At 35.0% G+C, this 56662-nt stretch carries 69 protein-coding genes and 1 pseudogene (1 of these 70 running past the window's edge); 14 read left to right on the top strand and 56 right to left on the bottom strand.

From position 1 onward, the window contains the following. Nucleotides 1-121 precede the first annotated feature (121 nt). Nucleotides 122-1051, bottom strand: coding sequence for a helix-turn-helix transcriptional regulator (locus EGX70_RS06600; protein ID WP_123948020.1), 930 nt, complete (start codon nucleotides 1049-1051; stop codon nucleotides 122-124). A gap of 182 nt (nucleotides 1052-1233) precedes the next feature. Between EGX70_RS06600 and EGX70_RS06605 the strand changes: the two genes are divergently transcribed. The 8 genes from EGX70_RS06605 (at nucleotide 1234) to EGX70_RS06640 (ending at nucleotide 6377) form a co-directional block, all read left to right on the top strand. Continuing rightward, nucleotides 1234-1572 carry a hypothetical protein gene (locus EGX70_RS06605; RefSeq protein WP_123948022.1) on the top strand — a complete coding sequence of 113 codons (339 nt, stop codon included), beginning with the start codon at nucleotides 1234-1236 and terminating at the stop codon, nucleotides 1570-1572. Beyond that, nucleotides 1572-2105 carry a hypothetical protein gene (locus EGX70_RS06610; RefSeq protein WP_123948024.1) on the top strand — a complete coding sequence of 178 codons (534 nt, stop codon included), beginning with the start codon at nucleotides 1572-1574 and terminating at the stop codon, nucleotides 2103-2105. The genes EGX70_RS06605 and EGX70_RS06610 overlap by 1 nt, the downstream gene beginning before the upstream one ends. Continuing rightward, nucleotides 2086-2877 carry a cell division protein FtsK gene (locus EGX70_RS06615; RefSeq protein WP_123948026.1) on the top strand — a complete coding sequence of 264 codons (792 nt, stop codon included), beginning with the start codon at nucleotides 2086-2088 and terminating at the stop codon, nucleotides 2875-2877. Before EGX70_RS06610 ends, EGX70_RS06615 begins: the two co-directional genes overlap by 20 nt. Nucleotides 2878-3062: 185 nt before the next feature. Next, complete coding sequence (locus tag EGX70_RS06620; RefSeq protein WP_123948028.1) at nucleotides 3063-3809, top strand: Rep protein; 747 nt, start codon at nucleotides 3063-3065, stop codon at nucleotides 3807-3809. A gap of 11 nt (nucleotides 3810-3820) precedes the next feature. Further along, nucleotides 3821-4081 (top strand): helix-turn-helix domain-containing protein, encoded by a 261-nt coding sequence (locus EGX70_RS06625; RefSeq protein ID WP_001196072.1) that lies wholly within the window; start codon nucleotides 3821-3823, stop codon nucleotides 4079-4081. Between the two features lie 60 nt (nucleotides 4082-4141). Next, entirely contained in the window at nucleotides 4142-5362 is a 1221-nt protein-coding gene (locus tag EGX70_RS06630) for a site-specific integrase (RefSeq protein WP_123948030.1), read from the top strand. A 402-nt stretch (nucleotides 5363-5764) separates the two neighbouring features. Beyond that, a complete protein-coding gene (locus EGX70_RS06635; RefSeq protein ID WP_000255538.1) occupies nucleotides 5765-6052 on the top strand; it encodes a hypothetical protein in 288 nt (95 codons plus the stop codon). Beyond that, nucleotides 6042-6377, top strand: coding sequence for a type II toxin-antitoxin system RelE/ParE family toxin (locus tag EGX70_RS06640; protein ID WP_000384858.1), 336 nt, complete (start codon nucleotides 6042-6044; stop codon nucleotides 6375-6377). Before EGX70_RS06635 ends, EGX70_RS06640 begins: the two co-directional genes overlap by 11 nt. A 304-nt stretch (nucleotides 6378-6681) precedes the next feature. Here EGX70_RS06640 and EGX70_RS06645 read toward each other — a convergent pair whose 3' ends face one another. The 9 genes from EGX70_RS06645 to EGX70_RS06685 form a co-directional block, all read right to left on the bottom strand. Beyond that, nucleotides 6682-7152: a hypothetical protein gene (locus EGX70_RS06645; protein ID WP_000130119.1), complete on the bottom strand. Its 471-nt coding sequence runs from the start codon at nucleotides 7150-7152 to the stop codon at nucleotides 6682-6684. Between the two features lie 167 nt (nucleotides 7153-7319). After that, the gene (gene mobV / locus EGX70_RS06650) at nucleotides 7320-8576 is read right to left on the bottom strand and encodes a MobV family relaxase (protein ID WP_000122832.1); all 1257 of its coding nucleotides are present in this window, start codon (nucleotides 8574-8576) and stop codon (nucleotides 7320-7322) included. A gap of 315 nt (nucleotides 8577-8891) precedes the next feature. Further along, nucleotides 8892-9326, bottom strand: a complete 435-nt coding sequence (locus EGX70_RS06655) for a hypothetical protein (RefSeq protein ID WP_001220479.1) — start codon at nucleotides 9324-9326, stop codon at nucleotides 8892-8894. 35 nt (nucleotides 9327-9361) lie between these two features. Continuing rightward, a complete protein-coding gene (locus tag EGX70_RS06660) occupies nucleotides 9362-10237 on the bottom strand; it encodes a hypothetical protein (RefSeq protein WP_000770113.1) in 876 nt (291 codons plus the stop codon). 312 nt (nucleotides 10238-10549) lie between these two features. Beyond that, a complete protein-coding gene (locus EGX70_RS06665) occupies nucleotides 10550-11179 on the bottom strand; it encodes a hypothetical protein (protein ID WP_123948032.1) in 630 nt (209 codons plus the stop codon). A gap of 3 nt (nucleotides 11180-11182) precedes the next feature. Next, entirely contained in the window at nucleotides 11183-11509 is a 327-nt protein-coding gene (locus tag EGX70_RS06670) for a replication initiator protein A (protein ID WP_000384270.1), read from the bottom strand. Nucleotides 11510-11521: 12 nt separating this feature from the next. Beyond that, nucleotides 11522-11752 (bottom strand): hypothetical protein, encoded by a 231-nt coding sequence (locus EGX70_RS06675; protein ID WP_123948034.1) that lies wholly within the window; start codon nucleotides 11750-11752, stop codon nucleotides 11522-11524. A 10-nt stretch (nucleotides 11753-11762) separates the two neighbouring features. Then, the gene (locus EGX70_RS06680; protein WP_000134670.1) at nucleotides 11763-12041 is read right to left on the bottom strand and encodes a hypothetical protein; all 279 of its coding nucleotides are present in this window, start codon (nucleotides 12039-12041) and stop codon (nucleotides 11763-11765) included. A gap of 135 nt (nucleotides 12042-12176) precedes the next feature. After that, nucleotides 12177-12482 (bottom strand): hypothetical protein, encoded by a 306-nt coding sequence (locus tag EGX70_RS06685; RefSeq protein ID WP_000331954.1) that lies wholly within the window; start codon nucleotides 12480-12482, stop codon nucleotides 12177-12179. Between the two features lie 154 nt (nucleotides 12483-12636). Here EGX70_RS06685 and EGX70_RS06690 point away from each other — a divergent pair, with 154 nt between their 5' ends. Together EGX70_RS06690 and EGX70_RS06695 are read left to right on the top strand one after the other, a co-directional pair. Next, nucleotides 12637-13227 carry a helix-turn-helix domain-containing protein gene (locus EGX70_RS06690; RefSeq protein ID WP_000181098.1) on the top strand — a complete coding sequence of 197 codons (591 nt, stop codon included), beginning with the start codon at nucleotides 12637-12639 and terminating at the stop codon, nucleotides 13225-13227. Between the two features lie 63 nt (nucleotides 13228-13290). Further along, complete coding sequence (locus EGX70_RS06695; protein WP_123948036.1) at nucleotides 13291-14445, top strand: site-specific integrase; 1155 nt, start codon at nucleotides 13291-13293, stop codon at nucleotides 14443-14445. 127 nt (nucleotides 14446-14572) lie between these two features. On the opposite strand, the gene rpsI is transcribed toward EGX70_RS06695, so the two are convergent. The 32 genes and pseudogenes from rpsI to EGX70_RS06870 all read right to left on the bottom strand — a co-directional run bounded on the left by rpsI (nucleotide 14573) and on the right by EGX70_RS06870 (nucleotide 46200). Beyond that, on the bottom strand, nucleotides 14573-14965 hold the full coding sequence (gene rpsI / locus EGX70_RS06705; RefSeq protein ID WP_000035940.1) for a 30S ribosomal protein S9: 393 nt from the start codon (nucleotides 14963-14965) through the stop codon (nucleotides 14573-14575). 20 nt (nucleotides 14966-14985) lie between these two features. After that, nucleotides 14986-15432, bottom strand: coding sequence for a 50S ribosomal protein L13 (rplM, locus tag EGX70_RS06710; protein ID WP_001865567.1), 447 nt, complete (start codon nucleotides 15430-15432; stop codon nucleotides 14986-14988). Between the two features lie 224 nt (nucleotides 15433-15656). Then, nucleotides 15657-15776 (bottom strand): annotated as a pseudogene (locus tag EGX70_RS11105) (helix-turn-helix transcriptional regulator); the annotation flags it as partial. A 536-nt stretch (nucleotides 15777-16312) separates the two neighbouring features. Next, a complete protein-coding gene (locus tag EGX70_RS06725; RefSeq protein WP_000143135.1) occupies nucleotides 16313-17173 on the bottom strand; it encodes a DegV family protein in 861 nt (286 codons plus the stop codon). Nucleotides 17174-17265: 92 nt separating this feature from the next. Further along, the gene (locus EGX70_RS06730; RefSeq protein WP_000716636.1) at nucleotides 17266-17784 is read right to left on the bottom strand and encodes an NYN domain-containing protein; all 519 of its coding nucleotides are present in this window, start codon (nucleotides 17782-17784) and stop codon (nucleotides 17266-17268) included. Then, nucleotides 17781-18536, bottom strand: coding sequence for a 23S rRNA (guanosine(2251)-2'-O)-methyltransferase RlmB (gene rlmB / locus EGX70_RS06735; RefSeq protein ID WP_000178026.1), 756 nt, complete (start codon nucleotides 18534-18536; stop codon nucleotides 17781-17783). Before rlmB ends, EGX70_RS06730 begins: the two co-directional genes overlap by 4 nt. Before the next feature lie 102 nt (nucleotides 18537-18638). Next, on the bottom strand, nucleotides 18639-19025 hold the full coding sequence (locus EGX70_RS06740) for a Mini-ribonuclease 3 (protein ID WP_029140668.1): 387 nt from the start codon (nucleotides 19023-19025) through the stop codon (nucleotides 18639-18641). Further along, a complete protein-coding gene (gene cysS / locus EGX70_RS06745) occupies nucleotides 19018-20361 on the bottom strand; it encodes a cysteine--tRNA ligase (protein WP_000591125.1) in 1344 nt (447 codons plus the stop codon). Before cysS ends, EGX70_RS06740 begins: the two co-directional genes overlap by 8 nt. Then, complete coding sequence (locus tag EGX70_RS06750) at nucleotides 20358-20540, bottom strand: lipoprotein (protein WP_000656476.1); 183 nt, start codon at nucleotides 20538-20540, stop codon at nucleotides 20358-20360. Before EGX70_RS06750 ends, cysS begins: the two co-directional genes overlap by 4 nt. A gap of 9 nt (nucleotides 20541-20549) precedes the next feature. After that, the gene (gene cysE / locus EGX70_RS06755) at nucleotides 20550-21134 is read right to left on the bottom strand and encodes a serine O-acetyltransferase (protein WP_000539954.1); all 585 of its coding nucleotides are present in this window, start codon (nucleotides 21132-21134) and stop codon (nucleotides 20550-20552) included. Nucleotides 21135-21142: 8 nt separating this feature from the next. Next, nucleotides 21143-21895 (bottom strand): SseB family protein, encoded by a 753-nt coding sequence (locus tag EGX70_RS06760; protein WP_123948038.1) that lies wholly within the window; start codon nucleotides 21893-21895, stop codon nucleotides 21143-21145. 1 nt (nucleotide 21896) lies between these two features. Then, the gene (gene pnp, locus EGX70_RS06765; RefSeq protein WP_000043850.1) at nucleotides 21897-24026 is read right to left on the bottom strand and encodes a polyribonucleotide nucleotidyltransferase; all 2130 of its coding nucleotides are present in this window, start codon (nucleotides 24024-24026) and stop codon (nucleotides 21897-21899) included. Between the two features lie 380 nt (nucleotides 24027-24406). Beyond that, a complete protein-coding gene (rpsO, locus tag EGX70_RS06770; RefSeq protein WP_001018249.1) occupies nucleotides 24407-24676 on the bottom strand; it encodes a 30S ribosomal protein S15 in 270 nt (89 codons plus the stop codon). Nucleotides 24677-24763: 87 nt separating this feature from the next. After that, nucleotides 24764-26023, bottom strand: coding sequence for a ferric reductase-like transmembrane domain-containing protein (locus EGX70_RS06775; protein WP_001203071.1), 1260 nt, complete (start codon nucleotides 26021-26023; stop codon nucleotides 24764-24766). A gap of 108 nt (nucleotides 26024-26131) precedes the next feature. Then, the gene (locus tag EGX70_RS06780) at nucleotides 26132-27061 is read right to left on the bottom strand and encodes a transketolase family protein (RefSeq protein WP_001203821.1); all 930 of its coding nucleotides are present in this window, start codon (nucleotides 27059-27061) and stop codon (nucleotides 26132-26134) included. Next, a complete protein-coding gene (locus tag EGX70_RS06785; protein WP_000203489.1) occupies nucleotides 27058-27915 on the bottom strand; it encodes a transketolase in 858 nt (285 codons plus the stop codon). The genes EGX70_RS06780 and EGX70_RS06785 overlap by 4 nt, the downstream gene beginning before the upstream one ends. A 2-nt stretch (nucleotides 27916-27917) precedes the next feature. Beyond that, the gene (locus EGX70_RS06790) at nucleotides 27918-29273 is read right to left on the bottom strand and encodes a PTS ascorbate transporter subunit IIC (protein WP_000677351.1); all 1356 of its coding nucleotides are present in this window, start codon (nucleotides 29271-29273) and stop codon (nucleotides 27918-27920) included. 12 nt (nucleotides 29274-29285) lie between these two features. Next, nucleotides 29286-29570, bottom strand: coding sequence for a PTS sugar transporter subunit IIB (locus EGX70_RS06795; RefSeq protein WP_000944235.1), 285 nt, complete (start codon nucleotides 29568-29570; stop codon nucleotides 29286-29288). 2 nt (nucleotides 29571-29572) lie between these two features. Next, entirely contained in the window at nucleotides 29573-31609 is a 2037-nt protein-coding gene (locus EGX70_RS06800; protein WP_000228180.1) for a BglG family transcription antiterminator, read from the bottom strand. Between the two features lie 215 nt (nucleotides 31610-31824). Then, nucleotides 31825-33450 carry an alpha,alpha-phosphotrehalase gene (treC, locus tag EGX70_RS06805; RefSeq protein ID WP_000151017.1) on the bottom strand — a complete coding sequence of 542 codons (1626 nt, stop codon included), beginning with the start codon at nucleotides 33448-33450 and terminating at the stop codon, nucleotides 31825-31827. Nucleotides 33451-33671: 221 nt separating this feature from the next. Beyond that, complete coding sequence (gene treP, locus EGX70_RS06810; protein WP_000434616.1) at nucleotides 33672-35702, bottom strand: PTS system trehalose-specific EIIBC component; 2031 nt, start codon at nucleotides 35700-35702, stop codon at nucleotides 33672-33674. 282 nt (nucleotides 35703-35984) lie between these two features. Further along, nucleotides 35985-36611 carry an ABC transporter ATP-binding protein gene (locus tag EGX70_RS06815; RefSeq protein WP_000171311.1) on the bottom strand — a complete coding sequence of 209 codons (627 nt, stop codon included), beginning with the start codon at nucleotides 36609-36611 and terminating at the stop codon, nucleotides 35985-35987. Beyond that, nucleotides 36595-37398 carry an ABC transporter ATP-binding protein gene (locus EGX70_RS06820; protein ID WP_000140984.1) on the bottom strand — a complete coding sequence of 268 codons (804 nt, stop codon included), beginning with the start codon at nucleotides 37396-37398 and terminating at the stop codon, nucleotides 36595-36597. Before EGX70_RS06820 ends, EGX70_RS06815 begins: the two co-directional genes overlap by 17 nt. Before the next feature lie 11 nt (nucleotides 37399-37409). Next, entirely contained in the window at nucleotides 37410-38231 is an 822-nt protein-coding gene (locus EGX70_RS06825; protein WP_000603397.1) for an ABC transporter permease, read from the bottom strand. Beyond that, nucleotides 38228-39205, bottom strand: coding sequence for an ABC transporter permease (locus EGX70_RS06830; RefSeq protein ID WP_000680645.1), 978 nt, complete (start codon nucleotides 39203-39205; stop codon nucleotides 38228-38230). The genes EGX70_RS06825 and EGX70_RS06830 overlap by 4 nt, the downstream gene beginning before the upstream one ends. Before the next feature lie 112 nt (nucleotides 39206-39317). Then, nucleotides 39318-40946, bottom strand: coding sequence for an ABC transporter substrate-binding protein (locus tag EGX70_RS06835; protein ID WP_000170504.1), 1629 nt, complete (start codon nucleotides 40944-40946; stop codon nucleotides 39318-39320). A gap of 242 nt (nucleotides 40947-41188) precedes the next feature. After that, nucleotides 41189-41917, bottom strand: coding sequence for an antiholin-like protein LrgB (gene lrgB, locus EGX70_RS06845; protein ID WP_000421726.1), 729 nt, complete (start codon nucleotides 41915-41917; stop codon nucleotides 41189-41191). Nucleotide 41918: 1 nt separating this feature from the next. Next, complete coding sequence (locus EGX70_RS06850) at nucleotides 41919-42374, bottom strand: CidA/LrgA family protein (protein WP_000683316.1); 456 nt, start codon at nucleotides 42372-42374, stop codon at nucleotides 41919-41921. A 169-nt stretch (nucleotides 42375-42543) separates the two neighbouring features. After that, complete coding sequence (locus EGX70_RS06855) at nucleotides 42544-43284, bottom strand: LytTR family DNA-binding domain-containing protein (RefSeq protein ID WP_000697630.1); 741 nt, start codon at nucleotides 43282-43284, stop codon at nucleotides 42544-42546. After that, the gene (locus EGX70_RS06860) at nucleotides 43265-45010 is read right to left on the bottom strand and encodes a LytS/YhcK type 5TM receptor domain-containing protein (RefSeq protein ID WP_123948040.1); all 1746 of its coding nucleotides are present in this window, start codon (nucleotides 45008-45010) and stop codon (nucleotides 43265-43267) included. Before EGX70_RS06860 ends, EGX70_RS06855 begins: the two co-directional genes overlap by 20 nt. A 26-nt stretch (nucleotides 45011-45036) precedes the next feature. Further along, complete coding sequence (locus EGX70_RS06865) at nucleotides 45037-45681, bottom strand: HAD family phosphatase (RefSeq protein WP_000416612.1); 645 nt, start codon at nucleotides 45679-45681, stop codon at nucleotides 45037-45039. Between the two features lie 123 nt (nucleotides 45682-45804). Next, the gene (locus EGX70_RS06870; RefSeq protein WP_000282447.1) at nucleotides 45805-46200 is read right to left on the bottom strand and encodes a single-stranded DNA-binding protein; all 396 of its coding nucleotides are present in this window, start codon (nucleotides 46198-46200) and stop codon (nucleotides 45805-45807) included. 80 nt (nucleotides 46201-46280) lie between these two features. Between EGX70_RS06870 and EGX70_RS06875 the strand changes: the two genes are divergently transcribed. After that, nucleotides 46281-46997, top strand: coding sequence for a class I SAM-dependent methyltransferase (locus EGX70_RS06875; RefSeq protein WP_000186185.1), 717 nt, complete (start codon nucleotides 46281-46283; stop codon nucleotides 46995-46997). Nucleotides 46998-47050: 53 nt separating this feature from the next. Here the strand turns inward: EGX70_RS06875 and ytpR are convergent, their stop codons facing one another. From ytpR to EGX70_RS06890, 3 genes are read right to left on the bottom strand one after another with little or no spacing between them, the layout of a single operon-like run. After that, nucleotides 47051-47677: a YtpR family tRNA-binding protein gene (gene ytpR, locus EGX70_RS06880; protein WP_000578328.1), complete on the bottom strand. Its 627-nt coding sequence runs from the start codon at nucleotides 47675-47677 to the stop codon at nucleotides 47051-47053. A gap of 32 nt (nucleotides 47678-47709) precedes the next feature. Further along, a complete protein-coding gene (locus tag EGX70_RS06885) occupies nucleotides 47710-48033 on the bottom strand; it encodes a thioredoxin family protein (protein WP_000602781.1) in 324 nt (107 codons plus the stop codon). Further along, nucleotides 48030-48314 (bottom strand): DUF4651 domain-containing protein, encoded by a 285-nt coding sequence (locus EGX70_RS06890; RefSeq protein WP_123948042.1) that lies wholly within the window; start codon nucleotides 48312-48314, stop codon nucleotides 48030-48032. The genes EGX70_RS06885 and EGX70_RS06890 overlap by 4 nt, the downstream gene beginning before the upstream one ends. 160 nt (nucleotides 48315-48474) lie before the next feature. Between EGX70_RS06890 and EGX70_RS06895 the strand changes: the two genes are divergently transcribed. The 3 genes from EGX70_RS06895 (at nucleotide 48475) to proC (ending at nucleotide 50806) form a co-directional block, all read left to right on the top strand. Continuing rightward, complete coding sequence (locus EGX70_RS06895; protein WP_000660180.1) at nucleotides 48475-48714, top strand: hypothetical protein; 240 nt, start codon at nucleotides 48475-48477, stop codon at nucleotides 48712-48714. 184 nt (nucleotides 48715-48898) lie between these two features. Further along, entirely contained in the window at nucleotides 48899-49966 is a 1068-nt protein-coding gene (gene pepA / locus EGX70_RS06900) for a glutamyl aminopeptidase (protein WP_001281323.1), read from the top strand. 69 nt (nucleotides 49967-50035) lie between these two features. Continuing rightward, entirely contained in the window at nucleotides 50036-50806 is a 771-nt protein-coding gene (proC, locus tag EGX70_RS06905; RefSeq protein WP_001865901.1) for a pyrroline-5-carboxylate reductase, read from the top strand. Between the two features lie 20 nt (nucleotides 50807-50826). Here the strand turns inward: proC and EGX70_RS06910 are convergent, their stop codons facing one another. The 11 genes from EGX70_RS06910 to comGC all read right to left on the bottom strand — a co-directional run. Next, nucleotides 50827-51492: a CPBP family intramembrane glutamic endopeptidase gene (locus tag EGX70_RS06910; protein WP_000008113.1), complete on the bottom strand. Its 666-nt coding sequence runs from the start codon at nucleotides 51490-51492 to the stop codon at nucleotides 50827-50829. A gap of 68 nt (nucleotides 51493-51560) precedes the next feature. Then, nucleotides 51561-52016: a hypothetical protein gene (locus EGX70_RS06915; RefSeq protein ID WP_000905673.1), complete on the bottom strand. Its 456-nt coding sequence runs from the start codon at nucleotides 52014-52016 to the stop codon at nucleotides 51561-51563. Nucleotides 52017-52056: 40 nt separating this feature from the next. Next, nucleotides 52057-52194 carry a hypothetical protein gene (locus EGX70_RS06920; protein WP_001865900.1) on the bottom strand — a complete coding sequence of 46 codons (138 nt, stop codon included), beginning with the start codon at nucleotides 52192-52194 and terminating at the stop codon, nucleotides 52057-52059. A 58-nt stretch (nucleotides 52195-52252) separates the two neighbouring features. Then, nucleotides 52253-52459, bottom strand: a complete 207-nt coding sequence (locus EGX70_RS06925) for a helix-turn-helix transcriptional regulator (RefSeq protein ID WP_000798241.1) — start codon at nucleotides 52457-52459, stop codon at nucleotides 52253-52255. Nucleotides 52460-52610: 151 nt separating this feature from the next. Further along, nucleotides 52611-53804: an acetate kinase gene (locus EGX70_RS06930; RefSeq protein WP_000047534.1), complete on the bottom strand. Its 1194-nt coding sequence runs from the start codon at nucleotides 53802-53804 to the stop codon at nucleotides 52611-52613. Nucleotides 53805-53835: 31 nt separating this feature from the next. Next, the gene (locus tag EGX70_RS06935) at nucleotides 53836-54810 is read right to left on the bottom strand and encodes a class I SAM-dependent methyltransferase (protein WP_123948044.1); all 975 of its coding nucleotides are present in this window, start codon (nucleotides 54808-54810) and stop codon (nucleotides 53836-53838) included. 114 nt (nucleotides 54811-54924) lie between these two features. Beyond that, nucleotides 54925-55296, bottom strand: a complete 372-nt coding sequence (gene comGG, locus EGX70_RS06940; RefSeq protein ID WP_000601104.1) for a competence type IV pilus minor pilin ComGG — start codon at nucleotides 55294-55296, stop codon at nucleotides 54925-54927. Further along, the gene (gene comGF / locus EGX70_RS06945) at nucleotides 55274-55735 is read right to left on the bottom strand and encodes a competence type IV pilus minor pilin ComGF (RefSeq protein WP_001878820.1); all 462 of its coding nucleotides are present in this window, start codon (nucleotides 55733-55735) and stop codon (nucleotides 55274-55276) included. The genes comGG and comGF overlap by 23 nt, the downstream gene beginning before the upstream one ends. After that, nucleotides 55689-55988 carry a competence type IV pilus minor pilin ComGE gene (gene comGE, locus EGX70_RS06950; protein WP_000234804.1) on the bottom strand — a complete coding sequence of 100 codons (300 nt, stop codon included), beginning with the start codon at nucleotides 55986-55988 and terminating at the stop codon, nucleotides 55689-55691. The genes comGF and comGE overlap by 47 nt, the downstream gene beginning before the upstream one ends. Next, on the bottom strand, nucleotides 55960-56373 hold the full coding sequence (gene comGD / locus EGX70_RS06955; RefSeq protein ID WP_000244261.1) for a competence type IV pilus minor pilin ComGD: 414 nt from the start codon (nucleotides 56371-56373) through the stop codon (nucleotides 55960-55962). The genes comGE and comGD overlap by 29 nt, the downstream gene beginning before the upstream one ends. Further along, nucleotides 56348-56662, bottom strand: the 3' portion of a protein-coding gene (gene comGC, locus EGX70_RS06960; protein ID WP_000793380.1) for a competence type IV pilus major pilin ComGC. It continues 15 nt past the right edge of the window; only the last 315 of its 330 coding nucleotides appear in the window; its start codon lies beyond the right edge, outside the window; it ends in the stop codon at nucleotides 56348-56350. The genes comGD and comGC overlap by 26 nt, the downstream gene beginning before the upstream one ends.

Raw genomic sequence — 56662 nt, forward strand, 5'->3', positions numbered from 1 at the left:
AATCCTTGCTCTGTATATTTAAAATGAATTATTTTATCTTTTCTGAACTTTTTAAGTAATCCAAGATACTTCCCAGCATTAAAATAATATTTTAACAAACTATACAAAATTTTTTTATGCTTCACTTTTCCTTTTGTTCATCAAAAATATTCTGATACTTTTGTTCAATATCATATTTTTCTTTTTCATAATATCGAAAAATCTCTTCAAAATTTAAAGCAAATTGACTGTCAAAAGATTTAATAAACCAAAATAATTTATTACCAAAATCATCCAAATAATGTTCTAAAACTTCTTTTTTTGAACTAGACTTATCTTTTAGCTCATCTTTTGGAAAATATTTTAATAAATCTATTTTTTCATTTTCTTTACCATATTTTGGAATTAGTAATCTATTCATTTCTTGAGCTTTTTTTATTGAGCGATTATATTCGTCCATACTAATTAAACTTACAATTGTAGAGGATATTAGGTCAAATTCATCACTATCATTTATCGCTGAAAGATGTTTGTCTAGATAAGGTAATAAAATTTCTCTATAATTTTCATTCTCCTCTATCTTAAATTTAAACGGTTCTAAGTTATATTTTTTATATAGTTCAGCAAATTTCCAATCATTAGCTAACTTAGGCTCTAATTCATATGCTTTCCGTATAATATCTGAATCATTACCATATATTAATTTTCCACTTATTAACATTTTTGAAAGTATATTAATAACTTCTGGATAATCTCTAACTGTTCCAACTGGATAACTACTACCTGATCTAATAAAAGGATTACTCAATGAATCTATTCCTTCAAATATTTCAAATAAGTATTCTCTTGGTGTTCCAAAGATAAACTCAGTTAAATCTTGGTCTGGTTTATCAGTCAATGATAGAATTTTTTTCTGGATTTTAGGCCTTGGTGCAACTCTGCCTTTCTCATAGTTATTTACAACACCCCTAGAAACACCAATTCTTTCTCCAAACTCTTCCATTGAGTAATTATTTAATTTTCTTAAGTCATGTATTTTTTTACCTAATCTTATTTTCGTTTGAGTATCCATTTGTTTTATCCAATCAATTTTTGTATCTTTTTTTATGTAAAATGTTGACTTTATTTGTGATACATTGTATAATTCTTCTTGTGAAGGTAAGTTTTAATTTTTTATTTAATTTGTATCTTTTTAAAAAGATACAAAAGAAAATTCTCTTATTCTTTATTATAACATACAAGGAGGTTTGTTCCATGCAACAAACAAAACAATTTTTAGATGCTTCAATTTCAATATTAGGGAATAAATTTATCGCAATTTCATATGAAGATAGCGTTAAATTTAACACCTCAGAAAAGGATGGAATAAAATTGATGGTTTCACTTCAAGATGAAAATTCACCAGTTTTTCTAGATTTGATTCAAGTTAAAGTGAGAAATACTAGTCCTAACTTATCAGTACATGAATTAGCAAATTTAAAAGGCAAGCAAGTCAATTTTAAAAATTTAAGAATATGGATTTATAACAGTCAATTTACTTTTGCTGCTGAAGATGTCTCAATAATAAATAAATCTGCTAAAGGAAATGAATAATGAAACATAAAGCAATAATACATATTATTCCACTTTCCAAATTTGTTTATTTGATTCCAGTCTTACTTGGAATGATTCCATTAATTAGTTACACGTTAATTACTCAAATATATAAAATACTAAACGGTTCAAATGCTAATGATAACTTTAATAACTTTTTATTTTGGTCAATTGTATTTTTAATTGTTTCAATATTATTTTCAATAATCTTATTTTTAAAAAAGCAGTACTCTTTGAAATCGAAATTAAAACAAATAATATTTAATAATAACTTTTATTCAAAAAATGAGCATGTAAGAGAGATATCAAAATCTTCGTATTTTCCTTTTTATAAAAAGAATAGTAAATTATTTTTAGAGTTCCATCCAAATGGTTTAAGTGTTGCTAATAAAATGAATGAACTTCAACCAATTTTAGAAACTGCATTAAACTTATACGTTGAAGAAGTAGACGATAGTAAGCCTAATTTTACATTATATGTTCTTTCTAAAAACAATGGGGGAAATAGAATCGATGTTAGTGAAAAATGGTGAACCTTTTATACAATTAGATAAAGAAAAAAAATGGTTTTGGCATCTGGATCCTATGGGACAAGTAAGTGGACCTCGCTCAAGTGGAAAAACATTTTTTCTATACTATTTAATGTTGAGTGTTGCAGAAATAGGAGCAGATATTTATATCCTTGATCCAAAACGTAGTGATTTTTCCTCTCTCAAATATTGCTATCCTGAATCAGAAAGAGAATCACACGTTGCAACAACGCCAAATTCTATATGCAAAGTTTTAAGAGAATTAACTGAATTAATGAATGATAGATATGAAAAATACTTTCAAATTTCTTCAAGCACCCTTGGCTTTGATGCACAAAAATTAGGTTTACGTCCAATTTTTAATTTTTTTGATGAGGTACTATCCCTAATCGAAGAAGATAAAAAATTAGGAAAAGAGGCAGAACAATACCTCAAACAAATTATTTTAAAGGGTAGACAATCTGGTATTTACATTATCATTTCTTCACAAAGGCTGAGTGCTGACGTTTTAAATACAGTAATCCGAGAAAATTGTGGACTAAGAGTCATATTTGGAAAAGTTCAAGAAGAATCCTATAGAATGGCTCTAGGAGAATCTTTTAAAAAATTACCTAGAGCTGAAAAAGGTGTTGGAAAAGGATATATTTATCTAGACGGTCAGGGATGGCAAACGCCTAAAGCATTTATTGCACCATATATGGATAGTTCGAAGATGGATATTAAACAAATTTTTAAAAATCTATTGAATAATCCTCCTAAGGTTTATAAAGAATAATTAAGTAATAATTATCGCACAATAACAGTCCCTTATCTGTATAGAAAAAATTCGTCAACCTCGTTGACGAAAACGGAGTGGTTTTAGGCAGAGCCGATTCTATACAAATTAGGGACTTCCAATAGTGCGTAGCACTATTGCCTTTATTTATTATATAGGCAAACATTACGAGAAATTAGGACAATATGTTATACAATAAAAAGATTGTACAAACTCCTTCTTATCTCGAAATATGGGAATATGGAACTCCAATAAAAATAGGATTTACAAAGAAAAAGACTTCAAGTAAAACAAATAAAAAAATTGATGATATTGATAAGTTAAAACGATTAGTTAAATCACGAAAAAATGCAAAACATGAGTTGATGAGATTAATAGACACAAATTTTGACGAACGATTAACGAAATTTATTACAATAACGACTAAAGAAAATATTCAGGATCGAAAAATTTTTAACCAAGAATTTGATAAATTTATGAAACGATTAAACTATAATGTTTTTCACTCCAAGAAAAAAATGATTAAGTATGTTGCAGTTTTGGAAAAACCAAAACGGGGTGCTTATCATGCTCATATTTTAGTTTTCAATCTCCCATTCATAAAGTTTGAAAAACTTCGAGAATTATGGAAACTTGGAAGTATTAGAATTAATAAAGTGAATGTTGACTCTATAGATAATAGGGGAAGATATATCACAAAATATATGGAAAAAGGTATAGGGCAAGAACTAATTGAAAATAAAGGGAAAAAATCATATTATTCTTCTAATAATCTGAAACAACCATTTATGACAAAACTATTAGATGATGATTCTATTGATGACCTTGTATCTGACAAGTTTATTGTAAATCAATCCGAATACATCTCAAAAAAATATAAGGATGGTGAATGGATTGAAAATAAAGTTAAATACCGGAAAGTTAAAATTTGAAAGGACATACTATGCAAGTTATTTTACCTGATGAACAAGTTAAAGAAATTCAATTATTAGTTTCAAATGTTATCAAGTCAGAAATACAACAATTTAAAACTGATATTGGTCTTGAAAAACCATATTTGAATAAACTCCAAACTTGTCAGTATTTAGGTATTTCAAATAATACTCTAGACTCATGGATTAAGTTGGGTTTACCTGTAATTAAAATAGGAAAAACAATTAGATTTGATAAAAATGCAATAAATAGTTGGCTACAAAGCCACTAAAATTCTACCATGGTTCTTTAAATGACCATGGTTTTTAGTAAAGGTAAAAAGGATAGTAATATGACAATTACAAAAACCAAGAATGGCACTTATCGCCTGAGAGTATATATACCAGAAGAAGCAAAAAAATCACTCGGTATTGATAAAAAATTAATAGAAAAAAGGTTTAAATTAAGAAGTGATGCAAAGAAATATGAATTAGAACTTCAAAATAAAATTGATAATGTACTCAATGGTTCGTTTCAAAATATTCATGATACTGGTGATATATTATTCTCAGAATTCTACAAAAATATTTGGTGGAATTCTTATAAATCTGGTCAAACCACTACTACAAATAAACCACCATCAAAAGTTACAATAGATAATACTGAAATTGTTTTTAGACTTCATATTTTGCCATTGTTGGGTAATTATTCAATAAACTTTTTGAATCAGAACAAACAAGTAGTACTTAATCTATTAACTAAAAAAGCAGAAGAATATGCGAATTTCAAAGTAATAAGAAGTTATGTCAATTCAATATTTGACTGGGCTGAAGAACTTGAATATATTGAAGCAAATCGAGTTTCAAAGACAATTAAGAGAATAAAGGCTACTAAAAAAATAATGTTACAAGAATCAAAAGAAGATTCAGACTTATTTTTATCTCAAAAAGAACTATTAGAATGGTTTAAAGCGTTTGAAGAAGATCTTTTAAATAATAAAATTCTTTTTAAGGATTATGTTTTATTTTATACAACCTTTTTCCTTGGAGATAGGAAATCGGAAACTTATGCTTTACAGTGGAAACATATCGACTTTAATAGTCGTCAAATTCAACTAGTACAAGCCCTAGATAAATACAAAAACCAAAAAGCTACAAAAGGAAATAAAAAAACCACCTTTAATATCCCTCTTGAATTACAGGAACTACTTATTTCTTGGAAAAATCAACAAAAATTGGAACTCAGTAAACTTGGAATTAGTCAAACAAATGATCAATATGTTTTTACTTATATAGATACCAAAGGAAACTTAAATAGTCCTCTTCATACTGATTACTTAAATAATAAGATGAAATCAGTTAATAGAAGACATCCTGAGCTAAAGCATGCTACTCCACACAAATTAAGGCATACTGGAGCAACACTTGCTAAACAAGCTGGAACATCCTTGGAGGACATTTCTCAAGCTTTAACGCATAGTGATACCTTAATTACTAAAACATATGTTAATACATCAAACATAGTTCCTATGACTGTTGGTGAAATAGCCTTTAGAAATTTAAAAAACGAATAGTGTGAATTTTGGGGGAAAAATGGTGTGAAAAATCATAAACATTTACAAAAAAACACCCCATGGTGTGAACCATGAAGTGTTTCCAAATGTTGATATATAAGTGTATATTAACGTTTTGAGAACTGACTTGCTTTACGTGCTTTCTTAAGACCTGGTTTTTGGTTCACTCCATTATTTAAAGTCAAATCCCTTTAAAATCAACGTTTCTAAAATAAAAAATCACTGAAATTCTTATTTATAGACAAATATTTAAACCTAAACGGTATCAAAAAGGTATCAATTTTCTGTAGTTTCGGAGCTTATAAAATAAACGAAAGCTATCTCAATCAATTGGGATTTTTTTATTGACTTTTTTTATGTATATGAGATAATTAAATAAATTAAATAAAGGAGTTACATAATATGGTTACAGCAGAAAAAAATAGAGCTGTCACATTCCAAGCTAACAAAGAATTGGTAAGCGAAGCAATGACAGTATTAAACAAGAAAAATTTAACCTTATCATCTGCTTTAAGATTATTCCTTCAAAATGTCGTTGTCACAAATGAGGTTGACTTATTGACGGAAGAGGAGCTAGAGAAAGAAAAACTTTTCAAGCAATTTCAAGCTGAAATCAACAAAAATATTGAAGATGTTCGTCAAGGGAAATTTTATACCTCTGAAGAAGTGAGGTCTGAACTTGGACTATAAGAAATATCAGATTATCTATGCTCCTGATGTTTTAGAGAAGTTAAAGGAAATTCGTGATTATATTTCTCAAAACTATTCCTCGACATCAGGTCAGCACAAAATGGAGCAAATCATTAGTGACATAGAAAAACTCGAGGTTTTCCCTGAAGTTGGTTTTGATGCCGATGAAAAATATGGTTCAAAAATCAGTAAGTACCACAGCACTAGAGGTTATACCTTAAGTAAAGATTATATTGTCCTATACCATATCGAGGAGGAAGAGAATAGGGTCGTTATTGATTACTTGCTTCCTACTCGAAGCGACTATATGAAATTGTTTAAATAGCAATCAAAAAGCCTTAGCGTAATACCAAGGCTTTTTGAAGATTACAAATTAACTAGGAGCAAAATTAGTTCGGGCTGTTTAGTAGATATTCCACAAGGCAGAGCCAACCCTGTATTGACAAACAATACCTTTGAGAAAACTGTTACCAGTCAATCAACCTTCTCCTAATGTAAAAGCTGAGAACCCAATCGGGGATTTACCTAAGTATACTCAGGAGGCAACACCTCTACCTAATACCTTCAATAAGTATTTTTTGAATGAATTGTTACCAATTCAAACTCAGTCTCAACTTTCTTCCACTCTATCACTTTTTATTACCTTTTGCAAGGCTTTTATAAACATTAATTTGTTCAATCGGTAGCATTGTGTCCATGGTTTTAATTAGTCTATGATAGATTGCGTAACGTGTGTCAGGATTGGAAATATCAGCAATAAAATTTCTATATCCCTTAACATAATCTTCTTCATCAGTTGGCAAAATACCTATCAGCATCTTTGTACTATCTTTTGGATTAACCTCATATCCAAATCTGATATTGTAATTAGCTAGTTCATTTTTTATACGATAAAGCTCTAGACCATTATTGTAAAAATCATTGAATTCTGGGACTTCAAACAATGACGTATCAATGTCTAAATTGTCTTCTGCCACATAAGAATATGTCCACCAAAGTAGGAATAAAAGATTTTTACCGGTGTAGGTAGGTCCTACTCCTCCCATATCTTTTTTTGATAAGTCATGGTCAAAGTAATAAACAATTTTTTTATCTGTCATTTTAATTTCTCCTTGCTCATTTATTCCATGGTTCTCTTGACAACAAGTAACCTAGGCTGTTTTAGCCTATGGCGATCGGTCGCCAGTTCTTTAGCCTGACGACTCGACCCCATCTAGTCTAAACTTGCCTAGCTTGTTATCAAGAGACTTTCACGGCATAAAAGTGGCTAACTATTACTATCAACCATCTTCTTAACTTGTCTGATTGCTGTTTTAGCTAAACCGATAGGATTTAGAGAGTTTATGATTGATAATGTTTCTCTATAAACCTGTTTAGGCATAAATTCTTTAGCTTTTTCTTTCCAAACAGAGAGGTTTTTATTCAGAATTTTCACTTGTTCATCAAGCATTTTTACTTTGTCCTTTAATTTTCTGTTTTCTTGACTTAATTTGATATTTTTATCAGCTGTCTTACGGTGATTGAGTAATTCTCTAGAAAGGTGATTGTTCTGCGACTGGGCTTTAACCAAGTCTCTTTTTAACTCAGCATTACTAGATGCATGTTTCGAAGCAGTTTGAAATAGTCTATTATAGGTTTCTTTATCCATCTTCAATTTGCCATCAAAGCTTTGTTTTACCAAATCTTCTTTTTGAATTCTATCAAGTTGTAATAGTTCAATGTCTTTTATGTCTTCAATACTTTCAGCTAGTGACTGTTTCTCTAATTCATACTGCTTCAAATCGCCAACAGCATCCCATTCTTTCGCTTCCAATTCTTTAAGCCTACTTTCTTTATCAGCTATTGTATCGTTAACATTTGAAATCTTATCATCAAGTGCTTTCAATTCTTCATGTTTATCAGCTAGTTTTCTATCAGCGTTATCCAGTAATCGTTGTTTTTCTTTAAATTCAGCAGTTTCCAAATGTTTTTTCTTACTGCCTATTTCGCCACGTTGTAGGTTAAAGCCATGCTCATTAAGATACTTGGGAAGTTCATCTTGGATTGCTACAAGTTTCTCTTTATTTCCAAACAGTGCTTTTGAACTTAACTTACCATTTTTCATTGGCACGATACCTAAATGCATATGCGGAGTACTTTCATCAAGGTGAACTCTAGCGTAAGCAATATTAGCATCACCATATTTTTCAGCAAAATAATCTTTAGCTGTCTCAAAAAACTCTCGTGTCTGTTTCTCATCTAACGAGTCAAAAAACGTTTTATCTGAAGTAATAATCCATTCGTTACAGAGTATAGCATCTTTACGGACTCCACGAGTAGATAAGCGATTTTCATTGATGTGCTCCTTTATTTGTTTGTGATAATTTTGTGCCTGGTCTCGATTTGTCAGTTCATAATTAAGGTGAGATTTCTCAACGTCAATTTCTTTATTTGAGTGATTTTTAAAAATCCGTTCATTATGATTATAAATAGCCGTCAACTGACCTGACTTGTACTTAGCCATTCTAGCAACAACATAACTCATTTTTAATTCTCCTTTCTCGGCTCAAAAGGTCGCCGAGATGGTGGCGGTAATTGCCACCATGAATAAGCAACCTATTATCTGGATTTCTTCTTAAGGGATCGGCATAACTTCCATGTAAAGTGTAACGCACTACACTTTACTACGTAAATGTGCGTTCTCCGAAGGGTCTTGCAGACAGCTCTTCGCTCCGAATACAGGAGCGACTTCGAACCACCTCTCGAGCCACAAGAGGAGCTTCGATTATACTCGCCGAAGCGAGTAGAGCACTTAAGCAGTGCCCTTGGTCGGACGCTTCGCATTGTCCGACAATTGCCATCAAAAGATGGCAAGCCATATTGCCACTAATAAAGTGATTACCATGACAGCTAAAGCAATAATCAGCAATAGCTTCTGTCGTTCCAAGCTCCGAACATAGTTGAGTAACTCATAATTTTTTTGTACCAAGTTTTGGTTATCCTCAAGTAAAGGAGTTAACTTATCAGCTAGTCTATCTATCCGATATTGCATTCCCTTCTTTTCTTGCTCGAATTCTTCTTGAATATCACCCAGCGTTTTTTCCAGTTCAATGACATCATTCTCAAAATGATAATCTTCAAGTATTTTAATGCCTATCAAATCAAGATTTTCAACCTTTTGGTTGTCTCGGTATAAATGACCTTTCAACCTTTCTTTATATTTTGGAGAGCGTATGCGTTTATAGATAGATTGGCTACTAACTCCTAGACTATCAGCATAATCTTTTATTCTCATTTTTGACCTCGTAACTCCTTGATAATACTGAATTTTCAACAAAAGGGTTGAAAGCTATTTTTGTCTATCCTACCCCCATAATAAGCGAGCTGATTTTCTAGTCTTGGTCTTTCATGCTTCAACAAGTCTTTCAGCAAACCTAAATAATCAGTATCTGATGTTTGATGAGTTTCTAAAATTTTTTTGTATCTTGCTCTTGTATTTCTATGGAGTTTTTTCCAGATATTTTTATCGTGAATAAGAGCAGTTAGATAGATTTGGGTCTCAATAGATAAGCCTTTAAGATTGAATGGTTTAAAAATAATAGTATCAATAACCTCGAATATCTCATCAATTGAACGGCTTCTTAATTGAAATTCCAAGCGCCACCAGTGCTTAAATTGACTTGCAAAGTCTTTATCTTTATCAGTACCATTTTGGAGTTGTTCCTTTTTCTTGTTATATAGCCTAACTTGTTTTTCAGAACGTGGAGCACCTAGATATTTTGTTTCTAACGTTCCAGTACTAGAACGAAATTCCTTGGTTGCGGTTGGTCTGCCCTTTTTTTCGAGCACAAACTCACTACAATCAACCTCAAATAGATCAAAAGCTAAATCAGCACGTGATATTGAAATATCTTCAAGAAATGGTATAATAGTATCTATAATTTCACTGTCAACTAAACGGAGTTTATTGGGATTAAACTCCAAGCGAAATGGACGAGCCTTGCGGTCTTGTCCTTTTTGTTTGTCATAATTCATATGGAGCACAACGTGGATTCCATCCCCAGTGGTGGCTCGAAACATGTCAGTCATCGCAGTTTGAACAGTAATAGCTAAATGGGTTTCTATGAGTTGTTTCATAGCTAAATACTTTTTAGATTTGATATAGGCTGTCATAGTGATATTGTCTAAGCTGACTTTTAATTTCAAACAAACCTCCTTTCTTTTTGGCGGTCGCCTAACGGCGCCGATTTTTTTGTCTGCGCAAAGGCCTACGTAAAATGACATTCTTGGGGGAGTAGCCCCAAGCCGACCCCTTCGGAGTCGGACCATTTTCATTTTGCTCCAGCCAAACTTGCCAAAAAACGGGTGTAGTAAATGCACTTCAGATGTGCACATAGCGGGCTGTTAGAGGGCGCCCTGTTATAAATTTTTCAGAACCCCAATAAATCTGACCTCAAATCTCTGTTTTCAAAATATTTTCATAGTTATTTTCATAAATATTTTTGACTAGAAATTTTGTCAATCCAACACAGATTTTTTGGAAAAGTCTTCTCGGTCAACCAAAAATATCTTGAGGATTTTTTCGATAATGTCATCAGGCGGAACCTGTTTATTTTTCTTGTAGCTAAAGAAACGGTCTTTAGCTTTTTTGATTTCTCCTAAATCGTCGGACATATCAGCAAACAGTAACTCATTCAGTTCAAACCAACGTAGCTCAGATTGCTTACGTAGTGACTCAAAGTTTTTCCAGAATAGACGTCCCTCATCTAACTGCTCCATCTTCCTCATCAGCTGAATTCTTTCAATTTTCCGATATTCTTTTGGCAAGAGTACCGTCACATAGTCAAGGGACATGTTCGAATAAATAACCTCATCTGTCACAACAATGGGAAGCTTCAAGGTGCTATTGACATCTTTTAAAATCTTTCGAACAAATTGACTGAGGGTAATTTGTGTATTCAGCTTGTATTTCAACATCTTAGTGCTTAGTAATTCAAATATATCGGTCGACCTGAATAGCCATTCCATCAGTGTTTTAGCATCTATATCTTTGCTTGAGAATGCTTGATAGTCAATCTGATAGCTATCCAATCGCGACTGAATAGCTTGGTTAAGTGTTATATCTTTTCCAAAATAAATCTTTATCATTGCTTATACCTCGTTGATATAGGTTTTGTAGGGTAAAGAGTAGCCATAAAAAACATCTACTCTTTCTCGTTCAATCAAATTAACTTCTTCCAGTCGTTGCATAATATCTATCATTGTCGTTCTGCTGCAAGAAAACATTTTAGCTAATTCAATCAGTTTAAAATTTAGATATATACTGCCATCAGTATCTATCCAACCTTTTTCAGGAGCTTCTATCTGTCTATCTTTCAAGACAGCATAGACTAAAATATCTCTCGCAGATAGACTACTGTAGAAATCATCTTGCAGTAAAACTTTCGGGATAAGATAGCTGTCGTTATCATAGTCCATAGTTCTTACCTCCTATCTCTCTCCACACCATATCCCAAGTAGAAGCAAGGGAACATGCAACACAAAAGTTAAAGCTCCCAAAAACCAACGTTCAACTAAAAAGGAAAATATTGATAGTATCAGCACAATATAAGTGAACAATCCAACATCAAGAAAGATTGTCCCATATTCCAAACGAAGACCACCAAAACCATTTCTAAGTATCTTTTTTCCTGTCAAGTCTTCTAAATTATTTTTATCCATGCCAAATTTCCTATCTTTCAAATTGTTGTAGCCATTGAGCGACCTTGCGCTTATCGTACAGAGTCACTCCGTCAATAACCATATGTGGCATGCCTGCCTTTTGCCATTTGACAATAGTTGTCGTTGAGACATCTAAAAAACGGCACAAGCCAGCCATACGAACCATAGGCTTATATAGCTCTTTGTCCTCAAGGGCTTTTTCTATTGCTTTTTGAACCATAGTGTCATAGCGAGCCAGTAACTTCTTTTCAGTTACTTTGGGGAGCTGAATGGTAAATCCTTCTGTCATTTTGAGTTCTCCTTTTTGTTAAAATCGATTTTAAGCTCTGAAACGCTTATTGTAATCAAGTATTTCAGAATTTAAATATCTTCCTAGGGTAAATAACCTGAGAAGGTTTTTAATCTGTTATTTGTGATTGTAGAATCATATTTCAGACTTAGAATGTAATCTTGCCATTCTTTTTCTTGCTTCCTCTCGTTGTTCTTCAGTCATTTCACGTTTAACTCGTTTTCGAACAAATGGAGAAACCATATAATCATCAAGATTTGTCAATTTAGCATGAATCCATATAATGCGGTCGTCTTCTTTCTCTTGACCTAAAATCTGACAACTATCAATAGTTTTCATGATTTTAGTAATGTGTTTCCTAACATTACTCTCAAAATACCAACAGTTATCCATTTCATCATAACGGACAATCGTTTCTCGTTCTTCTAGTGTGTAAGCCATAACTGACCCCTTTCTTTATTTTATAAGCTTCGAAAACAAATTACTCTTTTCGTGTAATTTATATTAATATTAAACTCTTTTTGAGTTTTTGTCAACTATTTTTTCTCTTTTTGTGTAATTTGTGTTATAATATCCCAAAAAGGAGAATACATAAATGACAAATTTTCAACTTCTTGTAAAAGAAAGCAATAAAAGTTTGACTGAAATAAGTCAAGAAACAGGCATTAGTTATTCAACATTAGGAAATTATAATCAAGGGACTAGAACTCCAAAGAAAGAGAATGCTAAAATCCTTGCCGACTACTTTGATGTCTCCGTCCCTTATCTATTAGGACTTGACGACAATAGACAAATACTAGATTTTGCTGGGGAGGGGATTGCAAAAGGTATCATTGAAAAAATTAAAGGTCGAAAGACACTTGATATGCTTTTGACCTCAACTCCATATCTGGAAGAAAATGTAGATATCATGAATGATATTATTAATAAAAAGGTTCTAGACTCATACATTGACTTTCTGTATGAAGGAAAATATCCTCCAGCAGTCATTGTATTTATCAAAGATGTTATCAAGAATCGTTTTGATGATATTCCAGCACTAGCAAACAGAAGCAGTGATAAAAATAGCGAGTACCATTTTCTATGGGAAGCTTGGGAAAAAGAACCAAGAAAAAAAGAACGAACGGAACAGACAAGGAAGAAATGGAAAGAGCAAGGTATTCCTATATTTAAATCTTGGAAATAGAATAGACAGCTAATTTCTTTATTTTATAAGCTTCGAAACCTAAAAAATAAAGGAGAAATTACAATGTCCATTCACAAATACCCAAGCAAAAAAGCCAAAAATGGCTATTTGTATTTAGTCAAGGTCTATATGACTAGAGACGCTCAACGTGCAGACCATATCAAACGTGGCTTTCGTACTCGAAAGGAAGCCAAAGACTACGAAGCTAGGCTAATCTACCTTAAGGCTTCAGGAAGGTTGGAAGAGTTTATCAAGCCAACTCATAAAACTTATAACGAGATATTCGAGAAATGGTATCAAGCCTATCAAGATACGGTAGAGCCGACAACAGCTTCACGTACTCTTGATATGTTCAGGCTTCACATTCTGCCAGTCATGGGAGACTTACCTATCAGCAAAATCTCCCCTTTAGACTGTCAGAACTTCATCACAGAAAAGGCTAAGACTTTTAAGAATATCAAGCAAATCAAGTCTTATACTGGAAAAATATTTGACTTTGCAATAAAGATGAAATTGCTTAAGCATAACCCTATGGCAGAAATTATTATGCCGAAGCGGAAAAAGACACAGATAGAAAACTATTGGACGGTTCAGGAACTAAAAGAGTTTCTAGCCATTGTCCTTCAGGAAGAGCCTTATAAGCATTATGCACTGTTTAGACTACTAGCTTATAGCGGCTTAAGGAAAGGCGAACTATACGCTCTTAAATGGGCTGATATAGACTTTCAGAGTGAGACACTAAGTGTCAATAAGAGCCTAGGACGATTAGACGGACAGGCAATCGAAAAAGGCACTAAAAATGATTTCTCAGTAAGAAAGATTAAGCTAGATAGCGAAACTATTTCTATTTTGCAAGAATGGAAAGCAAATTGCCAAAAAGGAAAGGCACAACTAGCAGTTGCACCTCTTTCTATCAAGCAAGATTTTATCTTCACTTACTGCACACGGTCAGGGTCAGTAGAACCACTGCATGCAGACTATATCAATAATGTACTATCACGAATTATCAAGAAACATGGCTTAAAGAAAATCAGTCCTCACGGTTTTAGGCATACTCATGCTACCTTGATGATTGAAATTGGAGTTGACCCAGTCAACACAGCAAAAAGGCTAGGTCATGCAAGTAGTCAAATGACTTTAGACACCTACAGCCATTCAACAGCTAATGGAGAAGATAGGTCCATCAAGCAATTTGCGGACTATCTCAAAGCAAAATAACAGTCAAAAAAGATGTAGAAGTTTTTCCCAAACGGTATCAAAAAAGGTATCAAAAGCAAAAAACGATTAAAAAAGCACCTTGCAAGAGACTTGCAAAATGCTTGTAATCGTTGATGTAAAGCTGTTTTTAACGTTTTGAGAACTGACTAGCTTTACGAGCTTTCTTAAGACCTGGTTTTTTACGTTCAACCATACGTGCGTCACGTGTAAGAAGTCCAGCACGTTTCAATGAATCGCGGAAATCTGGGTCAACTTCTAAAAGTGCACGTGAGATACCATGACGGATCGCACCTGATTGACCTGCATATCCACCACCTACAACGTTAACAAAAACATCGTATGAACCTTGAGTTGAAGTAACTGCGAAAGGTTGGTTGATAACAAGACGAAGGTCTGCGTGTGGGATGTACTCTTCTACATCTTTTTTATTGATTGTAATTTTACCAGTACCTGGGACCAAACGAACGCGTGCAACAGCGTTTTTACGGCGACCAGTACCTGCATATTGTGCTTGTGCCATTATATAATGCTCCTTTCCTCTTAGATAAGTCCTGAGATATCAAGTACTTCTGGTTGTTGTGCAGCATGTGTATGCTCACCGCCAACAAATACTTTCAATTTCATACCTTGTGCACGTCCAAGAGTGTTATGTGGAAGCATGCCTTTAACTGATTTTTCAATCAAACGAACAGCATTTTTAGAACGAAGTTCACCTGCTGAGATTTGTTTCAAACCACCTGGATACATTGAGTGAGTGTAGTAGATTTTATCTGACGCTTTTTTACCAGTTAATTTAACTTTTTCAGCATTGATAACAATCACAAAGTCACCTGTATCAGTGTGTGGTGTGAAAGTTGGTTTGTTTTTTCCGCGAAGTACGCTAGCAACTACTGCAGAAAGACGTCCAAGAGGTACATCTGCTGCGTCAACAACGTACCATTTGCGTTCAACTTGGCCTGGTTTAGCCATGAAAGTTGTTTTGTTCATGATTTCTCCTATACGAATTCGTTTTTGTTTACAGGTGTGGATGTTCCGGTCCACGAGAGTATTTGAAAGGTTCCGGGGCCTTACAAATGGGGTAAACAATACCGCTTATAATCATATCAAAATAAGGTAGCATTCGTCAAGTTATTTCTTTTATTTTATCAATTTTCATCCCAAAATAAATCATCTACAGTTTTATTCAAAGCTTGACACAATTTAATCGCTTAATTATAGTCTCCTTTTTCAATGGCGGCTATTGTCTGACATGATACACCGACCTTTTCAGCTAGAGACTGTTATAATAAATCCATACTAGCTCTAGCCGTCTTTAAGCGTAAATTTTTCATATTACTATCTGTCCTTATACTTATGGTAGTACACTGAAATTCCCATAGCTATCAATGATATTCCTATAACTGCTAAAATTGCATCATCTCCCCTTGAAAAATAAGTAGCAATATCAACCTTCCTAGTAAAAGCATCAATAAAATAGTTATTCCTATGAGGGCAAATGCGCCAGCAACAAAAACATTTTCCAAAAACTTTCATCAACAAACGGAGAGACGCTTTTTAGATTAGAAGTCGTAACAAAATAGAAATACCACTAAATAAAGTTAATATTATTATAAAATCAGGTAACACACTCCCCTTATTAGCTTTCCAAAAACACTTTCAAGCCATAAGATAAAAAACATCGTCTAAAAACATTTTTGATAACTTTGTAAAACCAATTGTTGTTGTCGTTTATCATATTGAGGATAGTTCTTATTTTAATTTTTATAATAGGTCTCCTACTATTTTATAGTTTCATAGCATCATATAAAATACATTTTATAAAATGTATACTAAAAGAACATAACGTACTGTTATGCCCTTTGATTTGTTATCGGTTTTCTTCCCCTAAAGAGAATAGAGCTAAAGCACCTGAGCCCACATGAGCTGAAATAACTGGCCCTAATGGACGAATAATAACTTCTTCAATACGCTCATCTGCTAATAACTGTTCTTTCATAACTTGAGCTGAATCTTTCTCTCCACTATAAGCAATAATTAAAGTGCTATAAGATAGTGTTTTTGTTGCCTGAGTCACAATCTCTTTAATACCTTTTTTACGGCCCCTTGTCTTGGCAAATGGTACTAATTTACCCTCACTATCTAACTTAAGTAATGGTTTAATCTTAGCAACACTTCCAATGATAGCTGCACCTTTTGATAAGCGACCACTACGCATTAAATGGTTGAGATCGTCAACTAAAAAGTATGTGTTTAATTTAGGGAGAAGTGATTCAATTTTTTGTTTCACTTCTTCTAAAGATTTACCTTCTTGTCGCTCTTTAGTTGCTAACATCGCTAAGACACCCTCACCACATGAAGCTGCCATCGTATCCACAATCTCAATTTGAGCATCAGGATATTTGTCTAAGACCATCTCACGCGCAATAGTTGCACTCTGGTAAGTGCCTGATAAATGTGAAGATAGCGCTAAATATAACAAGGCATGGTCATTTTCTGCATAGGTTGAAAAAACTTCTTCAAACTGACCAACGTTAATTTGGCTTGTTGTAGGCTTTGCTCCCTCTTGCATACGCTCCAACAAGAAGTCACTAGTAATTTTTTCGTCTCCGACTGTCTCATAAGTCTTTCCATCAAGTTCAATGGTTAAACCTATAATATCGACATTGTGCTCTTGAGCCCACTTTTCATCTAAATCCGATGTCGAATCCGTTAGTATTTTAAAAGTCATTGTTACCTCAATCTATTATTTTTATTTGATAATCAAAGTAGTTCCAATATTATATCAAAAAAATTGTTGGCTGGCTAATAAAGTGTTAGGTTTTACATACCATCTAAAAAATCCTTGAGTTTTCCTAGTTGTTCATCATTCCACGGCCTTAACTTTGGCGTACTCAAATCGATTTGACTGGACATCTTATCCAAATCTGATTTTACTGTCGCTACACGCTGTTCCAATTCTCTAGCCGAGACACGTAAAGCACCCTGAGAAAATATAGTCCATTGTTCATTTAAATCACTGGTAGCAACGGAGACTAAATTTAACACAGATTGATTAAGTTCTGCCGCTGCTCGTTCAATATAGCTATCCGCAGTTTCGTCCTCCTCAGTAAAGATAACGGATATTTTGTATTGGTCATAACGTTGACGTACACCAGGAACATACTGTGCATCAAATACACAAATAATATCAATGTGTTCGAAATGTGCGTAATGATTTAGCTTTCTAAGTAATACTTCCCTTGCCTCTTCTAAACGATTGCTTTTAAAAAGCTGTCGAGTATCTTTCCAAAAAGCAATCATATTGTAGCCATCAACGAGTAAGATAGAATGTTTTTTCATAGGCGGTTTCTAAATACTTCATACATCAAAATAGCGGCTGCGACACTGGCATTTAAACTCTGAACATGACCATTCATGGGAATTGTAATCATTTCATCTACTTGCTTTTTGATATTATGAGAAATACCTTTTCCTTCATTACCAATAACTAGGGCTAATTTACCTTTGGTATTCCACTTATGCGATGGTGTCCCATTCATATCAGTGCCAAATATCCAGAACTCCTTATCTTTTAAAGTATCCAAAGTTTGACTGAGATTAGTTACCCTTGCAATAGGAACATGTTCAACAGCTCCTGTAGATGTCTTTGAAACCACTGGGGTCACTCCAACAGAACGATGTTTGGGGATGATAATACCTGTTACATTGGTTGCATCAGCTGTGCGTAGAATAGAACCTAGGTTGTGAGGGTCGGTCAGACCATCAAGGATTAAAATGAGAGGATTTTCTTCATTCTCTGCCTTTGTCATTATCTCTGATAAATCCGCATAGGCAAATTCCGAAACTTTTAGAACGAATCCTTGGTGAACTCCACCATTTGTCATGTCTGATAAGGTTTTTTTAGGAGTCCAGGAAATGGATACTTTTTTTTCAGTCGCTAGTGCTTTGACTTTATCAACGTTCTTTCCTCTTAAGTCATCTTGCAAGTATAATTTATTACCAGTATTAGCTCTTAAACTCTCTGTCACAGCATGTAAGCCATAGACAAGGTCACTTGATTCTTCTTTAAATTGTTTATCTTTCATAGTCATATTATATCATGAATGCTATAGCATAAAGCTTTTTATAGCAATATTTTACCAACAAATCCTAATGTCTCTATAAAAAAGAGAGGATATAGCCTCTCTTTTTGTTTATTTTTCAATGGTTTCAATACACCACTGTATTAGAGTTTCCAAGCGCTTTATCTGACCAGTCATATCCAAGTACCCCATAAGAGCCTCAAAACCTGTAGACATACGATAGGTAATAATATCAGCATTTTTAGCTTTTGTATGACTATTCGCATTACGTCCTCGTTTATAAATTAACTGCTCTCCATCAGTTAAAATATTTTCTTCTAACATGGCATTAATTAACAATGCTTGGGCATTAGCAGAAACATATTGGGTTGCTTTCCGATGTAACTGATTAGGTTTGGTAAAACCCTGCATAATTAAATGGCGTCGGATATACAAAGAATAAACTGCATCTCCTTCAAAAGCTAAAGCAATACCATTAATCAAACGAACATCAATCACGAGTCCACCTCACGCCATCCTTAGTATCTAACAATTTAATTCCTTGTTTTGCTAATTCATCTCTAATACGATCAGCAGTTGCAAAATCACGATTAGCTCGTGCTTCTTGACGTTGTTCTATTAAAGATTCAATATCAGCATCAAGAACTTCCTCTTGGAATACAATACCAAAAATTTCTAATAATTCAGCAAAGGTTTCCTTAACTCTTGAAGTATAGTGTCCTGAATTAATCCATTTTGCCATTTCAAAGATAACAGTAATACCGTTTGCTGTATTAAAATCATCATCCATCGCTCCTTGAAATGCTTTCACAAATTGCTCTAATTCTTCATCATTAGCATTCTCTTGGATTGGTAAGTTGAAAGTATTTTTTAAATATTTAAGGTTAACTTCCGCATCATGAACGGCCTTTTCAGTGAAATTCACGGGTTTACGATACTGTTGTGTCGCTAAGAAAAAACGTATTACTTGTCCGTCAACGCTCTTCAACATATCGTGAACAGTAATAAAGTTACCAAGAGATTTAGACATTTTCTCGTTATCAACGTTAACAAAACCATTATGCATCCAGTAATTTGCAAAGGTCTTACCTGTTTTAGCTTCAGATTGTGCAATCTCATTCGTGTGATGTGGAAATTCTAAATCAGCTCCTCCACCATGGATATCAATAGTATCACCAAAGATCTCAGTTGCCATAACAGAACATTCAATATGCCACCCTGGGCGCCCTTTCCCCCAAGGACTTTCCCATGAGACTTCCCCAGATTTAGCTGATTTCCAAAGTGCAAAATCTAAAGGATTCTCTTTAATCTCTCCTTCACCATCAACACGACCACTTGCACCAATCTCTAAATCTTCCAAAGTTTTATTGGCTAATTTTGCATAATGATGTGATTTACTTACTCTAAAATAAACATCTCCATTAGCTTCATAGGCAAATTCCTTATCAACTAAAACTTTAACAAAATCAATAATCTCATCCATATAGTCAATAACTCGAGGATTTTTTGTAGCAGGTTTGACACCTAATGCAGCAACATCTTCCATAAATGCTGAAATAAACTTATCTGAAAAGGATTTTGTATCCATACCTGCTTCAGCTGCACCTTTTATAATTTTATCATCAACATCAGTAAAGTTAGAAATATAATTGACTTGGTAACCACAATACTCAAAATAACGACGAATAGTATCAAAAGCTACTACACTGCGGGCATTCCCGATGTGTATATAGTTATAAACTGTTGGCCCACAGACGTACATGTTGACTTTACCTTCATTGAGAGGTATAAAATCTTGTAAACTGCGAGTCATAGTGTCGTAAATTTTTATCATGGTTTTTCCTTTTTCTGTTTTTGATAAGCTTTATACAAACGAACAACATACATTAAAACAAAAGCAGCCCAAATAATTCCTAAGAGAGGGTTACCTTGTGCAAACTTTAAATAGCTTAAACAAGCTGCTGCTAGTATACCTAAGATTGATAATATTTGAGTTGTTACATAATCCTTCACAAATACCTCCTAAAGTTTGGACGAATAATAACTTTCTTCTCGATCATGTTCAATACTTCGGATTTGAAGATCATCCTTTTGACCATGGACACGGACAACTTTAGCTGGAACACCAACTACTGTTACGTCTGCTGGCACATCTGCAAGGACAACTGCTGCAGCACCGACTTTAGCATTTTCTCCAACCTCAATTGGACCAATGATTTGAGAATGTGCTGAAATTAGCGCTCCTTTACGTATGGTTGGGTGTCGTTTGCCTTTGTCTTTACCTGTGCCACCCAATGTAACCCCATGGTATAGCATAGCACCTTTCTCTACAATGGCAGTTTCTCCAATGACCAATCCTGAACCGTGGTCAATAAAAACCCCTTCCGAAATCGTCGCTCCGGGATGAATTTCAATTTGTGTCCAGAAACGCCAAAATTGACTGTGCATACGTGCTAACAATTTAAAATTATGATTCCATAAAAAATGAGATAGCCTATGAGCTGCAAGAGCTTTTATTCCTGGATAAGTTAAAATAACTTCTAGAGAACTACGAGCAGCTGGATCTTGTTCTTTGACAATAGCTATACTTTCTTTCCACCACCCCATAGTTATCCTCAATCGTTTTCTACATCAGACCAATCAACTAAAACTTGTTGTTCATCAAATGGATTGATGGCTACTCCAAAGGTATCATCAATCTCATTTTCTCCATTACGCGGTTTATAAATATCGTCAATCGTCCAGGCTAAAATTACTCCTTGTGCTTTCCTAAAAGCACCACCAAAATCATTATGGTTATACCATTTTTCCAAACTTAAAAGGTTTGAGAATACTGGAACATAACTTTTTCCTTCGGGGGTAGACATTGTAGGGAAAAGACGGTCAAAACTACCTTCTTCACGTGGATGGACAAAGGCAGGTACCAAGTAGGTTTTATCCATGATATCGGCAACAATGTTATCTTCATTTAACAACTGATTTAAGATTGTGGTGTAATTATTCATAAATTGCACCATATCTTCACAGTAGAAAATAGTCGAGTTCCCAAAATCGCCTTCTTTTTTTAAATTATAGACCAATCCTGCTAAGCCATGTGAAATAGCTTCATCAAGAACGTCTAAACTACGACGACTCTCCCAAAACATATCTCGAGCACTTTCTTGCTCCTCTTTGAAATGATTAAGGTCAGTAATATCCGTAAAAACAGGAACAACTTCTTGACCATCTACTTGAATAGCATAGGGTTCCTTGCTTGCCCAAACCGTAGAGTGGTGCAAGGCATTCACAAGACCTATACTATCTAAAAAATTATCCGGTGCATTGATAAAAGCACGCAATCTAATGTCTAACTCGTTTGTACTTGTCATATTAAGATTCCTTTTTAGGATTGTCAGCTTTTGGAGGACGTGGTAACAATGCTTTCATAGAAGCATCAACTCGCCCTTTATCATCAATTTTGATGACTTTCACATCAACTTCTTCACCAATTTCAAGAACATCAGCTACATTTGCTGTACGTGTCCATGCAATTTCTGAAATATGTACCAATGCATCTGTTTTATCAAAGAGGTTGACAAAGGCACCGAATTTCTCGATACGAACTACTTTAGCATGGTAAACTTCTCCCACTTTTGCTTCACGTACTAAACTTGCAATAATGTCTTTCGTACGATCAATAGCAGCCTGATCACTAGAGAAGATAGATACATTTCCTTCTTCATCAATATCAATCTTAACACCTGTTTCAGCGATGATTTTATCGATAGTTTCGCCACCTTTACCGATGACAACTTTAATCTTATCAACATCGATTTTTATCATATCAATCTTAGGTGCCGTTGGTGCTAATTGTGGACGTGGCTCTGCGATAGCTCCATGAAGGACATCAAGAATTTCAAAGCGTGCTTTTTTAGCTTGCGCAAGAGCTTCTTCCAAAATTTGAGGGGTAATACCTTCAATTTTAATATCCATTTGAAGTGCTGTAATCCCTTCACGTGTACCCGCAACTTTAAAGTCCATATCGCCAAAATGGTCTTCTAATCCTTGAATATCAGTGAGGACTGTATAGTTTGTTCCATCTGATATGAGCCCCATGGCAATACCAGCAACTGGAGCTTTTATAGGCACACCACCTGCCATAAGAGCAAGCGTTCCAGCACATATAGAAGCCTGAGATGATGAACCGTTTGATTCTAAAACTTCTGCAACTAGTCGGATAGCATACGGAAACTCCTCCAAGCTTGGAAGGACTTGTTCTAATGCACGCTCTCCTAAAGCACCGTGACCAATTTCACGACGCCCTGCAGCTCCATAACGTCCCGTCTCACCAACTGAATATTGTGGGAAGTTATAGTGGTGCATAAAGCGTTTCTTATACTCTGGTGTTAGCCCATCAATGATTTGTGCTTCACCCATAGGTGCTAACGTTAATACTGATAATGCTTGGGTTTGTCCTCGTGTAAAGAGACCTGATCCATGAACTTGTGGTAAAAAATCAATCTCTGCGTCTAATGGACGAATCTCATCCACACGACGTCCATCAGGACGAATCTTATCTTCTGTAATGAGGCGACGAACTTCTGCATGTTCCATTTGTTCTAAAATTTCAGCAACATCACGCATAATGCGATCATATTCTTCATGTTCAGCGTAACGTGCCTCATATTCACCTATAACTACTTCTTTAACTGCTTCTGTAGCTGCTTCTCTAGCCTTTTTCTCTTCAACTTGTACTGCAGCCTGTAAAGCTATGTTATGAGTAGCAATAATTTCTGCTTGAAGTTCTGGATCAACTTGAAGAAGTTCTACCTCGGCTTTTTCTTTACCAATAGCAGTAACAATCTCTTCTTGAAAGGCGATTAATTCACAGACAGCCTCATGTCCTTTAAGAAGAGCCTCTAGCATGATTTCTTCTGAAAGTTCTTTCGCTCCAGATTCAACCATGTTAATCGCTTCTTTAGTACCTGCAACCGTTAATTCTAACGCAGAAGCCTCTTGTTCTTGTGCTGTCGGATTAATAATAAAATTACCATCAACATAAGCAACTTGAACTCCAGCAATTGGCCCATTGAAAGGAATATCGGAAATCGATAATGCTAATGATGAACCAAACATAGCAGCCATTGGTGCGCTAGCATTTTCATCAAATGAAAGAACAGTATTGATGACCTGTACTTCGTTACGAAATCCCTCAGCAAACATCGGACGGATTGGTCTATCAATAAGACGTGCTGTTAAGGTAGCATCCGTACTTGGACGCCCTTCACGTTTGTTAAAGCCACCCGGAAATTTCCCAGCAGCATACATTTTTTCTTCGTAATTGACTTGAAGTGGGAAAAAATCACCTGTTGACATTTTCTTAGACATAACTGCTGCTGTGAGTACAGTAGAATCTCCATAACGAACGACAACTGATCCATTTGCTTGTTTAGCCACTTGGCCAGTTTCAACAACTAATTTTTTTCCAGCAAAAATCATTTCAAAGACTTGTTTTGACATATTATTCTCCATATTTTTTTGTTTACGCGTTTCCTACAAAGTTCAATCTAGCTGTTCTAAACTCAACTTTGCATAAAACCACGTATAAGCTTTATTCTAACATAATTCTATAAAATTGAGTAGCGAAAATCCGTGGAGGAAGCTGTATTATCATTCATTAATGTAAACGTAAAAAGTCTGATTATTAATACTAGCAATCAGACCTTGTTACAATGATTAAAATAAATTTCTAGGGTTAATCTTAGCTTGCTTAATAACCCTCTTCATAGGTTAAAACACTTTCTTACTGCTGGCCTCCTCAAAGTACTTACGTTCATAGTGCGTTTAAAACAAAAAACACTAGAAAATTTTCTAGTGTTTTTACTTGACTCTGTTGTCTATTAACGACGAAGTCCAAGTGATTGAATCAATTCACGGTAACGGTTAACATCTGTACGACGTAGGTATGCTAATAAGTTACGACGGTGACCAATTTTTTTCATCAATCCACGGTAAGTAGCGTGGTCTTTTTTGTGTTGTTTGATGTGGTCGTTAAGGTGGTTGATTTCCCAAGTAAGAACTGCTACTTGAACTTCAACTGATCCTGTATCACCTTCGTGACGTGCATATTGAGCAATGATTTCATTTTTTTTCTCTTTTGAGATTGCCATAATATATTCTCCTTTTATTGCTTCATCCGAGTCTTAGGATTGGCACTCCTAAAACCAAGAAAAAGTTGGTTTGTCTTATAGACCCTCTTATTTTATCAAATTAGAATAAACTTTGTCAAAAGTTTTTAATAGAAATATGGATAACCAACTGTCTCTAAAGGAAAATCCTTCATAGACTAAACGAGACTTTGCATCTTTTTGCCGAAAGACCTTAGCATAAGTAGATGTCATACTAGTTGGCCCACACATAAATATTGTTGGTTGTCCTTCAAAAACAGACTGACTAAAATCAAGTCTTCCTTTGAGGCTACTATTATTTAAGTGAAGTTTAAAATTAGGATTGGCTTTAGCATAGGATTCTAACATATCTTGATAAATCAAATTGTCTTGATTTGAAAAGGTATAAAAGAAGTCAACTCTCTTAGTCAAAATACTATTTTCTCTAATAAATGAAATGAAGGGAGTGATGCCGATACCTCCTGCAATCCAAACCTGTTCTTTCTTGTCTTTATCAAATAACATATGACCATAAGCTCTATCTAAGGCTATTTTTGTCCCAACTTTTAGCTGTTTGTAAATGGATTTCGTATAATCTCCTGAAGCTTTAACAGTTAAAAATATCACTCTATCATGACCACCTGATATCGAGAAAGGATGAGCTGCTGATTCAAAGCCAGCTTGATAAATTTTTAAAAAAGTAAATTGTCCATAGTCATATCGATAAGGACGCTTCATTGCTATTTCAATCTCAGTTGTATCATGGTTAAGATGAGTAACCTTTTGAACGTACCCTACACGACGAAAACGCATTCTAGAATATAGGAAAATAATATAAAATCCAGATATAACCCCAATGACAGCATAACCTAATACGATTAAACTGAGTAAAGTATTTCCTAGTATCCTATCTCCTAAAATCATAAAAGTATGTACCAATCCCAAAATATAAGCTAAATAAACAAAGCGATGAATAAAACGCCAAATTTCATACTTTAAAAAATTTCCGAAATAAGCTACAAAAACAATACTTAGAAAAAGATATAATCCCGCACTGCCAATAGTCTTTGCAAACTCACTTCCATGTCCGCCTTGTCCAAGACCAATTTTGTGCAATAGAAGCAAAATCATTGAAAATACAGCCATTACCTTGTGGTAAAAATACATATTTTCAATACCTTGAAAGTAACTTTCAAGTATCCTAAATTTGGTTGATAAGAGGAATGTTAGCGATAAACTTGTCAAAGCTAATCCTGGTACAACAAATTCACTTAATCCTGCATTTTGCCATGCTACTAGTGTCACCACTATGCTAGATAAAATTAAAACAATACCTTTCCAAGCTCGCATAACGACCACCCCTTTATTTTTAGTAAGGATAAAATACCACAAGATACTTATACAAAACTTAAAAATTTCAGAAAATAACAAAAAGGCAACTCCAATGTTGCCTTTTTGTTATGATTTATAAATTGATTTGCAATGCTGTACTATATCTTTAACAGCGAGTCCATACTCCTCTAATAAATATTCCATCTGACCTACCTGACCAAATCGCTCATCAATACCCATACGACTAACAGTAGTGTCTTTCTCCATACTAAGCCATTCGCATAATGCACTTCCGATACCGCCAATACGGTTATGATTCTCAATAGTTACAATGGATTGATCTATCAGTAATGGTTTCAGTTCTTCTGGAAGGGGCTTAATTTTAAAAAGGTCGATAACTGAGGCCTCAATCCCTAGTTCTTTGAGGTAGTCGGCTGCTTCTATCGCTCTAGAAACCATAATACCACTTGCTACAAGAGTAATATCTTTTCCCTGGCGTAATTGTATAAAACCCTTTGAAAAATCTTCGCGTCCCTCATAAACTGCAGTGGGGGCCTTACGAATAGTTCTAATGTATTTTAGGCCATCAATACTTAATGTTTGTTTTAAAATTGCTTCAAACTGAATATCATCACTAACCTCAAAAATAGTCGCTTTGGGAATTAACCTTAGTAGACCTAACTCTTCAAAAGGCATATGAGTTCCGCCATTCATTTCTGCGCTAATTCCTGCATCTGAGCCAATAATCGTAGCTGATAATTGTGAGTAACCTAACGATAAGAATACTTGATCAAAGACACGCCTTGACGCGAAAGGACCAAAAGTATGAAGGTATGGCTTGTAACCTTTAATGGCGAGCCCTGCTGCAAGGCCTACCATCTCAGCCTCCATAATACCTAGATTAATATAACGTTTTCCAAATTCTGATGCCAGTGCATTTGTTGACATTGAACTCGACAAATCGGCTTCTAAAACGGTAATTTGTTTATTTTCTTGATTAGCTTGAAGGAGGAAATCACGATAGACAAGCCTCATTTCTTTGGTTGAACATCTCATTCTACCACCTCCAAACTTTCTCTCAAGCTTATCAACGCTCGCTCTAACATTGTTTTTTGTTGTAAATCTGGTCGTAAATGATGATTAGAAGCTAACTCCTCCAACTCTTTCACACCTTGTCCCTTGATGCTATCTAAAACAATACATTTTGGTCTGACACTATTTGAATCTTGAAAAGTTTTAATAGCTTTGTCAATTGCCTCAATGTCATCTCCTTTTACACGTACTGCATCAAATCCAAAAGCTTCAAATTTAGCAACAAAGTCTCCAGGATTACAAATATCAGCTGTCAAACCATCTAATTGTTTTTTATTATCATCTACAAAAACAATTAAATGGTGCAGTTGATGATGCGCAGCAAATTGTATAGCCTCCCAACATTGTCCTTCATTTAATTCACCATCACCTACAATAGTATAAGTATAATAGCTTGAATTCTCAATCTTTTGAGCATAAGCAATTCCCGTTGCAATACTAATGCCTTGACCTAACGAGCCTGTCGTTACATCTATACCAGGAGTTAAATTGCGGTCAGGATGCGAAGGTAGTTTGGTACCGTTTGTATTGAGCGAATGAAGGAATGTTTTATCAAAAAAACCTTTTAAATAGAGTGTACTATACAAGGCTGGACCAGCATGTCCTTTTGATAAGACCATATAATCCCGATCACTTTCTTTGAATTTTTCAGGATTTATATCCATAATATCACCATACAGAACAGCCAAAGCCTCAACAATTGATAAACTACCCCCATAGTGACCGAATCCTAAATGGTTTAGCGTTTCTAGAGTATTTAAACGAATCTCCGTTGCAAATCGTCTTAGAGATGAATATCTTTCTTCTGGTGATGTCATTATTAACCTTCCTTATGGGTTGATTTTCCAACAAATGAAATGCCAAAAAGTCCAATTAAGATAACTACAATACCAATAACAATAGCTATCGCACCGCCGACATGATTAAGAGCGCCAAGAATGATACCGGTCAAACCAAAATCAGCATCTGAGAATGTTGACCCTTTGAAACCAAGTCCACCTAGTACAGGCATCAAGAAAATCGGCAAGAAACTGATGAGGATACCTTGAACAAATGCACCAATAGTCGCTCCTCTCACACCACCAGAAGCATTACCGATAACACCTGCCGTTGCCCCACAGAAGAAATGAGGAACGACCCCTGGTAAAATGACAGTAGTGCCAGTCACAATCATGACTATCATACTAACCAATCCACCAACAAAACTTGAGATAAAACCAATCAATACTGCATTAGGTGCATAAGGGTAAACAATTGGACAATCCAAGGCTGGTTTTGAATTTGGAACCAATTTTTCTGAGATTCCCTTAAAGGCTGGTACAATTTCACCTAGGATAAGGCGTACACCTGCTAAAATAACGAATACACCTGCCGCAAATTGCCCAGCTAGTTGGAGGGCATAAACAAGACCATTGACACCGTTACTTATTTCTTTTGCAATATAAGCCTCACCAGCAAACACTGCAACGATAAGGTAAATAATTGCCATTGAGATAGTAATACTTACGGTACTGTCACGTAAAAATGATAAACTCTTTGGAAATTTAATATCTTCTGTTGATTTTGATTTATCTCCAACAATTCCACCAATAAATCCACTCAACCAATAGCCTAAAGAACCAAAGTGCCCAAGTGCCACCTTATCATTACCTGTCAGTTGAATCATGTATTTTTGCACAAATGCAGGAGATACGCTCATAATAATCCCTAACGCTAGACCTCCAAAAAGGATGAGCGAGAACGAAGTAAAGCCTGCTACGGCAAAAATAACAGCAATCATACAAGCCATATACAATGTATGATGTCCTGTCAGAAAAATATATTTAAATTTTGTAAAACGAGCAATTAAAATATTAAAAATCATTCCCGCTAACATAATCAAAGCAGTTGCTGAGCCATACTTCGTAAGAGCTACTGCTACAATGGCTTCATTATTAGGAACTACCCCCACCAAATGAAAAGCATGCTCAAACATTTTTCCAAATGGATTCAAGGAATTTTGGACTATCCCTGCACCTCCAGAAACCACTAAGAAGCCAACAAATGTTTTTATTCCACCTTTTACAATATCAGGAACACCTTTTTTCTGCAGTACTAAACCGATAATGGCTATCAAGGCGACTAAAATAGCTGGCGTGCTGGCAATATTAACTAAAAAATCCAATAGACCTTTCATGGCATCAACCTCCTAGATTAAGCCTTTTTCTTGGCAAATACCTGTCACTAATTCTCTCAATTCATCCATATCAATGATACTGTTTAAAATACGAACATCCCCCAGGTGACCAGCTGAATCCTCCAAATCACGACCAACAATCCAAACATCTGCTGCGCTTGGATCTGCTCCACCTAAATCATAATGTTCAACTTCAACATCAGAAACCCCCAAATCCTTCAAAATAGACTCAATATTCATTTGTACCATAAAACTTGAACCTAGACCTGATCCACATGCTGTTCCAATTCTTAACATCTTTAATCCTCCTGTTTTATAATCATTTCAATATCTTGATACCCACGTGAAGCTAACAAAGCTTTAACATTATTATTATCACGAAGTATTGTTGTCAAATGCGATAGAGCTTTCAAATGCGTTTCATTATCAATAGCTGCTATGCATAATAAGAGATAAATTTCCTGTTTGGGGTCATCCAATAAATAAATAGGCTGTTCCAAAACAAGCATTGACATACCGACAGAGTTTACCCCATCTTCTGGTCTGGCATGTGGAATAGCAATACCTTTACCAAGATTGATAAAAGGACCAAACTCTTCGACCTTTTCAATCATAGCTTCTGGGTAACTTTCCGTAATTTTTCCAGAAGCTAACAAGGGTTTTGCCGCTAAACGAATTGCCTCTTTCCAATTCATTTGTTCAGAACTTGTCTGATAAGTTTCCTCTGTTATAAGTTGGTGCAACAAGGGCCTCACATCCTTTCTAAATATATCTTGTTTTACCATTGTCCTCAAAGCCAATTTTAATTCCTCTTCACAATGAACATGAGCGTATTTTTTTATAGTTGCTATTAATTGATCAAGTTGGAAATCGTCAAGGCAAGCTTTGGGAAAATCTGAAATAACCAGTTCTTTGAGCTGTTGTACTTGCTCTGCTGTCATCATCAGCGAAACTAGATAATTAGGTTTTTTTGTTTCTACAAATATAGTAGAAAAGACCATATCGTAAGTTTGATTGTCAATCAGTTTCAGCTGCTCAATTTTAGAGACACGATGAAAATGAATTTGAGGAAATAATCCACGCAATTTTTCCTTAATCACTAAGGATGAACTAACGCCGTTTGGACAGAGTATCAAAGCTTTATAAGACATTGATTGTGTACCACCTGATTGTCTAAGATAGCCTCCAAAGTGAATCACGAAGTAAGAAATTTCACTATCGGGTATTAATCCTACTTGCTCTTCCAAAGGACGTAGTGCCTTTTTAACCAATAGAAATAAATCACTGTAATGCTCTTTAATATTTTGTGTATAACCACTATCGCCAGTTAAACCATATTTCAATCGGAAATAAGCTGGAATAATATGACGCTTCAGACCTTGTAATAACTCTTCTTTATTGGAAAAATTAAGAAGTGAAACAGTTTCCATCTCATCAACGATTGCTTTTGCCAATGCTTCAAAGAAATCATCATCTTTAGTTCCCTCACCTTCAAAACAGCCAGATAAGATCAAGGTAATATAATCTTTTTCTTTCTGATCTAATGGTTTAGATAAGGAAATATCCTGACTTAAATTAGTCACAATAATAGTCGTTAACTCTTTTAATTGTTCAGAAACAATAGGAGAACCCTGCAAAACACGATCTACTGACCTTTGATAACGACACAGTATTAAAATGATAAAATATAAAGATTTCTCAAGCCTATCTTGTATTGGAGAAAGTTGAAAAGATTCATAGAAATATTCTACCGTCTTTTCTAACTTCTCATATGAGAGAGCGAATTTCCAAGAAGACAAGATATAATTCAAAGACCAAAAACCAATGGGAGATTCTAGTAGTTGAGTTATCATCTGAAAAGCAACTTGATGCTTATCCATCTCATCTCCTACTAGACTATATCCCTTTGCTCTTGTATAAGTGAGTGAGATACCTCTTTTTGCTAATTTAGAACGTAGCATCTTGATATCTGATAAAGTAGTATTCTTACTTACTTTCAAAAAATCTTGATAATGCACATTGGAGACAAACTCTCTTCGGCAAAAGCTATAAAGGTAAATCAGACATACCCTTTCTTCCTGGGTTAGGTAAAATTGCTCAGCTTCTAATAAGGAGACAATTTTATCATGCTCTTTTTCATCTCCTAATAACTGATAACGTCCAGCAGAGTGAGCAATAGCTGGTAGGTGATTTTTTGCTAAAAAACTATTGAGATAGTTAATTTGCTCTATGATAACTTTTATTGAAAACTTTGTTTGCACTGTTAACTCATACAAGGAAAGATTTTTCCGAGCTAAAAATACCAACATTATCACAACAGTCTTATTATCAACCATTTGTTTTCCTTTCTATTTTTATTTTATAGTAACCGTTTACATTTTTCTAGGTCATTTGAGCCCAATCTGGCACTACTATCAATTGAATGAATTTGGGCTATTGTTATAGAGTAAAGAAAAAAGAAAGAAATTGCAAAATCTAGAGCAAGATTCCTTTCCACAAGCAGCACTTTAAAAACCTTTACTTAATTGAATAAGTAAAGGTTTTTAAAATGTTATGACACTAAGATAGCTAAAGTTTGATAAGGTTGCAAAGTAACCGTTTCATCAAGAGTAACATCCTTATAATTTGATAGAAGAACTTGTCCTTGGAGATAATTCTCCGGTAATTTTATCTTAACTTTCTCAGCAAAGAAATTATTTAAAACAAGAAGTTTTTCCTTATCAAGATGGCGTTCAAAAGCATATACTTTTTCATTATCTTTGAAAGCTGCTTTATAATTCCCGTCAGCTATTATTGGCAGTTGTTTACGTAGCCTTATCAACTCTTGATAGAAAGTAAATATCAGCCCTGTTTTCTCCTTTGCGACATTGATTTCTTTATATGATTTTCCTACTTTCAACCATGGAGCGCCTTCAGAAAAACCTGCATTCGTACTATCATCCCATTGCATTGGTACTCGAGAATTGTCTCGAGATTTCGCTCGAATAATGCTAAATGCCTCTTCTTGTGACTTGCCTTCATCAAGCATTATTTGGTAGGCATTCAAACTCTCAATATCCACATAATCATCCATAGAACTGTAATCGGGATCAAGCATTCCGATTTCTTCACCCATATATATATAAGGAGTACCACGCGATAAGTGGATAGATGCTGCTAACATGGTTGCTCCTTCATTTCGAAAACGTTTCACGTCTACAAAACGATTTAATGCTCGCGGTTGGTCATGATTATTATAGAATAAAGCATTCCAACCATTTCCTTCGCTCATCCCTTCGCCCCAACTATGGAAAAGGTCACGTAATGCAGGAAAATCAAAAGCCATAATGGTCCACTTTTGCCCATCTTTATAATCTACTTTGAGGTGGTGAAAATTAAAAGCCATGGATAACTCTTCACGTTCTGGTGCAGTGTAAAGAATGCAATTTGCAATTGTCGTTGAAGACATTTCACCAACTGTCATGAAGGAATCATCTTGTCCAAAACTAGCATTATTCAACATCTTGAGATAATCATGTGTTATTGGACGATCAGTATAAGCTGGTTTTCCATCATTAATTGGGCAGTTCTCAAGTATCTCATCTTTCCCAATTAAATTAATCACATCAAATCGAAAACCTTTAACCCCTTTATCACGCCAAAAATTGACAACTTTAAAAAGTTCCTTGCGAACATCGGCATTGCGCCAATTAAGGTCAGCTTGAGTGATATCAAAAAGATGAAGATAATACTTCCCTGTATCACCAAATGGTGCCCAAGCATTTCCACCAAATTTAGATACCCAATCTGTTGGATTATCACGTAAGATAAAGAAATCTTGATAGTAGCGATCTCCTGCAAGTGCTTTTTTAAACCACTCATGTTCTATTGAACAATGATTAAGCACCATATCAAGCATAAAATCTATACGGTATTGACGTCCCACCTCAATCATTTCTTCAAAATCGTCCATCGTTCCAAAATCAGGGTTAATAGCTGTATAATCAGAGATATCATATCCATTATCTCGTTGTGGACTTGGATAAAATGGGTTGAGCCAAACCATATCAATACCAAGTTCTGCTAAATAGGGTAATTTTTCGATAATACCACGAAGATCACCAACCCCATTACCAGTTGTGTCTTTGTATGATTTTGGATAAATTTGATAGACAACTTTACGTTTATCAATCGTCATATTCTACTCCTTTCCCAAAATGCTGCTGTATTTAGCAGTCTAACTATAACATCAACTATCATCAAAAATATAACATTTTTACAGTGATATTTGTTCCTATGAGTTTTTTCTTATGTTCAAAATAATTCAAGGAGCTAATGTATTAAGCCCCTCAAACAATTCCTCAAATTACCTCTCATTTTATAAGAGTGCTCTTTTTTAAAAAGAATACCTAATTACTTTTAAATTTTCTTGGCAACCATTAATGCTTGTCCACGTTTTATCTGTTTGGGTAAATCTATCAATTCTTCTGGTCGGAATTCTTGTTGATTAGTAATCAGAATAGGAGTTTCCACAATGTATCCTTCTTCTTTTATCATTGGAATATCGAAAGTAATGAGTTTATCTCCTACTTTTACAGTGTCACCTTGAGCAACATGAGAGGTAAACCCTTTTCCTTCTAAATTAACAGTATCCATACCAATATGAATAAGAAACTCAACCCCCTCTGATGTTAACAATCCAATAGCATGTTTCGTAGGGAAAAGAACTGAAACTGTCGCATCGACCGGTGAAACTAGTTCTCCATCACTTGGATCGATAACCACTCCCTTCCCCATAATTCCTTGTGAAAAGACAGGATCACTAGCTTGATCCAGTGGTTTAGCTAAACCTGATAAAGGGCTTACTACACTAAGCTTTGTACCTGATACGACAGCTTTTTCTTTTGCTGATTTTGTTTCTGTTGTTGAAGCAATGACAGCATCAGGTACTAATTTTTCCTCTTCAGTTTTTGTCAAAATACCTGATTTTTTAAAGAATAGTGTCAAAAATAAAGGAATAAAGATAGCCACTGCCATACAGATAAAGAAATATCCCATATATTTAACGTTAATTGACAGGAAGCCTGGAAGACCGCCTACACCAATAGAGTTAGCTTGGACATTAAAAGTTGTCGCCAAAAGACCTGCCACACTTGAACCAATCATACCAGCAACAAATGGATAAATGTATTTAACGTTTACACCAAAAAGCGCCGGCTCTGTAACACCAAGGTAGGCTGAGATAGCAGCTGGAAGTGATATTTGAGCCTCTTTTTCATCATGACGATGCATAAAATAATAAGCTAGTACAGCTGAACCCTGAGCAATATTTGAAAGAGCAATCATCGGCCAAAGGCCAGTTGTATGTGTTTTTGTATCTGCTATGAGTTGAGTATCGATAGCATTTGTCATGTGGTGCAAACCAGTAATAACAAATGGGGCATACAGGGCACCAAAAATAGCACCAAAGAGCCATTTTACAGGACCAGTCAATCCAATAAGAACGATAGCAGAAATCCATTTACCTAGTGTCCAACCAATAGGTCCAAGGACAGTATGAGCCAAGATAATAGCTGGAACTAAGGATAGAAATGGCACAAAAATCATTGAAACAACTTCAGGAATATGTTTTCTCCAGAAGATTTCTAAGTAAGACAGGCTCAAACCAGCTAACAGAGCTGGAATAACTTGAGCTTGATAACCAATTTTTTGTACTGTAAAGTAACCAAAATTCCAAGACCAATTTTTAGCAATGTCTGCTGCTGAAGTACTAGCTACAGAATAAGCATTAAGTAATTGTGGCGACACTAGACAGATACCTAGAACAATACCGAGGATTTGAGTAGTCCCCATCTTACGAGTCACAGACCATACAATACCAACTGGTAAGAAATGAAATATAGCTTCACCTGGTAACCATAAAAAAGAGTCTACTCCGCTCCAAAACGTTGAAACATCTACTAGAGTATTCCAAATTGGATGCCCAGAAGAGTCTACTTGCCTGACACCATCAACAACTTTTTGACCTAAAAATTCAAATGGAACGGCATCTAAAATATTACGAAAACCAAGGATCAGACCACCAACAATAATGGCTGGAATAATCGGTGTAAATATTTCAGCCAGCATTGTCAACACACGCTGTAAAGGGTTTTGATTTTTTTGGGCAGCCGATTTTGCCGCCTCTTTAGACACACCCTCAATACCAGAAACGGCTACAAAAGCATTATAAAAAATAGGGACATCATTACCAATAATGACTTGAAATTGCCCAGCATTGGTAAAGGTACCCTTGACTGATGGTAACTCCTCAATTACCTTTACCTTAGCTTTACTACTGTCATTCAAAACAAATCGCATGCGTGTAGCACAATGTGTCACTGCACTAATATTTTCTTTACCCCCAATTGCCTCTAACAAGGCTTTGGCATCATGTTTAAATTGTTCCATCTGTTTATCCTTATCTATTTAACGGAGAGTCTGTGACTCCAAGGCAGAAACTTAAATAAGACTAGCTTACAACATAATTGTAAACGATTACATATCCCTATGCAAATCCTTAGCTTATCTTTTTAAAAAATCTATAAATTATAAAATAAATTAGTCAATAATACCCAAAACATTAGAATTTCTCACCAACGTTACCAAAATGTTAGAGTCATGAGTAGATCAGTCACCCTCAATACTCTCTTAATAAAAAACACCTACTAATTGATATAGTAGGTGAGTTTTTTAATCTCCATTGAAAGATACGATACGATTCTCTTCAATCATATAGCATTGGTTACAAAGTTTCTCTAACATAGCGAAATCATGACTAATAACGATGAGACCTAAATTTCTATCCTTTACAATCTCCAACATGCTTTTCCATACACTAGCTTGTGTAATGCTATCCAACATAGTAGTCATTTCATCTGCAATAAGGTATTTAGTCTCTGGATGTAATGAACGCACAATCGAAAAGCGTTGTAATTCTCCTCCCGAGAGTTCACTAGGTCGACGATTTAGCCATTTTTCTTGAATTCCAAAAGCATCTAGTAAATCTCGACTTGGGTAATAGGCTTCTTCCAAACTTTTTTTCATAGGCCATAAAGGATTCATCGTTTTTTCAGGATGTTGTTGAATAAGTTGTACAGGTCTAAATGCTTTGCTAGGCAAATTACTGCCATCAACTAATACTTCACCAGATTTAGGATGTAAAAAACCTGCAAGCACCCTGGATAAACTAGTTTTTCCACAACCACTTTGTCCAAATATACCTAAAACTTGACCAGGTGCTACCTCTAAATTAATCTCCTTAAAAAGCCATTGATCTTTTTTATGATAAAAGCCAAGCTTTTTAGCCTCTAAGGTCATGAGTAACTCCTTTCAAAAATTCTTGCTGTGGGAGAGAGCGCCATAAACTTCTAGCAAATTCTGTTTGTAACTGCTCTCCATTTCCGCTAAAGAAACTAGCTGGAGCTGTTTCAATAGCTTTTCCCTCTTTAAAAATAGTAATACGATCAGCAATTTGACTAGCTGCTACAATATCATGAGTGATAAATATAACGCTTATTCCTTTATCTGCAAAGGAGCGTAGTTGGTCTAAAACCATTTGCAGAGCATCTGGATGTAATCCAGGGGTGGGCTCATCCGCAATAATCAAAGAAACCTTATCACTAATACACGTTGTAAACAAAACACGTCGGAGCATTCCGCCAGAAAGTTGGAAAGGATACAAGTCACCATCACTTTCTTTTAAACCAAACTGTTGAAACAATCCTTCTTGAGTAGCCTTTGAATTTTCTGAGATACCTAAGCGCACCTGATGTTTGACTTTCGTAGATGGATCTAAATAATTAACTGATTGTGGAATCAACGTAATATCTTTTCCTCGCAACTGTTTAATGCGTTTAGAATTTAGTGATTGACCACGATAAATCATATCTCCTGTTACAGATGCATTTTTAGGAAGAATATCCATAATAGCATGTGCTAATAAACTCTTCCCTGAACCACTAGCACCTATAATAGCTAATAACTCACCTTTTTTAATTTCTAAATTCAGCGCTTGTATCGGTGTTGATTGAAATGGTTTTAAAAATCTTCCGTATTGAGTGAAGGTGATGGAGAGGTCTTTAATGCTTAATAATGTTTCTGTCATATCTCTACCTCCTAAAAATGATCAGTTTGAGGGTAAAAGAGTTTCTTTAAAGATTCTCCGATAGTATCAAATGCATTGACAACCAAAATAAGATAAAGTCCTGGAAAGATAACCAACCACCAATTTCCAAGAGAGATATGCTTAGCTGCCTCTGACAGAATGATACCAACCGAAGGTTGTTCGGCAGAGAGCCCAAATCCTAAGAAAGTCATTGATGCTTCATGTAGGATGACATGTGGAAATAAGAGGATAAAACCAATGAAAATTTGAGAAGCAATCAAAGGCAGGATATGATGCCTCACAATATAATAAGGCGTTTTTCCCATACTTTTAGAAAGTTGGACAAATTCTTTATTCTTTAGATGATAGACTTCATTGCGGATAAGCCTTGCTAAAGAAGGCCAATGTGTAACAGCCGTTGCAATGATGACCCCTTGAGCACCTTTCCCAACAACAAAAGAAATGAGAATCATAAAAATCAAATGAGGCATACCAATAAACAAATCAACTAACCATGCTATTATTTTATCAATAATGCTATTTCCTAAACCTGCAAGCACTCCAAAAACTGTCGCCAGAATGACCCCCATAAGGGCACCTAATAAGCCGACTTGTAGAGAGAAATAAAGTCCTTTAATCGTTCTGACAAACATATCCCTACCTAAACCATCTGTCCCAAAAAGATGGTTTAATGAAGGAGCAAGGTTCCGTAAAGCTGCATTGGTTTGCAAGGGAGTACTATGGAAATAAAGATTTAAGGCTAGAATACTAAGAATGAGAGAAATGGCGATACCCAGTTGCCATAAAACAATAGTTCGACGTCTCAATATCATACTTTTCTCCTTAACTGTGGATTGATTATGCTGTTTAAAATATCCGCAATAAGATTGCCCGCAAAAACAAATAATGTCCCTATCATCACAATAGCTAGAAGTAGCGGTGTATCACTTTTAAGTCCTGCTTCAGTTAGGGTAGACCCTAGTCCTGGATATGAGAAAACTTGCTCAGCAAGAACGGATCCTCCAAACAATTCTCCAAAATAGGAAAAATGCAGTGTAATAGCTGGTACGATAGCATTTCTAAGACAATGATTTTTAAAAATTTGCCATTCCGTTTCCCCACGCGCTCTGGCAAATAAGACATATTCACTAGAAAGTACCGACATCATTTTAGTTCTAGTATGAAGAGTTACATTGGCAATGCCTAGAATACTTAGCGTGAAAACAGGTAAAATAAGGTGCTTAATACGATCAGCTAACGTAATATCTTGACTCAAAGTACCTATCGGGGAAGAAATACCAATCGGGAACCACCCCAGCTGGACAGAAAAGATTAATAAAAAAATGAGCCCAATCCAAAAAGTTGGTACTGATATCTGAAGGTAAGAAAACCACCTTACAATTCGATCAAGCAATTTCCCTTGATGGAAAGCTGATAAAGTTCCTAAGATAAATCCAATAAGACCCGATAAGACCCAGGAGAGTCCCATAAGTATGAAAGAGGCACCTGCCCGTGATCTAATAATATCAATAACAGGTTGCCGATAAACTAGTGAAGTCCCTAAATGTCCCTGTATAAAATTTTTTAACCAAATAAAATACTGGACCGGAGCTGGCTTATCCAAACCATAGTGGTGAGCAATCGCTTTGTACTGAACAGGGGTTAGTGACGTGTCATAATTGACACTTGCCATGACTGGATCAACCGGTGATTGTTTTAGTAAAATAAAGGTCAAAATTGATACTCCAAAAACGAGTGACAAACACCTAAGTATCTTCCAGATAACTACAGTGGTAATATGTTTCACAGATAAATCTCCTTAATTGTTAAAAAAGGAGTCGAGGAAACCATTCACACCATAAGGTGTACATTGTTTTCTCTGACTCCAAACTTAAAGTAGCCTACATTAACTAAATTAGTTACTTAGCAGATTCATCCCAAGTCCATTCAGCAATGTTAGTCAATAATGACCAATCATGACCATGACTATGGACACCTTGTTTACCTACATTGATACGTTTATCACCAATATAAGTATGGTTAAGACTCACCAACCATACATTTGGTAAATCTCCAAGAGTGGAAGCACCTGTTTTGCCATCCCACTGAGCTAACTTCCAATATTTGTTAGCTTTATCAAGGTCAGGAGATGTCATTGCTTTGTCAAGGTACTTAGTCACAGTAGGATTGTTATAAAAAGTAATATTGGTCCAACCTTTACCAGCTAAACTTGGGTAATGTGATTCATAAAATTGCTGCGCATGATGACGTCCTCCCGCATAAAGTAAGGCTGAATCATGTGACTTAGTTGCCATTTCATCCCAGTTACTAGCCTTGAGTTTAATAGTAATACCTAAGGCTTTAGCTTGCTCCGCTACTTCAACGGCTAAGTTTGCTCGTAATTGATCATTAGTAGGGTAGTAAAGGTCAAATTCCGCTTTAAGATTTCCTTTTTTACGGCTACCGTCTGCTTGTTCTTTCCATCCAGCTTTTGTCAAAAGTTGCTTAGCTTTAGCTACTTTATTATCTTTAATTGCTGTTTTTGGATTCCAGAATGGTGTTCTATCAATAATTGAATAAGCTGGTTTACCATAACCATTTAAAACAGTATCCAGAACTTTTTGTCTATTTAAACCAATAGTCAAGGCTTTTCTGATTGCTGGATCACTAGTGACATCATTTCCTACTGGATAACCGTCTGGTGAATTTTTCACAACACCTTTCTTCACATAAGGCAATGACAGTCCGCGAACGTCGTTTGAAGCAATATCTAGAAGACGTGTTCCTTTGACTTTCTTGCTAGCAAGCTCTGGCGTTGCGTAAATCATGTCAACATCACCAGATTCTAAAGCAGCTAGTGCTGTATTTTCATCAAGTAATACCCAAGTCCACTTTTTAAAATAAGGCTTTTTACCGTGCCAATAGGGATTTCGAACGAAGATTGCTTGTTCTCCAGCCTTATATTCTTTCACCATGTAAGGTCCTGAACCGATAGGATTGCTCTTATACTTATCATTGTAATGTTTTTTAGGGACGATTGGGATTTCTGTCAACTGTGCTGTAAATGTCGAATGCGCCTCAGTCAAATGAATATTTACCTGGTTTTTCCCAACTACTTCAACATTCTTAATAAAGGTCAAATCCCAAGCTTTTCCATCTGCTTTCAACATATCATAAGTAAACTTAACATCGTCAGCAGTAACAGGCTCACCATTGGAGAATTTAAAATCATCATTTAAGTCGAACGACCACGTTAAGCCATCCTTAGAGATTTTATATTTTTTAGCAAGCTCTCCTTTTATATCTAGTTCAGGAGAACGTTTCAATAGGGTGCTATGAGTAATATTACCTTCATTATGGATTCCATAACGGTCCTTTGGATCGAATTCATGAGGAAGCTTTGCCCCCATAGAAACAACCAATTCATCTTTGGGTCGTTGTTTTCGCGTTCGCTCCTTGGTTTGTGAATTTTGATTTTGACAAGCTACTAAAAAGATACTCGCCAGAAACAAAGCAACAAAAGAGATGTACTTCAAATATTTAGTCACTATTAAACCTCCTTTTTTAATTGATAAATAATATTTTTGACAACTTTTTTCATTATAACAAGAAAAAAGTAGGAGAACAATTACTTAACTGGTTAATTAGAAAATTTGTTATTTTATCATTAATAACTTAAAGTTAGGTAAAACACAATTCTAGACACTAGCTCATAAACCATGTTAATCCAATGTATTTTAATAGACATCATAAAAAGGCTGAATAAATTCAGCCTTAACCACGCTATTAGTTATAGCAAACCAATCAAATGACTAAAGATAGGAATAACCAAATCAACTACCAAACCGATAACCACCACAGCTATAGCTGCCATCGCACCTTGCAGTTCTCCCAATTCCAATGCAAAGGCTGCTCCGACTGTATGACCAGAGGTCCCTAGACCTAATCCTGCACCAATCTTACTATCATTCAAATGGAAAAATGACACTAATTTTTTACCTAATGCATAAATAATAACTGCATTTAAGATACACGCCATTGCTGTCACAGCTGTGTTCCCTCCAATTGCTGCTGTTATTGGAAGAGCAATTGCTGTTGTTGCTGCTTGTGGCAACATTGAAGCAATTCCGACTTGACTAAGCCCAACCATTTTAGAAATAGCGACGATAAGTATAAGGGAAACAATCATACCGATTACTAAACTGCTGAGAATTTCTACCCAATATTTTTTAACAACGTCATTTTTCTTATAGAGAGGAACTGCAAAAGCAATTGTCGCTGGATTTAAAAACCAAAATATTAAATCACCACCTGGTTTATAAGCTTGTGTATAAAATGTCTTAACATCGGTTCCTAAACCTTTTGACATAAGCCAAAGAATGACAATACCACTAACCATTGCAAAGAAAAGAGGCTGCAAAAGGAAGAAACCTTTACTCTTCTTAAATAAATGTTGTCCTATCGTATAGAGTATTAAAGAAAAGCAAATACCAAAGATGGGTGTTTTTAAGAGTTCCATATTATTTTTCCTCTACTTTCTTACTATAGTGGTTAGGTAATATCTTTTTAAATAAATCTGTGACACTGAGTTCTCTGATAGCAAGTATTAATCGTGCAACATATGCTACCACTACCAACATAACAACAGTTGAGATTGTAATAACAGCAACTAGTTGCAAGCCTTCAGCTTTTAGGATATCAAGATTCGCTGCTACTGATATTCCTGAGGGGACAAACATAAAACCAATCATGCTTATCATCAAAGCCCCAAAAGAGTCAACCCACTCTACCTTGATAATTTTAGCAGTTAGCAATACATACATTAGCACCAAACCAATAACCGTCGTTGGGATTGGTAGTGATTTCGGTAATAACATTGAAATCATTTGTGAAACTAATAGAATAGCTGCATATATTGACATTTGAATAAACATTGGAGCTTCTTTTGTTTTGGTTTCTTTACTGGTGTGTTTCATAGTCACTACCCCTTCCTTTTATTACAATGTTTTAACTTGTTTTATTGATAGCTATATTGTACTTCAAAACAAATAAAACGTTTTCATTTTTAGTCTCAGTTACCAAAAAAAGAAGCCGAATTGCAAATTCAAGCTTCTAAACAACAAAGGGAAGTTCGCAAAAGCACTTTTACATGGTTAAATGCTCATTTAGGTCTTTTAAATACGATCGACCTACTGGAAATTTCTCTCCATTAGACATAATTAGTAACAAAGTATGATTAAACCAAGGTTGAATTTCCTCAATCATCTCTAGATTAATCACTGTGTTTCGATGAATCTGGAGAAAATATGGTGCTACAGCGCGTGACTTAAACCAATTGAGTGTCTTCCGAATAGTGTAAGTTTTCTGAACTGTACTAACAGTTAATTCGCCATCTTCAACACTAGCTGCAACAATATCTTGCATTTTAACAACAACACTGCGATCTGATAATGTCAAGGTTAACAATTCAACACTGGCTTTTTTAGGTATTGCTTGCTCTACATCTGAAGCAGTGGTGAGTTGGCTCAATTTCTTCACTTTTGATAGAGCCATATCAACGCGCTGTTGTTCAAACGGTTTCATGATATAATCAACAGCGTTACTTTCAAAAGCTTTCACAGCGTAGTTATCATAAGCTGTCGCAAAAACAACAAGTGGGGGATGTGCAAGTTGGCTCAACTGATTAGCCAAAGTAAAGCCATTTTCTTCACTAAGCGAAATATCTAAAAAAATTAAATCAATTTGCTGTCTAAATAAGATTTTTTCGGCTTCACTGATATCCTCAGCCTGAAAAATCTCAGGGTTGTCAACCTCCTGGCTATGTTCAACTAAAAACGATAATTCTTGTCTGGCAAACATTTCATCATCAAGAATTAAAATTTTCATGCTCATCCTCCCTTATTCTATTAGGTATTCGATACCAAACTTTTGTACCATTCTTGTCGCTCGAAAAATGAAGGCAACTTACACTACCATATAATAAATTCAGCCTGTTATTTAGATTAACTAGAGCAGTACCTGTACCCTTACTCTCTGCAACTGTTTCTTGACCTAATTTATCAATGATAGTATCTGAGATTCCTTGTCCATTGTCACTAACAGAAACACAATAATAATGACCATCTGGCTTTATTTGAACCAATATATGGTTGTCCGTCTTACGTTCTTTGAAAGCATGTCGAACTGCATTCTCTACCAGTACCTGTAAACCAAAAGGTGGTAACTTCATTTTTTCTGATGCACTAATATCATAAGATAACTGATATTTATCAGGGAAACGTAATTTTTCAACATTCATATAAGCATCCACATGTGATTTTTCTTGCTCAAGCGTTACCTCACGATCCTGACCACCCTGCAAACTTGTTCTAAAAAAAGTACTTAACTGCATCAGTGCATAACGTGCTTTATCAGAATCAATACGGATTAATGCACTAATTGTGTTAATGGCATTAAAGAAGAAATGAGGGTTGATTTGTGCTTGTAAAGCCTTTATCTCTGCCATACTGGCTAACTTATTTTGTTCCTCTGTTATCCCCATTGCCAGTTGTCCTGAAAATATTTGCGCTAAACCAAGGACTAGGTTTTCCTCCACCTCAGACATTGTCTTATCTCCTGCAAAGTACATTTTTAAGGCACCCACAGTTTTATCATTTATTTTTAGAGGAACTACAATAGCAGAATTTAACTGACAGTTGTGATCTGGACAAGAAATCGCCGCTTTATCTTGCGCAATTCTTGGTTCGCCATCAAAAATAACACTTTTAGATAAGTCTGTTTTGACCGGTTGTCCTGCAATATGGTGATCATGGCCAACACCAATATGAGCTAATACGTTTGACCGATCTGTTAATCCCACAGCATCAAAGTTAGTATGCCTCTTTATAATTTCGCAAACGCTCCTAGCAGATTGCGGTGTCAAACCTTGTCTAAGGTAGGGCAGAGTCTGTCGAGTCAATTCAAGAACATCTCTCGTTTGAACTGCGCGTAACTGACTTTCATTTGACAAATAAGTTTTCAAAATCGCAAGGAAAAGTGTGGAACCTAAACTATTTAAAATCATCATTGGAATGACAATCATTTTGACAAGTTCCCATCCTGTAAAAATGCCAACAAATAGCATCTGGATACTTTCGGCAATAATACTAATTAAAATAACTTGGCTTGTTGAAGGGTAGAGATGGTTTTCCTTAAGCTTATCACCAATCTTTCCGCTAACAATGCCGACTAGAACTGAACTGACAATATAGAAAGAACCTGAAAAGCTTCCTTGAAAAAAGCGATGAACTCCTCCAATAAAACCAACAATTGATCCAACCAGAGGTCCACCAACCAAACTTGCCGTTGTAATAACTAAAGTCCTTGTATTAGCAAGTGAGTCAGAATGAGAAATCGTTGTTAGAAAAGGGCGCTCGACCAAACTTCGATCCCCTTTTATTTCAATTCCTGTTATATTAGATATAATAACAAACAAGCCGAAAATGATGACAAGGACTACCGTTTCACGTTTAGACCGCTCTTCAATTAACTGTCTAAAATAACTATTATTTACCAATAAAAAGGCTAAAATCATAATAATTCCTAGCCTTTGGAATAACAACACCATCAACATATGCTTATCCTCCTCAAGATACCATTTTACTCCGGAAGATAAATATAGATATCTTGATAATCTGAAATAACCTTGTCTGCCATTGATAAATCTTGCGGTGGATAATCAGGATTAGCAAAGCCAAAGCAATACATTCCTGCTGCCTTAGCAGCTAAACTCCCATTTCTTGTATCTTCTATAACTATACAAACTTTAGGGTCTACATCTAAAAGCTCTGCAGCTCTAAGAAAAACATCTGGTGCTGGTTTAGAAGACGATACATCTTCTCCTGTAACCATGTATTCAAAGCATTCTGTCACACCCAACTCTTTTAGATTACGCTTAATATCTACCATTGGAGATGAGGACGCAACTGCTAAGCGATAGCCATGTTGGTGTAACCAATGAATCAGTCGCTGAGCTCCTTTGATGGGCCTAACACCATCACGCGCCACAATCGCTTGTCGACGTCTGTTCATCTCAGCAATATACTCTTTTACTGTTTTCGGTAAGCCAAACTCCTCTTTCATAGCTTGCCACATGAATTCAAAAGTAGTCCCCATGTACTGGTATTGATACGAGACGTCCGTATCAATACCCTCCTCACGTAACATTTCTGTCTTATTATCTAAAAACGTGTACTCGGAATCAACAATAACGCCGTCCATATCAAAAATAATGACTTTTTCCATCTTAAACCTGCTTTCTATCCCCTTTATTGTAATCGTTTGCCTTTCTATTTTCAATAAAAAAAGGTTGCTTTCTGTGAAAAGCAACCAGTATATTTAGAAATGATATTTTGAGAGTGATTTTATTTAAAAGGGGAGCTCCTCTTCTTCCAATACTAAATCTGACAAATCACCAGAAACGTTATTTTCACGCATAGCACGTTGGGCACGGCTTTCTAGCAACTGAAATGATGATGCTAATACTTCAGTGATATAGTGCGTTTGACCATCCTTTTCGTACTTGCGCGTACGCAATTCACCATCTATTGAAATTAAAGAGCCCTTTGTCCCATAGCTCGCAAGGGTTTCCGCTAGACGACCCCACATAACCACATTAATAAAATCTGCTTCACGCTCACCATTACTTCCTTTAAAGCGTCTATTAACAGCAACAGTTGCACGCGTCACTGACTTGTCAGTTGGTGTTTTTACCATCTCAGGCTTTGCTGTTAGACGCCCAATCATAATAACTTTATTATACATTGATTACCTCCTCACTATTATTATTCGAAAATAAGGAAGAAAAATGCTAAAATATATGAAATTGTTCTGGGAGAATTAAGATGACAAATGTAACTAGTTATAAAGAAATGCTGGCTAAACCTTGGGGAAAAATACAATATGAAATAACTTTTGCTCAATTAAGCCATATCAAAAATCAGAACGTTTTAGATTTTGGAGCTGGTTTTTGTCTCACCGAACAACATCTAGCAAAAGAAAACAATGTAACTGCTATTGAACCCAATCCTAAACTGCTTTACGATAATCAAAGTGACAATATTTATAAAATCCTAGGTTCCTACGAAGCATTAAGAGATTTGCCTGATCAAAGCTTTGATACTATTATTTGTCATAATGTTCTTGAATATATAGACAAACATAATCATCCTGCTTATTTTGACGAATTTTCTCGACTTCTAAAACCCAATGGAGAACTATCTCTCATCAAACATAATATAACCGGTAAAATATTACAATCAGTTATTTTTAGCAATGATACCTCCACTGCGATGGAACTCTTAACAGGAGAAGCAAACTTTAAAAGTGCCAGTTTTGACCAGGGAAATATTTATACCTTAGAAGAACTAAAACAAAATACAAATTTATTAGTTGAACGTTATCAGGGTATTCGTACCTTCTATTCATTACAACCAAACCATTTTAAAACTGAAACTGGTTGGCTAAACAAAATGCTTGCTATCGAGCTAAGTGTTGCTGACAAAGCTCCTTATAAAGATATTGCTTTTTTGCAACACATCACACTTAAAAAGTCATTGTAACTTCTTAAGTTTACAACTAAAAATCAACTTAGCTGAAGCTAAGTTGATTTTTACTAATTTTTCCAATGTTTATTGGCGTCGAAAGACTCTCCAACAATTACCTGATCAGATAATTCAATGATACCTCTGACTTGAGGAGCATTTGGAAGAGCTAACTCGCGAGCACTACATAACATTCCAAAGCTATCTTCTCCACGAAGTTTTCCTGGGAAAATAAGGCTACCATTTGGCATCATAGCTCCTGGAAGAGCTGCAACTGTTTTAAGACCTACTGAAGCATTAGGTGCCCCACAAACGATTTGGACCGTCTTCCCATCGTTGATTTCTGCTTGACAGATATGTAAATGGTCACTATCTGGATGATCAATCATTTCTTTAATTTGCGCCACAACAAATGTAGGTTCAATATTATTAACAAGAGAGTCTTCGAATCCTTCTTTCAGTAGTTCTGCATTAAGGATTTTAATATCTTGATCAGATAAAGTTATTTGACCTGCTCCCTCAATAACAATTAAACTTGACACTTCAAAGATATTCCAAGCAACTGTTTCTTTACTATCTTGCAGATAGACGCGTGCTACTTGTCCGCGACGATCAACATCTAGCTTAGCTCCTTGACTATCCTTAACAATAACCATTAAGGTATCACCAACATGCTCTCTATTATAAGTAAAAATCATTTATTCTCCTTTAAATTTTGCTATTTTCTGTCTTATTTATAGTTAATTTCAGCGAGAAATTTAGTAATTTCAGCCTTTGTTTTGCGATTCTTATTAACCAAACGACCCAGTTCCTGACCATTTTCCACAACAACGAAACTCGGAATCCCAAAAATATTCCACTGCTGAGCTAATTCTATATAGTCATCACGATTAACACGTACAAAGACAAAATCTGAGAAATCTTTTTCAATTGATGGCATTACTGGATATATAAATTGACAATCTGGACACCAATCTGCTGTAAAAAAGAAAACAACTTTCTTAGTGCTATCAATATAGGCTGCTATTTCTTCATAAGATTCTGGTAAAATCATTTGCTCACCTCCACATAATCAAGAACACCTTGACGATAAATGAATTCGAAAATTCTGCCATCTTCCAAGACAAGACCACCACTGGTCATTTTAATATCAGATTCAAATTCATTAAAATAAAATACCTGAATATCACCCATCTGACTAAAAAATTCTCTTAAGGTCTGAGTGATTTGCTGACGTTTATAATCTGTTACTTTTTTAGTTAGGGTATAACCAGCAGCTGCCAGTAAACCCACACCAGCAAGGCCAGTCCCAAATAAGATTTTTTTAATTTTCATAACTGTTATTATACCATACCCCCCGGAATTAGACACAGGAATTGATGGAAGAAATCCACATAACAGTTATGAAAAAAAACAACTTATTCCTTGTGGTATAATAGGATGACATTGTCTTAAGATACCATTATGGTTAATCATTCAAACAGAAAGAAAAAACATGAAAGAAAAATTATTAGTACCTGCTTTAAATTGTTTGCTAGGTCTACTCTTCCTAGGTGATCACTGGTTTTTATTTCGTCTTCAAAATGGAGAACTTTTTGCTATTGTGACGCTAATACTGCTTTGCACAACTTCATTTTTAATCAATAAGAATCACCCCAAAAATTTGACTTTAATTGCTATGGTTATCACTTTTTTAGCCGTATTATCTTTTCTATCTACCTTTTTATTAGCTTAAGCCGATAAACATTATCTCCGTTGTATTCAACCCAGTTTTCACTATAATAGGCTTTGTCAGTCATAACAGTCTTCCGGTAGTACTTGATATTCTTTTTGAAAGTCTTTATATTGACTGAAACCTGTTCTGTTCTTTATTTTTAATTAAAAGGTGCTAAAATAGTATTTGTAGAATTGAGGTAATTATGTCAGATTTATTTAACAAAATTAAAACCGTAACTGAGCTTGATGGGATTGCTGGCTATGAACACAATATCCGCAACTTCCTTCGTCAAGAAATAACTCCTTTAGTTGATCAAGTTGAGACAGACGGACTTGGTGGAATTTTTGGAGTTAAAAATACTCATGAGACTAATGCTCCTAAAGTCATGGTTGCTGCCCATATGGATGAAGTCGGCTTTATGGTTAGTCATATTCAGCCAGATGGAACATTTCGTGTACTTGAGGTTGGAGGATGGAATCCCCTAGTAGTCAGCTCACAACGCTTTACCCTCTACACACGTTCTGGTGATGCTATTCCTGTTATATCAGGCTCAGTTCCTCCTCACTTTCTTCGTGGACAAAGCGGTGGAACAACATTACCCAAAATTAGTGACATTGTTTTTGATGGAGGATTCACAGATAAAAATGAAGCTGAAAGCTTTGGCATTGCTCCTGGCGATATCATTGTTCCTAAATCTGAAACCATTTTAACTGCAAATCAAAAACATATTATGTCAAAAGCTTGGGATAATCGCTATGGTGTGCTTATGGTGACCGAATTGCTAAAAAGCTTAAAAGATCAAAGTCTTAGCAACACACTTATTGCTGGGGCAAATGTTCAAGAAGAAGTCGGACTTCGTGGCGCACATGTTTCAACAACTAAATTCAACCCAGATATCTTCTTAGCTGTCGATTGTTCCCCAGCTGGAGATATTTATGGGGAACAAGGCAAAATAGGAGAGGGAACCTTAATCCGTTTTTATGATCCCGGACATATCATGCTTAAAGATATGAGAGATTTCTTACTTACAACAGCTGAAGAAGCAGGTATAAAATACCAATATTATGCTGCAAATGGTGGTACCGATGCTGGGGCTGCTCACCTAAAAAATAGTGGTATTCCTTCTACAACTATCGGTGTCTGTGCACGCTACATTCATTCTCATCAAACACTCTACGCTATGGATGATTTTCTACAAGCACAAGCTTACCTTCAGGCCATCGTTAACAAATTAGACCGCTCGACGGTGGATATTATTAAAGGTTATTAAGATAGAAAGGATGGGAGTTTCATAAGGTAGACACATTTTAGTATCTCCTTTCATCCCCATATCAACATTATGAAAATTGGAATTATCGGCGTCGGAAAAATGGCCAGTGCAATTATTCAAGGCCTCAAACAAACCCAACATGACATTATCATATCCGGATCTTGCTTAGAGCGTTCAAAAGAAATTGCAGAAAGACTTGATGTTACTTACGCCGAATCTCATCAGTCATTAATCAATCAAGCTGATATTATCATGTTAGGTATTAAACCTCAACTATTTGAAAAGGTTCTTCTTCCACTTGATATCACAAAACCAATCATCTCAATGGCAGCAGGAATCTCCTTAGCGCGTTTAAGCCAATTAACTCGTTCTGATTTACCATTGATTCGTATTATGCCAAATATTAACGCACAAATACTTCAAAGTTGCACAGCTATTTGTTACAACAATCATGTATCAGATGAGTTACGACAATTAGCCAAAGAAATTACGGATAGTTTTGGAAGTAGCTTTGATATAGCAGAAACCAATTTTGATACCTTCACTGCTCTAGCAGGTTCTAGCCCTGCCTATATCTATCTATTTATAGAAGCCTTAGCTAAAGCAGGTGTAAAATATGGATTTCCAAAAGAACAAGCACTCTCTATTGTAGGACAGACTGTCTTAGCTTCTAGTCAAAACCTATTACAAGGACAAAATAGCACCTCTGACTTAATCGACAACATTTGTAGCCCAGGCGGAACTACTATTGCTGGCCTTTTAGACTTAGAAAAAAATGGTCTGACGCATAGTGTTATTTCTGCCATTGATGCTACTATTGAGAAAGCAAAAAAACTTTGAGCAAATTGCTCAAAGTTTTTTTAGTTATTCATCATTGTACTGATTAACACGCTATAAGCAAGAGCATTGTTAATAAAATGAATCATTATACTATATTCTAAGTGCTCAGTTTTATAATAAACAAAAGATAAAATAGCACCCATCCCAGCATAAATAATAAAACTACCTATATCAGAAGGGGAATGAATAAGAGCAAAAGCTAAAGTACCGATGACAAAACCCCATTTTTGATGTTTCGCAAAAAGTTCTTTAGGGATAATATAGCGAAATATAATTTCTTCCATAATAGGGGCACCAATTATGGCAAAAATTAACATCAAAGCTAGTGGAAGTTGCTTTGTTAATTCCATAATTACTGTTTGATTTGCTGTATCTTTAACCCCTTGCATAGTCATAATGAGGTAACCAATAATTTGTGGAACCCTCAATGATAACCAACCTAAGAGAATAGTAACTAATGCTTTCCTTGTCAATAATGCTTTCCATCTGATTATTTGTTTAACCTTGGCATAATAAAGGAAAAGAGCAATAATAAGTAATTCTAAGCCAATCAACAATATACTAGTAAAAGGCGTTTGATAGTGATTCTTTAGGAGCCACACAGCCAATATAGGAACAAGTTGATTAATAACTAAAAATGCTATTAGCAAAGCTAAAATTTTGCCTTTTCTAATAATAAATGACACAAAAACCTCCAAAATAAATTATTAACTTTTTTCTATCATAACATATTTTCAAATCTTATAGACTTATCTCACAATAACTTCTGTAAAATAAAGTAAATTAATAAATAACCATATAAAATAAAAGAGAGTATCAATAGCAAGAACTTTGCATAGGAAAAAGTTATACCAAACCAGACATTAATCAGACACAATACCACTAAAACAAGGACAGATAAAAGGAAAAGAAGTCGACAAGACATATTAGCAATAAATTGATTACGCTCATCAAAAACTTTGGTATAGTAATGTTGAAATCGCTTTTCACTAAATGTTATCACCAAAAAATAAAAACTTCCTGCAAATAAGGCAATACCTGAACCAAAGGAAAAACCTTTAGTAAAATTAGATTCAAAGGTATGTAGAAATGATGATACTATCATAATCAAACTACATACACTAAAAACAAAAGACAAAACTCTCATATATACTTTGTAATCCTTCGGAGATACTTTACTATTGGGTGACAATAATCCTTTTATTAACATAGAATACTACTTTCTAAAACTTCAATTTAATCATCAGCTATTATATCGTTTTCTTCAATGAAGCATAGCGATAAATAGCAAAAATAGACATCGCAATGCTAATACTAATAGTAATGATAAAAACATATTGCTGGTAAACGATTGGTGGACAAAAATCAATAGTCCACATCCTTGACATATTACAGATTAACTTTTAACCTTTTGTCTTTTGTGGACTGTATTTTTCCATTAAAATTCTATCCTCCTTCACTTTCTGTATAAATAAAAACTTCCTCAATTTGTTTATCAAAATAACGCGCTATCTTAAATGCTAGCTCCAAAGATGCCGTGTATTTCTCTTTTTCTAGAGAAATAATAGTTTGCCTAGTAACTCCAAGTGCAACTGCAAGTTCTGCTTGACTTAATTTCCTAGATTTTCGTAACTTTTGTAGAGAATTTTTCATATCTTACACCTTTTTTGTATAGTTAGCTTTACATTCATAGTATAGTTAACTATACATTTTTTGTCAAGTACATTTTACATATCTGTTCAAAAGACAAAAAAGTTGATAGTTAAACTATCAACTTTTCTGGTCTTATCAATTTTTTGATAACTTATTTAGCTTTAAGGCGCTCAACGTCACGCGCAATCATTAATTCTTCATCAGTAGGAATAACTAAAACCTTCACTTTTGAATCTGGTTTTGTGATATCTCCAAAATAACCAAAAACATTTTTTTCTGGATCAAGTTCAATGCCAAACCATGATAATCCTGCGATAACATCTTGACGCATTAATGGCGCATTTTCTCCCATACCTGCAGTAAAAATAATAGCATCCGCGCCATTTAATACTGCCAAGTATTGTCCAATAAATTTCTTAATACGGTCAATAAAGACATTATAGGCTAACACTGCATTTGGATCTTTACTTTGAAGACCTGCTTCAATATCTCGCATATCACTTGAAGTTCCTGATACTCCAAGCAATCCTGATTGTTTGTTAAGCATATTAACAACAGCTGCTGCATCTTCCAATTCTGGATCATTAGCTACAAGATAAGGGATAATCGCAGGATCAATGTCTCCTGAACGTGTTCCCATCATTGGTCCTGCAAGTGGTGTGAATCCCATTGATGTATCAATAGACTGTCCATGATAATTTGCTGTAATAGAAACACCATTACCCACATGTGCTGTGATTAATTTTAATTCTTCTAAAGGACGTCCTAATTGCTTAGCTGCTTCTTGTGCAACGTATTGGTGGCTTGTCCCGTGTGCACCGTATTTACGTACTTTATAATCAGTATAGTACTTTTGTGGGATTGGATATAAGTAGGTATGAGGTTGCATTGTTGTATGGAAGGCTGTATCAAATACACATACACTCGTGATATCTGGTAAGATTTCTCTAAACGCACGAATCCCTGCTGCAGCTGCTGGGTTGTGGAGTGGAGCTAAAGCTGATAATTCTTCAACCTGTTCTACAACTTTATCATCTACTAAAGCAGACTCTTTAAAATATTCACCACCAGCAACGACACGATGACCAACACCTGTAATTTCATTAAAGTCTTTGATAATACCATGTTTTGTTAGATCTTCTAAAAGAATTTTAACAGCTTGGGTATGATCTACGATATCTAAAATTTGTTCATCTTTTTTATCGTCAAATTTTACAGTCGAAATAGAATCTTTCAAACCAATACGTTCGATAATCCCTTTGGCAACTACTTTCTCCTCTGGCATTTCATATAATTGCCATTTCAAACTTGAACTTCCAGCATTAATTGCTATTGTTTTTGACATAATTTACCTCTCTAAAGCGTTTTCACAATCTCTATTTTATCATATTTTTTGAGTAATGACTATTTTCTCTGCTCCATTTTTGAAAATTTTCAATGAAGTTTGCCATATTCTCACGATTTTGCAAATCTGTCAGCGGATATACAAAGGTTTCTGGTTTTTGTTCTGCTTGCTTCTTGAGAACAAATATAGATTTCGCATTTTGACGACTTCCAAAAATAGTTTCTGGTAGAGTTAAAACGGCAATGACATCTGCATATCCTTTTAACCACTCCTTCAGCAAATCACTTTGTGGACTTGTTAAAAGGTTTTCGGGTGCTAAAAATATAGCGATTCCATCTTTTTTCAAATATTTAAGAGATTGCTCCATCAATAGATGGTGAGCATAGGTGTGCTCTTTAGAACTTGATACAGCATATCGTTTAGCAATACCATCATTAGGATAATAGCCAACTGGTAAATCACTAATGATTACATCGCTTTCTTTCAAAATTTGTGGTCTAACAGCATCCTCTTGGATAAATTGGGCACTAGAACCTATAATTTCAGCAATGCTTGCTGATAGATCAATCAAAAGATCATCAACTTCAATGCCCATATAATTTAACTCTTTCGAGCTGTTATTGAGGAGAGTCTGAGCTAAATTCCCAGTTCCACTTCCAATTTCCAAGACATCCACTGTCTCTTGACTCGTTAATTCTTCCAAAAGAAATAACAAGATAAAACCAATACTATCTGGCGTAAACTGATGATTAGCTTGTAATTGCTCTGTTTGCGCAGATTTGATAAAAATGAACTGGAAAGTGCGACGCCATTCTTCTTGACTTAAGTCAAGTTGACGTAATTTTTGGTTATTCACCACAACCATATCTAAATCACAACTTGAACCAAGGTAATAAGAGTTCTGTTCAATTAAGGCATCATAAATATGAGTTTTTAATTGGTTCTCAATCGTTTGGATATTTTCTAAAATCAGCTCATAGGCTGTCTCAATTTTTTCCAAATTCATGATTTCCTCCAGAATTTATCATAACAAAAAACACAGCATCTGAAAAGAGAAGCAAACAAAAATCCTGTTTTTAAGCAAAACCTTGTCTTACTAATATTTCATCACTGTATATTTTTAATGTTTATGGCTTGCTTTATTATCATTAGACTTGAGAGGTACTTGGAGAGTGTCTGTTTTACGATAAAACTTATGGTTATAGTTTCCTCCCTTATCCAATGTAACCTTAACTTGTAAATAGTTCCCTTCTTGGAGGTATGAAGCATATCCTCCTGTAAAATAACATTTTCCTGATATGGAGTCACCTTCTATTGTTTTATAAGCTAACTGCGCTGTTAAATAAGCTTTACTTGCTTCAATTTGGCTATGATACTGTCTTTCTGTTGCCAATATTCTTGCTAGATAAAACTGTAAGACGAGTGTAAATACAGCAGCCAATACAATAGCTTGCAAAAGGATGCCAGCTTTAAGTTTCTTCTTTAAAATCATAGTAAAATGTCCTTTTTAACCCGTCCTTAAAATAAAAAACAAGTTTTACCATACTTTTGGTCTGACTCATTTGACAATTGTCTAACCCATAAACCATTGGTTGATAACCTCGACCATCATAACCTGTCTTACGGAAATCATCTTTATTAGATTTGCCAAAGGTTACAATCTTATCTTGCTTACGTAAATAAAGTTTGTTCTGTCTTAAATATTCCAGATGAGCGCCTTCAAATTCTGCATTTAGTTGCTGAGTTAATAACACCCATTCAGACTGACTGGAAGAAGACATCACTACTATCTGTTGAGCCAACAATTTTGTCAGTCCTTGATAAACTAGTAAAGCTCCTGTGATTGTAACCAATGCTACCAAACATTTTAAAAGCGTAAATGCTTTAACCCTTAACTTTTGATACGTGCAAAATTTCCTTATTATCTTCAAAGAGCACAATTTTATTTTTACTTTCTTCAATACGAATATTAACACCATTTGCTTCTAATATTTTTTGATCAGTTTGCACAGCCATTCTAGCTAATATCAATACTTCTTGCTCATGTTGCCTTCTTGCAATATGGGATTGTTGACGATTTATTTCACTTATTACTAATCTTGTAATAGTAACTAAAATAGCTAATCCCACTAGGCTTTCCAGTAAAATATAGGCTCTAATTTTCTTTCTTACGATAATTACCACTTCCTATATATAATTGATACGTGACAGTTTTTCTATAACATTCAAATTGAATTTTTGCCAAGCTTGAATTCCCTCCATTAGTGTCAAATGCAAGTGTATCACTTTTGACTACTTTTACAGTTTTAGGTAAATAAAGTCTCTCATAAGTATTTTCGAGATAATTATGAGAGATTGTAAGGGTTTGTTTCTTCTGACCAAATGCACTCAATTTCTGAGTATCTCTATAAAGATGTTCAAAGGATATGAAGAAAATTGTTTCTTCAACCTGCCTAAAAATATTATTAAATGATGTTGAAAATACTAACGTCATAAATGCCACTACTGATAATACAATAAGGCTCTCCAAAACAGTAAATGCTTTAACTTGAAATTTTCTGAGAACCATTGGAACTGTCTTTATAATAATCTAAATAGGCTTTTTCTTGCTTTTCAGTAATATATCCTCCAGATTTTAGAGTGGATAAACTAGCTTTTCTACCTGTTTCTTGCAGTTCAAAAAGTTCGGCTTGACTTTCTACAACCTTGACAACAGCGGCATTTCCAGTTCTTGTGACACTTTCCTTTTGTTTTGATAAATTGGGTACAAACAATAACAACAAGACCGAAATAATGATCAAAACAACTAACATTTCTAAAAGTGTAAATGCTTTAACCTTCTTATCCTTACATTTTAA

Origin of the sequence: Streptococcus sp. FDAARGOS_522 (assembly GCF_003812445.1) — a bacterium.
GTDB lineage: Bacteria > Bacillota > Bacilli > Lactobacillales > Streptococcaceae > Streptococcus > Streptococcus agalactiae.

Excerpts from the sequence above, each read along its gene's own strand:
- EGX70_RS06690 (WP_000181098.1), top strand. The coding sequence starts at position 12,637 with ATGACAAATTTTCAACTTCTTGTAAAAGAAAGCAATAAAAGTTTGACT.
- EGX70_RS06725 (WP_000143135.1), bottom strand. The coding sequence starts at position 17,173 with ATGACTTTTAAAATACTAACGGATTCGACATCGGATTTAGATGAAAAG.
- EGX70_RS06625 (WP_001196072.1), top strand. The coding sequence starts at position 3,821 with ATGCAAGTTATTTTACCTGATGAACAAGTTAAAGAAATTCAATTATTA.
- EGX70_RS06895 (WP_000660180.1), top strand. The coding sequence starts at position 48,475 with ATGAAAGAAAAATTATTAGTACCTGCTTTAAATTGTTTGCTAGGTCTA.
- EGX70_RS06680 (WP_000134670.1), bottom strand. The coding sequence starts at position 12,041 with ATGACAGAAGGATTTACCATTCAGCTCCCCAAAGTAACTGAAAAGAAG.
- EGX70_RS06860 (WP_123948040.1), bottom strand. The coding sequence starts at position 45,010 with ATGTTGATGGTGTTGTTATTCCAAAGGCTAGGAATTATTATGATTTTA.
- EGX70_RS06695 (WP_123948036.1), top strand. The coding sequence starts at position 13,291 with ATGTCCATTCACAAATACCCAAGCAAAAAAGCCAAAAATGGCTATTTG.
- EGX70_RS06730 (WP_000716636.1), bottom strand. The coding sequence starts at position 17,784 with ATGAAAAAACATTCTATCTTACTCGTTGATGGCTACAATATGATTGCT.
- EGX70_RS06630 (WP_123948030.1), top strand. The coding sequence starts at position 4,142 with ATGACAATTACAAAAACCAAGAATGGCACTTATCGCCTGAGAGTATAT.
- EGX70_RS06600 (WP_123948020.1), bottom strand. The coding sequence starts at position 1,051 with ATGGATACTCAAACGAAAATAAGATTAGGTAAAAAAATACATGACTTA.
- EGX70_RS06605 (WP_123948022.1), top strand. The coding sequence starts at position 1,234 with ATGCAACAAACAAAACAATTTTTAGATGCTTCAATTTCAATATTAGGG.
- EGX70_RS06885 (WP_000602781.1), bottom strand. The coding sequence starts at position 48,033 with ATGATTTTACCAGAATCTTATGAAGAAATAGCAGCCTATATTGATAGC.
- EGX70_RS06610 (WP_123948024.1), top strand. The coding sequence starts at position 1,572 with ATGAAACATAAAGCAATAATACATATTATTCCACTTTCCAAATTTGTT.
- treP (WP_000434616.1), bottom strand. The coding sequence starts at position 35,702 with ATGGAACAATTTAAACATGATGCCAAAGCCTTGTTAGAGGCAATTGGG.
- EGX70_RS06790 (WP_000677351.1), bottom strand. The coding sequence starts at position 29,273 with ATGAAAGGTCTATTGGATTTTTTAGTTAATATTGCCAGCACGCCAGCT.
- EGX70_RS06865 (WP_000416612.1), bottom strand. The coding sequence starts at position 45,681 with ATGGAAAAAGTCATTATTTTTGATATGGACGGCGTTATTGTTGATTCC.
- EGX70_RS06655 (WP_001220479.1), bottom strand. The coding sequence starts at position 9,326 with ATGAGAATAAAAGATTATGCTGATAGTCTAGGAGTTAGTAGCCAATCT.
- EGX70_RS06775 (WP_001203071.1), bottom strand. The coding sequence starts at position 26,023 with ATGCGAGCTTGGAAAGGTATTGTTTTAATTTTATCTAGCATAGTGGTG.
- EGX70_RS06890 (WP_123948042.1), bottom strand. The coding sequence starts at position 48,314 with ATGAAAATTAAAAAAATCTTATTTGGGACTGGCCTTGCTGGTGTGGGT.
- EGX70_RS06915 (WP_000905673.1), bottom strand. The coding sequence starts at position 52,016 with ATGTTAATAAAAGGATTATTGTCACCCAATAGTAAAGTATCTCCGAAG.
- EGX70_RS06920 (WP_001865900.1), bottom strand. The coding sequence starts at position 52,194 with ATGTCAAGGATGTGGACTATTGATTTTTGTCCACCAATCGTTTACCAG.
- EGX70_RS06850 (WP_000683316.1), bottom strand. The coding sequence starts at position 42,374 with ATGAAACACACCAGTAAAGAAACCAAAACAAAAGAAGCTCCAATGTTT.
- EGX70_RS06635 (WP_000255538.1), top strand. The coding sequence starts at position 5,765 with ATGGTTACAGCAGAAAAAAATAGAGCTGTCACATTCCAAGCTAACAAA.
- EGX70_RS06760 (WP_123948038.1), bottom strand. The coding sequence starts at position 21,895 with ATGACAAGTACAAACGAGTTAGACATTAGATTGCGTGCTTTTATCAAT.
- rlmB (WP_000178026.1), bottom strand. The coding sequence starts at position 18,536 with ATGACTATGAAAGATAAACAATTTAAAGAAGAATCAAGTGACCTTGTC.
- rplM (WP_001865567.1), bottom strand. The coding sequence starts at position 15,432 with ATGAACAAAACAACTTTCATGGCTAAACCAGGCCAAGTTGAACGCAAA.
- lrgB (WP_000421726.1), bottom strand. The coding sequence starts at position 41,917 with ATGGAACTCTTAAAAACACCCATCTTTGGTATTTGCTTTTCTTTAATA.
- mobV (WP_000122832.1), bottom strand. The coding sequence starts at position 8,576 with ATGAGTTATGTTGTTGCTAGAATGGCTAAGTACAAGTCAGGTCAGTTG.
- EGX70_RS06800 (WP_000228180.1), bottom strand. The coding sequence starts at position 31,609 with ATGGTTGATAATAAGACTGTTGTGATAATGTTGGTATTTTTAGCTCGG.
- EGX70_RS06780 (WP_001203821.1), bottom strand. The coding sequence starts at position 27,061 with ATGAGATGTTCAACCAAAGAAATGAGGCTTGTCTATCGTGATTTCCTC.
- rpsI (WP_000035940.1), bottom strand. The coding sequence starts at position 14,965 with ATGGCACAAGCACAATATGCAGGTACTGGTCGCCGTAAAAACGCTGTT.
- comGD (WP_000244261.1), bottom strand. The coding sequence starts at position 56,373 with ATGGTTCTCAGAAAATTTCAAGTTAAAGCATTTACTGTTTTGGAGAGC.
- EGX70_RS06645 (WP_000130119.1), bottom strand. The coding sequence starts at position 7,152 with ATGACAGATAAAAAAATTGTTTATTACTTTGACCATGACTTATCAAAA.
- treC (WP_000151017.1), bottom strand. The coding sequence starts at position 33,450 with ATGACGATTGATAAACGTAAAGTTGTCTATCAAATTTATCCAAAATCA.
- EGX70_RS06815 (WP_000171311.1), bottom strand. The coding sequence starts at position 36,611 with ATGACCTTAGAGGCTAAAAAGCTTGGCTTTTATCATAAAAAAGATCAA.
- EGX70_RS06930 (WP_000047534.1), bottom strand. The coding sequence starts at position 53,804 with ATGTCAAAAACAATAGCAATTAATGCTGGAAGTTCAAGTTTGAAATGG.
- ytpR (WP_000578328.1), bottom strand. The coding sequence starts at position 47,677 with ATGATTTTTACTTATAATAGAGAGCATGTTGGTGATACCTTAATGGTT.
- cysE (WP_000539954.1), bottom strand. The coding sequence starts at position 21,134 with ATGGGGTGGTGGAAAGAAAGTATAGCTATTGTCAAAGAACAAGATCCA.
- EGX70_RS06675 (WP_123948034.1), bottom strand. The coding sequence starts at position 11,752 with ATGGATAAAAATAATTTAGAAGACTTGACAGGAAAAAAGATACTTAGA.
- cysS (WP_000591125.1), bottom strand. The coding sequence starts at position 20,361 with ATGATAAAAATTTACGACACTATGACTCGCAGTTTACAAGATTTTATA.
- EGX70_RS06795 (WP_000944235.1), bottom strand. The coding sequence starts at position 29,570 with ATGTTAAGAATTGGAACAGCATGTGGATCAGGTCTAGGTTCAAGTTTT.
- EGX70_RS06875 (WP_000186185.1), top strand. The coding sequence starts at position 46,281 with ATGACAAATGTAACTAGTTATAAAGAAATGCTGGCTAAACCTTGGGGA.
- comGG (WP_000601104.1), bottom strand. The coding sequence starts at position 55,296 with ATGATTTTAAAGAAGAAACTTAAAGCTGGCATCCTTTTGCAAGCTATT.
- EGX70_RS06935 (WP_123948044.1), bottom strand. The coding sequence starts at position 54,810 with ATGAATTTGGAAAAAATTGAGACAGCCTATGAGCTGATTTTAGAAAAT.
- rpsO (WP_001018249.1), bottom strand. The coding sequence starts at position 24,676 with ATGGCAATCTCAAAAGAGAAAAAAAATGAAATCATTGCTCAATATGCA.
- EGX70_RS06870 (WP_000282447.1), bottom strand. The coding sequence starts at position 46,200 with ATGTATAATAAAGTTATTATGATTGGGCGTCTAACAGCAAAGCCTGAG.
- EGX70_RS06825 (WP_000603397.1), bottom strand. The coding sequence starts at position 38,231 with ATGATATTGAGACGTCGAACTATTGTTTTATGGCAACTGGGTATCGCC.
- EGX70_RS06670 (WP_000384270.1), bottom strand. The coding sequence starts at position 11,509 with ATGGACTATGATAACGACAGCTATCTTATCCCGAAAGTTTTACTGCAA.
- EGX70_RS06925 (WP_000798241.1), bottom strand. The coding sequence starts at position 52,459 with ATGAAAAATTCTCTACAAAAGTTACGAAAATCTAGGAAATTAAGTCAA.
- pnp (WP_000043850.1), bottom strand. The coding sequence starts at position 24,026 with ATGTCAAAACAAGTCTTTGAAATGATTTTTGCTGGAAAAAAATTAGTT.
- proC (WP_001865901.1), top strand. The coding sequence starts at position 50,036 with ATGAAAATTGGAATTATCGGCGTCGGAAAAATGGCCAGTGCAATTATT.
- EGX70_RS06855 (WP_000697630.1), bottom strand. The coding sequence starts at position 43,284 with ATGAAAATTTTAATTCTTGATGATGAAATGTTTGCCAGACAAGAATTA.
- EGX70_RS06665 (WP_123948032.1), bottom strand. The coding sequence starts at position 11,179 with ATGATAAAGATTTATTTTGGAAAAGATATAACACTTAACCAAGCTATT.
- pepA (WP_001281323.1), top strand. The coding sequence starts at position 48,899 with ATGTCAGATTTATTTAACAAAATTAAAACCGTAACTGAGCTTGATGGG.
- EGX70_RS06685 (WP_000331954.1), bottom strand. The coding sequence starts at position 12,482 with ATGGCTTACACACTAGAAGAACGAGAAACGATTGTCCGTTATGATGAA.
- EGX70_RS06615 (WP_123948026.1), top strand. The coding sequence starts at position 2,086 with ATGTTAGTGAAAAATGGTGAACCTTTTATACAATTAGATAAAGAAAAA.
- EGX70_RS06820 (WP_000140984.1), bottom strand. The coding sequence starts at position 37,398 with ATGACAGAAACATTATTAAGCATTAAAGACCTCTCCATCACCTTCACT.
- EGX70_RS06620 (WP_123948028.1), top strand. The coding sequence starts at position 3,063 with ATGTTATACAATAAAAAGATTGTACAAACTCCTTCTTATCTCGAAATA.
- EGX70_RS06785 (WP_000203489.1), bottom strand. The coding sequence starts at position 27,915 with ATGACATCACCAGAAGAAAGATATTCATCTCTAAGACGATTTGCAACG.